Here is a 46,840-nt window from a genome sequence, read left to right on the forward strand (position 1 = left end):
AACCCGCCTCGGCGGCGGGGGGGGCTGTCTGGTTCCGCGCCGCCTCGTCGGGGCGGGGGTTCTTTTTGTCCTCGCCCCCCCCCCCCGCGCGGGGGGGGGGGGGGGCGGCCCGCGCCGCCTACATCGCCGGCTTCGCCGCCACCTCCAATCTGGAGGCCCAGCGCCGATACGGCATACCCGCCGAGGGCACCTCGGCACACGCGTTCACGATGCTGCACACCCAGCCGGACGGCCCGAACGAGCTGGCGGCGTTTCGCGCCCAGGTCGACGCCCTGGGCGTCGACACCACACTGCTGGTGGACACCTACGACGTGACCAACGGCGTGGCCAACGCCGTGGCCGCCGCCGGCGACAAGCTCGGTGCGGTGCGCATCGACTCCGGCGAACTCGGGGTGCTGGCCCGCCAGGTGCGCAAGCAGCTTGACGGGCTGGGCGCCACGCAAACCCGCATCGTGGTGTCCGGCGATCTCGACGAGTTCAGCATCGCCGCCCTGCGCGCCGAGCCGGTCGATAACTACGGCGTCGGCACGTCGCTGGTGACCGGTTCGGGCGCACCGACCGCGAGCATGGTCTACAAGCTGGTCGAGGTGGACGGCATGCCGGTGCAAAAGCGCAGCAGCCACAAGGAATCCACCGGCGGCCGCAAGGAAGCGCTGCGGCTGTCGCGCCCGACCGGGACCATCACCGAAGAGGTGATACACCCCGCCGGCCAGCCGCCCGATACCACCGATCCGTGCCGAGTGCTGACGACGCCGCTGGTCCGTGGCGGAGAGGTGGTATCCCGCCCGGACCTTCAGGCGGCGCGCGAGCTGGTGGCTTCCGGCCTGCGCAGCCTGCCGTGGGAGGGGTTGAACCTCTCGCACGGCGACCCGGCGATCCCGACGACGCAGATTCGGCGCGTACCGAGTTAGCCCGGCCAGACGTGAGCATGTCCGTGCCCGAATTGCTCGCCATCGCCGTGGCCGCGCTGGGCGGCACCGAGCGCCCCGGTCAAGTGGAGATGGCCCTGGCGGTCGAGCGGGCCTTCGAAACCGGCGAGCACCTCGTCGTGCAAGCGGGGACCGGCACCGGCAAGTCGCTGGCCTACTTGGTGCCCGCGATCGCCCGCGCCGTCAGCGACGACGCGCCGGTCGTGGTGTCGACGGCGACGATCGCGCTGCAGCGCCAGCTCGTCGATCGCGACCTGCCCCGGCTGGCCGATTCGCTCGCCGATGCGCTACCCCGCCCCCCGCGGTTCGCGCTACTGAAAGGGCGGCGAAACTATCTGTGCCTGAACAAAATTCACGGTGATATTGCTGGCGGAGCCGACGAGACGGACGCGGAAGGCGAACGCCCGCAGGAAGAGCTGTTCGACGCCATGGCCGCCACCGCGCTGGGCCGCGACGTGCAACGGCTCACCGCCTGGGCATCGACGACGGGCACCGGGGACCGCGACGACCTGAAGCCCGGGGTACCCGACCGGTCCTGGTCTCAGGTGAGCGTTTCGGCGCGGGAATGCCTCGGGCTGGCCCGCTGCCCGTTCGGCTCCGAGTGCTTCTCCGAGCGGGCCAGAGGTGAGGCCGGCCGTGCCGATGTTGTCGTCACCAACCACGCGTTGCTGGCCATCGACGCCGTCGCCGATTCGGCGGTGCTGCCAGAACATGCGCTGCTGGTGGTCGACGAGGCGCACGAGTTGGTCGACCGGGTGACGTCGGTGGCCACCGCGGAGCTGACGCCGTCCGCCCTCGGCGTCGTGTCCCGGCGGATCACCCGGCTGGTGGATCCGGAGCTGACCCAGCGGCTGGAGGCCACGACGGCCAACCTGGCCGCCGCGCTCCACGACGCCAAGCCCGGCCGGATCGATCGCCTGGACGAGGAGATGGCGACATACCTGACCGCGCTGCGCGACGTGGCCACCGCGGCGCGATCGGCGATCGACACCACCAGTGACGCGAAGGCGGCGTCGGCCCGCGCCGAAGCCGTTGCGGCACTGAGCGAAATCTCCGATACCGCGTCGCGGATCCTGACGTCGTTCGGCCCCGCCATCCCGGATCGCACCGACGTGGCCTGGCTCGACCACGAGGACAACCGGGGCTCCCCGCGGGCCGTGCTGCGGGTGGCGCCCCTGTCGGTCGCCGGCTTGCTGCGCAACGAGGTGTTCTCGCGGTCGACCGTGGTGCTGACGTCGGCAACGCTGGCGCTCGGCGGGTCCTTCGACGCGATGGCCGCCGCGTGGGGCCTCAGCGGTGGGGACGCCGACGACCACCCGAAGTGGCGGGGCCTGGACGTCGGATCGCCGTTCGAGCACGCCAAGTCCGCAATCCTGTATGTGGCCGCCCATCTGCCCCCGCCGGGCCGCGACGGCACCGGCTCGGCCGAGCAGCTGAGCGAGATCGCCGAACTCATCACCGCCGCCGGAGGCCGCACCCTGGGGCTGTTCTCGTCGATGCGGGCCGCCCGGGCTGCCGCCGAGGCCATGCGCGAACGGCTGTCGACGCCGGTGCTGTGTCAAGGCGACGACAGCACTTCTGCGCTGGTCGAGCAGTTCAGCGCCGACCCCGAGACCTCGCTGTTCGGCACCCTGTCGCTGTGGCAGGGCGTCGACGTGCCCGGGCCGTCGCTGTCGCTCGTGCTGATCGATCGCATCCCGTTCCCGCGGCCCGACGACCCGCTGCTGGGCGCCAGGCAGCGGGCGGTGGTCGCGCGCGGGGGCAACGGTTTCATGGCCGTCGCCGCCACCCACGCCGCCCTGCTGCTGGCGCAAGGCTCGGGCCGGCTGCTGCGCCGCGTCAGCGACCGCGGCGTGGTCGCGGTGCTGGACTCCCGGATGGTGACCGCGAGGTACGGCGGTTACCTGCGCGCCTCGCTGCCGCCGTTCTGGCAGACCACCAACCCCGCACAGGTCCGCGCGGCGCTGGAGCGGCTGCGCGCCTAACGGGCCTGCTATCGAGCCAACGTGACCAGGCCGAGTTCGTTGCTGGCTGCCAGCATGGGATGGTGTGGCAGCACGCGCACCGTGTAGCCGACCGCGCCGGCCAGCGGCAGCGGCGTCGTGGTGGAGAAGACCTGGTTGCCCGCTTCCGCTGTGCCGGTGTACGCCATATCGACGGTCACCGGATCCAGCAGCGCATCGCTGGCGTCGACCCGGCCCACCACCGCCTGCACCGTGACCTCGTCGGGCCTCAGGCCGGCCAGGTGCACGGTCGCGGTCAAGGTCAGCTTCGAGCCGAGCACCGGGATGTCCGGCAGGCCGGTGCTGTCGACGTCGGTGATGGTGATCTTGGGCCACGCCTCCCCGGCGCGTGCGCGGTAGCCCGCCAGCTCCCGTGCCGCCCCGAACTCTGCGTCATGTTCGTCGCCCGGCGCGACGGTCTTGCGCAGCGACTGCGCCGCCGGCGTGTAGTACTGCTCGACGTAGTCGCGCACCATGCGGGAGGCCAGGACCTTCGGGCCCAGGGTCTGCAGGGTGTGGCGCACCATTTCAATCCACCGGGGCGGCAACCCCTGCTCGTCACGCTCGTAGAACTTCGGTGCCACGGCCTGTTCCAAGAGGTTGTAGAGCCCGCTGGACTCCAGGTCGTCGCGACGGGACTCGTCGGCCACGCCGTCGGCAGACGGTATCTCCCAACCGTTTTCGCCGTCGTACCATTCGTCCCACCAACCATCGCGGATGGACAGGTTCAACCCGCCGTTGAGCGCGCTCTTCATCCCCGAGGTGCCACAGGCTTCCAGGGGCCGCAGCGGGTTGTTCAGCCACACGTCGCAGCCCCAATACAGCAGTCGGGCCATCGACATGTCGTAGTCGGGCAGGAAGGCGATGCGGTGGCGCACCTCCGGGCGGTCGGCGAAACGCACCACCTGCTGGATCAGCGCCTTGCCGCCGTCGTCGGCCGGGTGCGACTTCCCGGCGACGATCAGCTGCATCGGCGTCTCCTCGTTGAGCAGCAGCCGTTCCAACCGCTCGGGGTCACGCAGCATCAGCGTCAGCCGCTTGTAGGTCGGCACCCGTCGAGCGAACCCGATGGTAAGCACGTTCGGGTCGAAAGCCGTTGCTATCCAACCTAATTCGGCGTCCGACGCGCCCCGCTCCAACCATGAGCTGCGCAACCGCCGCCGGACATCCTCCACCAGCAGCGACCGCAGCTGCGAGCGGATCCACCACAGGTGGCCCGCGTCGACCTGCTGCAGTCGCAGCCACACTCCCGGGTCGCTGAACGAATCCGAACCAGCCAGCTCGCGCCCCAGCTCCAACCATTGCGGCGCCGCCCAGGTGCGCGCGTGCACGCCGTTGGTGATCGACCCGATCGGCACCTCGCTCGGGTCGAACCCCGGCCACAGCTCGTTGAACATGGCCCGGCTCACCCGGCCGTGCAGCAGCGAGACGCCGTTGGCCCGCTGCGCCAGCCGCAGCCCCATGTGAGCCATGTTGAACTTGGTCGGATCGTCGTCGGCGCCCAGCGCGATGATCCGCGCGGTCGGCACGCCGGGCAGCAACGCGGGCGCATCCTTGGCGTCTGCCTTGCCCGCGAGATGGTCGTCGAAGTAGAGCCGCACCATGTCGACGGGGAACCGGTCGATGCCGGCGGGCACCGGGGTGTGCGTGGTGAACACCGTGCTGGACCGCACCACGGTCAGCGCCGTGTCGAAGTCCAATCCCGAATCGGTCACCAGCTCGCGTATGCGTTCCGCACCGAGGAAACCGGCGTGCCCCTCGTTCATGTGGAACACCTCCGGCGCCGGCAGCCCCTCGATGGCGGTGAACGCGCGGATCGCCCGCACCCCGCCGATGCCGGCCAGGATTTCTTGTCGCATCCGGTGTTCCTGGTCGCCGCCGTAAAGACGGTCGGTAACGCTGCGCAGCTCGTGCTCGTTCTCCGGGACGTCGGAGTCCAGCAGCAGCAGCGGGACGCGACCGACCTGCGCGACCCAGATCCGCGCCCGGAGCTGCGCGGAATCGGGAAGCGTCAGCTCCACCAGCGCCGGAACGCCCGTTGCGTCGGTCAGCAGCCGCAACGGCAGCCCCTGCGGGTCGAGCGACGGGTAGGTCTCGTTTTGCCAGCCGTCGGCGGTCAGCGACTGCCGGAAGTATCCGGAGCGGTAGTAGAGGCCCACCGCGATCAGCGGGACCCCCAGATCGGACGCCGACTTCAGGTGGTCACCGGCCAGAATTCCCAAGCCGCCCGAGTAGTTGGGCAACACCTCGGCGACGCCGAACTCCATCGAGAAGTAGGCGATGGCGGCCGGCATCGGGACGCCCTCGTGCTGTCGTTGCTGATACCACAGCGGGCGGCTCAGGTAATCGTTCAGGTCGGCCGCCAGCTCGTCGAGCCTGCCCAGAAATCCTTCGTCGAGCGCCAACTCGTCGAGCCGCGCGGGGTTCACCGCGCCGAGCAGGGCCACCGGATCGGAGCCGCACCGCGCCCACAGCGTGGGGTCGATGGTCGCGAACAGGTCGTGCGTCGGCTTGTCCCACGACCACCTCAGGTTGGTCGAGAGCTGATCCAGCGCGGCCAGACGCTCGGGCAAATGAGCACGGACGGTAAAGCGGCGAAGGGCTTTCACACGTCACTACCTTACTGAGGATTCCGAAGCTCGCAGGACGACCGATGGCCGTTCGCCTTCGGGTGTGTGACCGGACACTAGGGTGGGTATCGGGTAGTTGTTGGGGCGGCAACGATGCTTCCCCATCACACGAAGTCCCCCACGACAGGAAGTTTCTAGACGCGAGGCATTCCGCGACGCAGCACACCGCGGTTTGGCCGCACACAATCGGAACATCCCCGGTGACCATCACGGACCGCGCGGCGTTCCGAAGAGGAACCGGAGATATCGAACCGGAGAAATCGAACCCGACGGTGACGATTCGGCGCGCGTAGCGGGCCGAGGAGGAACCGGAGAAATCGAACGGAGTGGTTGTGCCCGGTCGTGTCGAGATCGACAACGTCGCGCCCGTCGTTTCCTGCGGCGCATACCCCGCCAAGGCCGTGGTCGGTGAGATCGTCCCGGTCAGCGCCGCGGTATGGCGTGAGGGCCACGAGGCTGTCGCGGCGACCCTGGTCGTGCGCTACCTCGGGCCGCGCTATCCGCAGGTGGCGGAAACCCGGCGGATCAAGGCGGTTCAAGCGCCCGAGCGTACCGTGGCCGCGCTGGACGGCAAGGTCGCCGAGCAACGGGTCAAGCCGTTGCTGGTTCCCATGACGGAGGGCTTGGAGCCCTACGTTTTCCACGGTCAGTTCACCCCGGATCGCGTCGGGCTCTGGACCTTCCGGGTCGACGGGTGGGGCGACCCCATCCACTCCTGGCGGCACGGGCTGGTCGCCAAGCTGGACGCCGGCCAGGGTGAGAAGGAACTGTCCAACGACCTGCTGATCGGGGCCGCGCTGTTCGAGCGCGCCGCAACCGGGGTGCCGCGCGCCCGGCGCGATCCGCTGCTGGCGGCCGCCAAGACGTTGCGCACCCCCGGGGATCCGGTGACGCGCACCGCGCTGGCCCTGTCACCCGAGATCGAAGAAATCTTGGCGACGTATCCGTTGCGCGATCTGGTCACCCGCGGCGAACAGTACGGGGTGTGGGTGGACCGGCCGCTGGCCCGGTTCGGCTCGTGGTACGAGATGTTCCCGCGCTCCACCGGCGGGTGGGACGCCGACGGCAGGCCCGTGCACGGCACGTTCGCCACCGCGGCCGCGCAGCTTCCGCGGATTGCGGACATGGGGTTCGACGTCGTCTACCTGCCGCCCATCCACCCGATCGGCAAGGTGCACCGCAAGGGCCGCAACAACTCCCCCACCGCCGCGCCCGGAGATGTGGGGTCGCCGTGGGCGATCGGCAGCGACGAGGGCGGCCACGACGCCGTTCACCCGAAGCTCGGCACCATCGACGACTTCGATGACTTCGTCGCCGCCGCCCGCGATCTCGGCATGGAGGTGGCCCTGGACCTGGCACTGCAATGCGCACCGGATCACCCGTGGGCCCGCGAACACCGGCGATGGTTCACCGAATTGCCGGACGGCAGCATCGCCTACGCGGAGAACCCGCCGAAGAAATATCAGGACATCTATCCGCTCAACTTCGACAACGACCCCGCGGGCCTCTACGACGAGGTGCTGCGCGTGGTCCGGCACTGGGTGGACCACGGCGTCAAGTTCTTTCGGGTCGACAACCCGCACACCAAGCCGCCCGACTTCTGGGCCTGGCTGATCGCTCAGGTCAAAGACCAAGACCCCGACGTGCTCTTCCTGTCCGAGGCGTTCACGCCGCCGGCCCGCCAGTACGGCCTGGCCAAGCTCGGCTTCACGCAGTCCTACAGCTACTTCACCTGGCGCACGGCCAAGTGGGAACTCACCGAATTCGGCAACGACATCGCCGCCCTCGCCGATTTCCGCCGGCCCAACCTGTTCGTCAACACCCCCGACATCCTGCACGCGGCGCTGCAGCACCACGGCCCGGGCATGTTCGCCATCCGCGCGGTGCTGGCGGCGACCATGAGCCCCGCCTGGGGTGTGTACTCGGGCTACGAGCTCTTCGAGCACCGCGCGGTGCGGGAGGGCAGCGAGGAGTACCTGGACTCCGAAAAGTACGAATTGCGTCCCCGCGACTTCGAGGGCGCGCTCGCCGAGGGCAGATCACTCGAGCCGTTCATCAAGAAACTCAACGCGATTCGCCGCGTGCATCCCGCGCTGCAGCAGTTGCGCACCATCCATTTCCACGACGTGGACAACGATGCGCTGCTGGCTTACAGCAAGTTCGACCCGGCCACCGGCGACTGCGTGCTGGTGGTAGTGACACTGAACGCGTTCGGGCCGGAGGAGGCCACGCTGTGGTTAGACACGGCGGCATTGGGTATGGAGCCCTATGAGCGGTTCTGGGTGCGTGATGAGATAACCGGCCAGGAGTACCAATGGGGGGCGACGAATTACATTCGCCTGGACCCTGCGCAGGCGGTCGCCCACATCATCAACATGCCACTCATACCGCACGAAACCCGAAACACGTTGTTGCGCAGGAGGTGACAGGGCCCGAAAGGGGAAGAATATGAGCCGAACCGAACAACTCGCCAGCAAGCACCTGGCCCCCGACCCTTCCGACCTGGCGCGCCTGGTGGCCGGTGCGCATTACAACCCGCACGGCATCCTGGGCGCCCATGAGTACGACGACCACACCGTCATCCGGGCGTACCGGCCACACGCCCGCGAAGTCGTCGCCCTGGTCGGTGACGACCGATTCCCGTTGCAGCACATCGAGGCCGGCCTATTCGCGGTGGCGCTGCCGTTCGTGAACCTGATCGACTATCGACTGGAGATCACGTACGAGGGTTCCGACCCGTACGTTGTCGCCGACGCCTACCGCTTCCTGCCCACCCTGGGCGAGGTCGACCTCCACCTGTTCAATGAGGGCCGCCACGAGCGGCTCTGGGAAGTCCTTGGGGCCCATCCCCGCTCGTTCAACACGGCCGACGGCGTCGTCAACGGGGTGTCGTTCGCGGTGTGGGCGCCCAACGCCAAGGGCGTCAGCCTGATCGGCGAATTCAACGGCTGGACCGGAAACGACGCTCCCATGCGGGTGCTGGGTTCGTCGGGCGTGTGGGAGTTGTTCTGGCCCGACTTCCCGCTGGGCGGTCTCTACAAGTTTCGCGTGCACGGCGCCGACGGTGCCGTCACAGAGCGGGCCGACCCGTTCGCCTTCGCCACCGAAGTGCCGCCGCACACCGCCTCGCGGGTATCCCTCAGCGAGTACACGTGGCAGGACGCCGAGTGGCTGGCGCAGCGCGCGCAACGCAACCCCGTGTTCGAGCCGATGAGCACCTACGAGGTCCATCTGGGCTCGTGGCGTCCCGGACTGAGCTACCGCCAGCTCGCCCAGGAGCTGACGGAATACGTTGTGGAACAGGGATTTACCCATGTCGAGCTGCTGCCGGTCGCCGAGCACCCGTTCGCCGGGTCGTGGGGATACCAGGTCACGTCCTACTACGCGCCCACGTCGCGATTCGGCAGCCCGGACGAATTCCGGGCCCTGGTGGACGCGCTGCACCAGGCCGGCATCGGCGTCATCGTCGACTGGGTGCCCGCCCACTTCCCGAAGGACGCGTGGGCGCTGGGGCGGTTCGACGGCACCCCGCTTTACGAGCACTCCGATCCCAAGAGGGGCGAACAACTCGACTGGGGCACTTACGTCTTCGACTTCGGCCGTCCGGAGGTGCGCAACTTCCTGGTGGCCAACGCGTTGTACTGGCTCGAGGAGTACCACGTCGACGGCCTGCGGGTGGACGCCGTCGCGTCGATGCTCTACCTGGACTACTCGCGCCCCGAGGGCGGCTGGACGCCGAACATCTACGGCGGGCGGGAGAACCTGGAGGCGGTGCAATTCCTGCAGGAGATGAACGCCACCGCGCACAAGGCCGCGCCGGGCATCGTCACCGTGGCCGAGGAGTCGACATCGTGGCCCGGAGTGACGCGGCCGACAAACCTTGGCGGCCTGGGCTTTTCGATGAAGTGGAACATGGGCTGGATGCACGACACGCTCGACTACATCGGCCGCGACCCGATCTACCGCAGCTACCACCACCACGAGATGACCTTCTCGATGCTTTACGCGTTCAGCGAGAACTACGTGCTGCCGATCAGCCACGACGAGGTGGTGCACGGCAAGGGCACGCTGTGGGGACGGATGCCGGGCAACAACCACGTCAAGGCCGCCGGGCTGCGCAGCCTGCTCGCCTACCAGTGGGCACACCCCGGTAAGCAGCTGTTGTTCATGGGCCAAGAATTCGGCCAACGCGCCGAGTGGTCCGAGCAAAACGGGCTGGACTGGTGGCAGCTTGACGAGCAAGGTTTTTCCAACGGAATTTTGCGCTTCGTACGCGACATCAACGAGATCTACCGCAGCCATCCGGCGCTGTGGAGCCAAGACACCATTCCCGACGGTTATTCCTGGATTGACGCTAACGACTCCGCCAACAATGTGCTGAGTTTTCTGCGGTATGGAAGTGACGGCTCGGTGATGGCCTGCGTATTCAATTTCGCGGGTGCCGAGCACGGCGGGTACCGGCTGGGCCTGCCGTCGGCCGGCCGCTGGCGCGAGGTGCTCAACACCGACGCGACGGTCTACAACGGCTCGGGAATCGGCAACATGGGCGGCGTCGACGCCACGGAAGACCCGTGGCACGGACGCCCGGCTTCCGCGGTGCTGGTCCTGCCGCCGTCGTCGGCGCTGTGGCTGGAACCCGAATAGGGGCGACTTCACCCCTGGCGAGCGCTAGTAGAGCGCGTTGGCCAGGTTGCGCCGCCCGGCGATGACCTCGGGATCGGCGGGGTCGAAGAGCTCGAACAGCTCGATCAGACGCGTACGCACGCGGGTACGGTCATCGCCGGATGTGTTGCGCACCAAGGCGATCAGGCGGTCGAACGCCGCGCCGACATCCTGGTTGAGAATTTGCACGTCCGCGGCGGCGAGGGCTGCGTCGATGTCGTCGGGCGCGGCATCGGCGGCGGCGACGACGTCGGGGCGTTGCGTGGTTGCGCGCGCGAGGAAGTCGATCTGGCGTATCGCGCCCTTCGCCTCCACGCTGGCCGGATTGGCATCTAGGATCGCCTGATACGACTGCTTGGCGGCGGCGAAGTCGCCGGCCTCGAGCTGTCGGCGGGCTCGGTCCAGCTCCGGGTCCACTTCCCCGGCTTCCCCGGGATCTCCTGGGCCCCTTAGCTTCCCGGCGGTCGCCGAAACCAGCGAGTCCACCCAGCGGCGCAATTGATCGGGCGGCTGCAGGCCCTGGAAGCTCGACAGCGGCTGCCCGGCGGCCAGGGCCACCACGGTCGGGACCGCGTCCACACCGAATATCTGCGCCACCCGGGGCGCCACGTCGACGTTGACCGTCGCCAGCGACCACTTGCCGTTGTCTTCGGCGGCCAGGGCGGACAGCGTGTCCGCCAGCTCGACGCACGCGTCGCTGCGGGGCGACCACAACAAGACCACGACGGGCACTTCGTCGGACCGGATCAGCACTTCCTGCTCGAAATTGGCCTCGGTGACCTCCGTGGCGCCCGGCGGTGCCGGCGCCGAACCCCCGGCGGGGCCAGTCGAAGAAGCGTTCTGCTGGGCTCGCTGCTTGAGACCGGAGAGATCGACCGCGCCAGCCAGCGCGGGCCCGATCGAGGATCGCGGACGCGTCACGCCGTTAAGTTTGTCATGCCCGTCGGTGACCGAGCCACCCGGTCGCGGCGGCGCTGAGCGGCGGATATGACGAAGATCACAACTGGCCGACACAGCTAACCGCCAGCAACTCAGACGGGGGCGGTCGAAGCGCCCCAGCGTGGCTAGCCGGCGCGCAGTATCAAAGCGTCACCCTGGCCGCCCGCCCCACACAGCGCGGCGACGCCGTACCCCGAGCCGCGGCGGGACAACTCCAGCGCAACATGCAGCGCGATTCTGGCCCCGGACATGCCGATTGGGTGCCCGACGGCAATCGCGCCGCCGTTGACGTTGACGATCTCGGGATCGACGCCAAGTTCCCGGGTCGAGGCCAGCGCCACCGCCGCGAACGCCTCGTTGATCTCCACGACGTCCAGCTGGTCGACGGAGATTCCCTCGCGGGCGAGCGCCTTTTTGATCGCGTTGGCCGGCTGCGACTGCAACGTCGAATCCGGTCCGGCCACAACGCCGTGCGCGCCGATCTCGGCCAGCCACGAAAGCCCCAGCTCCTGCGCCTTCGCCTTGTTCATCACCACGACCGCCGCCGCGCCGTCGGAGATTTGCGACGCCGAACCGGCGGTGATGGTGCCGTCGCGGCGAAACGCCGGTTTCAGGCCGGCCAGGGACTCGGCGGTGGTGTTGGCGCGGATGCCCTCATCCTCGGTGAACTGCAGCGGATCGCCCTTGCGCTGCGGGATGTTCACCGGCACGACCTCGTCGGTGAAGACGCCGTCCTTCCACGCCGCGGCCGCCTTCTGGTGCGACCGGGCAGCGAACTCGTCCTGTTCGGCGCGGGTGAACTTGTCGACGTCGTTGCGCTGCTCGGTGAGCGCGCCCATCGGCTGGTCGGTGAACACGTCGTGCAGGCCGTCGTAGGCCATGTGGTCCAGGACCGTGACGTCGCCGTACTTGTAGCCCGCGCGGCTGTCCATCAGCAGGTGCGGCGCCCTTGTCATGGACTCCTGGCCGCCGGCGACCACCACGTCGAACTCTCCGGCCCGAATCAGCTGGTCAGCGAGCGCGATGGCGTCGATTCCGGACAGGCACATCTTGTTGATGGTCAGCGCCGGAACGTCCCAGCCGATGCCGGCCGCCACCGCCGCCTGCCGGGCCGGCATCTGGCCGGCCCCGGCCGTCAGCACCTGGCCCATGATCACGTACTCGACGGCGGAGGCGGGTACGTTCGCCTTTTCCAGCGCGCCCGTGATCGCGATGGCGCCCAGATCGCTCGCCGAAAAGTCCTTCAGCGAACCCATCAACTTGCCGATGGGCGTCCGTGCCCCAGCAACTATCACCGACGTCGTCATGAGCTCCTCCTGGGCGTGCGCAAACGGCCGATTCCGCAACCTGGAGAAGCGGAATCTTTGCTGCCACGTTACCGTGGTGTGATGACGACCGATCAAGTTGACGCCCGTCAGCTGCTGGCCACCTCATTGGTGACGGCGATCGATCACGTCGGCATCGCAGTCGCCGACCTCGACGCTGCTATCGCCTGGTACCACGACCACCTCGGCATGATCCTGGTGCACGAGGAAGTCAACGAGGACCAAGGAATCCGCGAGGCCATGCTGGCGGTGCGCGGCGCCCAGAAGGGCACCGCACAGATCCAGCTGATGGCCCCGATCGACGACTCCTCGACGATCGCGAAGTTCCTCGACAAGCGCGGCCCGGGCATTCAGCAGATGGCCGTTCGGGTCAGCGATCTGGACAGCCTCTCCGAGCAGCTCCGCTCCCAGGATGTCCGCCTGGTATACGAGGCGCCCAGGCGAGGCACAGCTAACTCGCGGATCAACTTCATCCATCCCAAGGATGCGGGTGGCGTGTTGATCGAGCTGGTCGAGCCGGCCTCGGAAACCGCCCGAAACTAAGACCACTTCCTGGTCGGGCCGCGATTGGCGCGGTTCGCCCAGCACGGGCTGTGCCAATGCCGCCGCTCTTGAACCCCTGGCGAGGCGCCCAACAGCGGTGAGTCGGCCGGCCACACCACCACGTGCGCCGTGCCGGAACGGATTTCGTGATCGCAGCCGGGGCACCGGTAGGTCTTGAGCGCGCGGGCCGCGGCGACGGGGTGCACTTCGTAGTCGTGGCCATCGGGTCCCGTCTCCACCCGGCGTAAGGCCGGCGACAGCGACGCCGGCCGCTGCCGACGTGGCGGGGTGCGGCGCCGAGCCATGTCGCAAGTCTAATCGGGCAGGTCAGAACAGCCGGTATTCGTCGCTGTCCATGCCGCGCATCTTGTCGTAATCCAATGTGAGGCAACGAATCCCGCGGTCGGTGGCCAAAGTGCGCGCTTGCGGTTTGATCTGCTGGGCTGCGAAAATCCCTCGGACCGGCGCCAGCACGCTGTCGCGATTGAGCAACTCGAGATAGCGGGTGAGCTGCTCGACCCCGTCGATCTCGCCACGCCGCTTGATTTCCACCGCGACCGAGCCGCCCCGTTCGTCGCGACACAGCAGATCGACGGGCCCGATCGCGGTCATGTACTCGCGGCGGACCAACGTGTATCCCTCACCCAGCAGTTGGACGTGTTCGGCGAGCAGGGCCTGAAGGTGGGCCTCCACGCCGTCCTTGACCAAGCCCGGGTCCACGCCCAGGTCGTGGCTGGAGTCGTGCTCGATCTCCTCGACGGTGATCCGCAGCTGTTCGCCCGCCTTGTTCTCGACCACCCACACCGGCACCTCGCCGCCGGCGTCTTCGGTCACCCAGCACGGCGGGCTCATCCAGTTCAGCGGCTTGTAGGCGCGGTCGTCGGCGTGCACACTGACCGACCCGTCGGCTTTGAACAGCAGCAGCCGGCGCGCCGATGGTAGGTGTGCGGTGAGCCGGCCGACGTAATCGACGGTGCACTGGGCGATCACTAGGCGCACCCGACTCACCTTAGAGCGTGGCCCACAAATTAGGCTGACGCCACGATGTTGGCCAACCAGAGCGTGGCCCAGCGCCTGGGCCGGGTGCTCGAAAAGGTGACCCGTCAAAGCGGCCACCTGCCAGAAACGCCTGCCTACGGCTCCCTGCTGCTGGGGCGGGTGTCGGAAAGCCAACGGCGCCGCCGGATACGCATCCAGGTCATCATGACCGTGCTGGTGCTGGGCGCGAACCTGCTCGGCATCGGCGTCGCGCTGCTGTTGGTCATAGTCGCCATTCCCCAGCCGAGCATCTTCTCCGACGCGCCGGCTTGGATCACGTTCGGCGTCTCACCGGCCTACATCGCGCTGGCCCTGGCGGTGGGCACCTATTGGATCACCCGCCGCACCGTGCTCTCGTTGCGCTGGGCGATCGAGGAGCGCTCGCCGACTGCCGAAGACGAGCGCAACACCTTCCAGGCCCCGTGGCGCCTGGCAATGTATGACCTCATCCTGTGGGGTATCGGGACGGTGGTCTACACGACGCTGTACGGCCTGGCCAACACCTTGTTCATCCCGCGGTTCCTCGTCGTGGTGAGCTTCTGCGGCGTTCTGGTGGCCACCGGTAGCTACCTGCTCGCCGAGTTCGCGCTGCGCCCCGTCGCCGCCCAGGCGCTCGAGGCGGGACCGCCGCCACGACGGTTGTCGGCCGGCATCATGGGCCGAACCATGGTGGTGTGGTTCCTGGGTTCCGGCGTGCCCGTCATCGGCATCGCCCTCCTGGCGATATTCCAGATCGTGATGCGAAACCTGACCGAGACCGAGTTCGCGGTGGGCGTGCTGATCGTGGCGCTCGCCACCCTGGTCTTCGGATGCGTGCTGATGTGGATCCTGGCCTGGCTCACCGCGACACCGGTGCGGGTGGTGCGCGCGGCGCTCAGGCGCGTCGAGCGGGGCGACCTGCGGGGCGACCTGGTGGTATTCGACGGAACCGAGCTGGGCGAGCTGCAGCGCGGGTTCAACGCGATGGTCGATGGCCTGCGGGAACGCGAACGCGTGCGCGACCTGTTCGGCCGGCACGTCGGGCGCGAGGTTGCCCTGGCCGCCGAACGGGAGCGGCCGAAACTCGGCGGCGAAGAACGCCACGTGGCCGTCGTCTTCATCGATATCATCGGCTCCACGCAGCTGGTCACCCGCCGGCCCCCGGCCGAAGTCGTCGCGCTGCTCAACCGATTCTTCGCGATCGTCGTCGAAGAGGTGGACCGTAACTGTGGCCTGGTCAACAAGTTCGAGGGCGACGCGGCGCTGGCCATCTTCGGGGCTCCCAACCGCCTGGAGTCTCCCGAAGGCGCGGCCCTGGCGGCGGCCCGCTGCATGGCCGACCGGCTCTGCGATGAAATCCCCGAATGCCAGGCGGGTATCGGCGTGGCGGCCGGTCAGGTCGTCGCCGGAAACGTCGGCGCCAAAGAACGATTCGAATACACCGTGATCGGCGAACCGGTCAACGAGGCCGCGCGACTGTGCGAGCTGGCGAAGTCACATCCGGGCGGTCTGCTGGCGACGGCCGACGCGCTCGAGCGTGCTAGCGACAGCGAAAGCGCTCATTGGTCCCTGGGCGAGACCGTGACACTCCGTGGCCACGACCGGCCCACCCGGCTGGCGTCGCTCGTGGACACCGCCGGCTCCGATCGGCAATCGTGATGACAACGCCAGTGGTCAACGTCAAGGCGCTCGAACGATAGAAAACCGTTATCGCACAATAGAAAAAGTGTTTTGACCCCGCGGGTGCACCACACCGATAGTGACGGCGGGCCGGAGCTCCGGCCCCTCGACCTTCGGAAGGGTGTACGTGGCAACCGTCGGCTTGCTGGACCGTTCGAGAATCGTCGCAGCACCCGGATGGAGCCGCTGGCTCGTTCCCCCTGCCGCGCTGTCCATTCATCTCGCCATCGGCTCGGCCTACGCCTGGAGCGTCTTCAAGATCCCGCTGGAGAAGTCGCTACATGTCTCGGGCACGGCGAGCGCCATGCCGTTCACCATCGGCATTGTGATGCTGGGCCTTTCGGCCGCGGTGTTCGGCACGCGCGTCGACCACTCCGGGCCCCGCTGGGCGATGTTCGTCGCCACCGTCTGCTTCTGCAGCGGGCTGCTGATCGCGGGGTTCGGGGTTTCCGTCCGCCAGTACTGGCTCGTGGTTTTCGGCTACGGCGTCGTCGGCGGCATTGGCCTTGGCGTCGGCTACATCTCGCCGGTGTCCACGCTGATGAAGTGGTTTCCGGACCGCCCCGGCATGGCGACCGGCCTGGCGATCATGGGCTTCGGCGGCGGCGCGCTGATCGCCTCACCGTGGTCGAACAGCCTGCTCAACGAGTTCGGTCGCACCAGCACCGCGGGCATCGCCAAGACCTTCGTGGTGATGGGCTGCACGTACGCGGTGTTCATGTCGATGGGATGGCTGTTGATCCGGGTGCCCGCGCCGGGGTGGCGGCCGGACGGCTGGGAACCCAAGCCGCACAAGGCCGGATCGGTGGTCGCCACGGCCGGTGTGTCGGCGGCCAACGCGATCAAGACCCCGCAATTCTGGCTGCTGTGGGTGGTGCTCTGCTTCAACGTGACCGCCGGGATCGGCATCCTGGAGAAGGCCTCACCGATCTACCAGGACTTCTTCCCCACCGCCCCCCGCGCCGCCGTGCTGGCCTCCGCGGCCGCCGGTTACGTCGCTCTGCTGTCGCTGGCCAACATGGCCGGCCGGATCGGCTGGTCAACCCTCTCGGATGCGCTGGGGCGCAAGAACATGTACCGGTTCTACCTCGGCGGCGGCGCTCTGTTGTACTTGACGCTGGCGTTGACGACCAACTCCAACAAGCTGACCTTCCTGCTGTGCACCGTGCTGATCCTGTCGTTCTACGGTGCGGGCTTCTCCACGATTCCGGCTTACCTGCGGGACCTGTTCGGCACCTACGAGGTTGGCGCCATCCACGGCAGGCTGCTGACCGCTTGGTCGGTCGCGGGCGTGCTGGGGCCGCTGATCGTCAACGCCATCGCCGACTCACAGAAGGCGGTCGGAAAGCACGGGCCGGATCTGTACATCGTCTCGTTCCAGGTGATGATCGCTCTGCTGGTGGTCGGGATGGTCTGCAACGAGCTGATCAGGCCGGTGCGCCCCACACATCACCAGAGCGCACCGTCCGACGACGCCTCATTGGCGTCCGAGACGGTTTCCTACCAGCCGGAGGCGCAACCATGACCAACCCGAGCCCGGCAACACCGGCCGTCCGGTCCGTGAGCCCAGGCCTCATCGCGCTGGCCTGGCTGTGGGCCGCCCTGCCGTTCGCCTACGGCGTCTGGCAGCTCTTGTCGAAGGTCACCCAATTGTTCAGCGCCTGACCGGATCAGACACCGTCGCGAGCCGCTCAGCGCCGGCCGGCGGGGTCCCAGGTTTGCATCACCGCGTCGAATTGCTCGTCGCCGAGCGCGTCGACGACGCATGCCGTCGAGGAGGATGGCCACATAGCGACGCCACAGCTCGCCGTCGACATGGCCGGCGAACTCGCTCACCGTACCGGCAAGCAATCCAACGATAGGCATATCCGTGGGCGCCAATTCCGGGCGCAGATAACCGTCATTTTGCACGCGCTCAACCAGTTTCGAAAGCGTCGGCACTAATCGGACGCGGGCGGCCTCGATGCGATCCCCGCCATATGCCTTGCTGAAGGCGATCTCTCGCATCCCGCGGTCGGTCGCGGTTATTTCACACATTCGTTCGACGAACCACACGAAACCATCCCACGAGCTGTTGTAGCGCAACGCCGTGCGCCCGGGGTCTGATCAGCAAGCGTCGCCTCGCTTGCCGACTTCGGCCACCGCGATTGCGTACCGGAAGTCTTGTGGCGCCTCGGTTATAGCTTGCCTGTCCTCAAATCTGCACTGCCCTTGAGGATTGCGGATTCGAGGCTCCAATTCTCCGGCTGAACCCGCTCCCACAGACTGCCCTTGCCGAGGTCTCTGCCCGCCTGATCCTCTCGTCTGAACCATTCCTCTGCTGTTTTGATCCTGTTGGGGTGGATCTCGTCGAGCAGGGCATAATCGCGGGTGATGATCCCGTGCTTCCACAAGTTCCAAAAGCCGGTGAAGTTATCGCGAAAGCTCATGGTGCTCTTGTCGTTTGGGTCTGCGTTGTAGCCGGCCGGCAGGTCCGCGACGCCACCGAGTGGCCCGTTCTTCCAATAGTCCTCGAGATCAGTGTCGATGTATTGGGCGCGATGCCCGGTCACCTTCTCAAATGCCGACGCGATTTCGGTGTAGGTCAGGTGGGCGATCGCCACTTCGAGGTTCATGCCGTTCGCGAGGCGGGGATGGTCGAAAAGCCAGCGAACGTAGAAGCCGCAGTCGTCCAACGCAACGTGCGGGACGGCTCCCTGGCCGAGGGGGACTCGCCAGATAACAACCCCATCTTCGACGGTGGGGGTCATGGGCGTCAGTGGCGAGATGGCCATCTCGATGTAGGGGCCCGAGGTGAAGATCGCCGCACCCATTCTGTCCCCGTTTGATTGGTTCTGGGACAGGATCCATTCGGCAATGCGCCCTTTGCCGTCATAGTGGCCGGTGCGGAAGGTGGAGTCATAGCCCGATTTCTTGAGCGCGTAGTCGAGGTTTCCGTAGACGAAGAACTTGATGCCCTCCTCGATGGCAATCTCGTAGCTGCGGATGGCCCAGTACGTTTCGGTCTTCTCGCCGGTGTTGAACCCGTCGATATTGACGAACGCACCGTCGCATCCGCGGAACCCTTCCCGCAGGACGTTGTCATCGGCGAATGAACCCTCAACGATGGAGACGTTGCCGAGCGCGAGCAGGGCTTGGGCCCGCGGTGAGGCTGCGTCACGGGTGAGGACTCGAACGGAGTACTTCCCGTCGGCGACGAGGTCTCGCACGATGGGCGTTCCTTGAGCGCCGGTACCGCCGATAACGAAGACGGTGGGGGCGGTGTGGGTGGACATGGCGGTTGACTCCATAGGGTGGTTGCGCAGGCGATGCAGGCCGTGGCCTGCGTTTGCGAGTGCCAGCCGGCTCGCCAACGGTTATTGAACCGATCGGTCCCAAAAATCAATACTGGATCAATCGGTTCAATAAGTCAAGTCGTCGGTAGCATTACCCGGGTGGGCCGGCAGAAGCAGTTCGACGACACGACGGTGGTGCGTGCCGCTCGCGACCTGTTTTGGCAGCGTGGGTATGCCTCGACCTCGTTGGCCGACCTGGAGGCGGTGACCGGACTGAACCGATCCAGCCTGTACTTGAGCTATGGCAGCAAGAGAGGCCTGTTCGATCGCGCGCTTCGCAACTACCTGGACGAGCTGATCTGGCCGCTCCTTGCGCCTATGGAGGCCACCGGAGCCGGTCGCGAGGAGATCGTTGGCTACTTTTTGGCACAGGCAGCCAATCTGCAGAGTTCACCGCATTCGCTGCTGGCCCGCGGGTGCCTGATCGCCAACACGTCGACGGAGCTGAATATCCTCGACGCCGAGGCCGCCCAAGTCGTGCTGGAGTACCGTAATCGCGTGCGGGCCGCCATCTTCCACGCACTCGGCGGGATGTCCGAAAGCGTCCACGACCGCGAGGCCAAAGCCGATATTCTCGCGGCGACACAAATCGGCGTCATGATCACCGCCCGGGTGGACCCGATCGCCGCAGCGAAGCTGGCCGAGACGATCGCGACCGACGTCAAAACCTGGTGAGATCCCGCAACCCCTGTGGCCCGGTGGCGCGACGGGACGCGTCAGGCAGCGCTGGCCGGGTGGCGAAGGCGGTGATGTGCCATGCGCCCACCACGATGTCGGTTTTCCGCCAGTGTTGTCGGTGGGCGGGTGTAACTGTGGAGGCGTGCACGAAGACTTCGAACGCTGTTACCGCGCGGTCCAGTCCAAGGACGCCCGGTTCGACGGCTGGTTCGTCACCGCGGTGCTGACCACCCGGATCTATTGCCGGCCCAGCTGCCCGGTGCGGCCGCCGTTCGCCCGCAACGTCCGCTTCTATCCGACCGCGGCGGCCGCGCAACGGGCGGGGTTCCGCGCTTGCAAGCGGTGCCGACCCGACGCGTCTCCGGGGTCTCCGGAATGGAACGTGCGCGGTGACGTCGTCGCGCGCACGATGCGCCTGATCGCCGACGGGACGGTGGACCGCGAGGGCGTCGGCGGCCTTGCGGCCCACCTTGGTTACACCACCCGTCAGCTGGAGCGGCTGCTGCAGGCTGAGGTCGGTGCCGGCCCCCTCGCGCTCGCCCGCGCGCAACGCGCGCAGACCGCCCGGGTGCTCATCGAGACCACGGACCTGCCGTTCGGCGACGTCGCGTTCGCCGCGGGGTTCTCCAGCATCCGCCAGTTCAACGACACCGTGCGCCTGGTGTTCGAGACCACCCCGACGGCGCTGCGCAAGCGCGCCGCGGCCCGGTCCGCGCCCCACTCGAATTCCCCTGGCGCGCTGAGCCTTCGGCTTCCGGTGCGCACACCGTTCGCCTACGAGGGCGTCTTCGGGCATCTGGCCGCCGGCACCGTGCCGGGTTGCGAGGAGATCCACAACGGTGCCTACCGACGGAGCCTGCGGCTGCCCCGCGGGAGCGCGGTGGCCAGCCTGACCCCGGCCGTCGATCACGTCCGCTGCCAATTGATGCTCGACGACTTCCGCGACCTCACCACGGCGATCGCGCGCTGCCGGCGCCTGCTGGACCTCGACGCCGATCCAGAGGCGGTCATCGACGCGCTCAGCGGTGACCCGGCCCTTGGCGCGGTAGTCAAAAAGGCGCCCGGGCAACGGATTCCGCGCACCGTCGACGAAGCCGAGCTCGCCGTGCGGGCGGTGCTGGGCCAGCAGGTCTCGACCAAGGCGGCGAGCACCCACGCCAGCAGGCTGGTCGCAGCATATGGGCAGCGGGTCGACGATCCCGAGGGCGGATTGACCCACACCTTCCCCGCGGTCGAGCAGCTCGCGGAGATCGATCCGATCCATTTGGCGGTGCCCAAGGCGCGGCAGCGGACGCTGAGCGCCCTGGTTGCCGGGCTCGCCGACGGCAGCGTCGTCCTGGACGCCGGTTGTGATTGGGCAAGCGCCCGCAGCCAATTGCTGGCACTGCCCGGCGTCGGCCCCTGGACCGCCGAGGTCATCGCGATGCGCGGCCTTGGCGACCCGGACGCCTTTCCCGCCAGCGACCTCGGCCTTCGGCTGGCCGCCGAGCGGCTCGGCTTACCGATGCACCAGCCGACGCTCATCGAGCACAGCGCCCGTTGGCGGCCCTGGCGCTCCTACGCCGTCCAACATCTGTGGACCACGCTCGAACATCCCGTAAACCGTTGGCCGCCACAGGAGGTCGCATGATCCGCTACCGCACCATCGACAGCCCGATCGGGCCGCTGACGCTGGCCGGGCGCGGCTCTGTTCTGACAAACCTGCGGATGGTCGACCAGACCCATGAGCCGAGCCGAGCGGGCTGGTCACCCGATCCGGGCGCATTCACTGACGCCGTCGACCAGCTTGGCGCCTATTTCGCCGGCGAGCTCACCGATTTCGACATCGAGCTCGACCTTCGCGGCACCGAATTCCAGCGCCGGGTGTGGAAGGCGCTGCTGACGATCCCGTACGGCGAAACCAGGTCTTACGGACGGATCGCCGAACAGATCGGCGCCCCCGGTTCGGCCCGAGCGGTGGGCTGGGCGAACGGTCACAATCCCATCGCGATCGTCGTTCCCTGCCATCGCGTGATTGGCGCCGGCGGAAGCCTGACCGGCTACGGCGGCGGGCTCGACCGGAAGCGCACCCTGTTGGAATTGGAGAAAAAGCGCGCCGCGGTGAATTTGACTTTATTCGATTAAATTCGGCCGGCTCAGCGCAAATGCAAAAACACCCCCGTCGCCGGGGGTGTTTTTGTATATGTTCGGCGGTGTCCTACTTTTCCACCCGGATGGGCAGTATCATCGGCGCTGACAGGCTTAGCTTCCGGGTTCGGGATGGGACCGGGCGTTTCCCTGTCGCTGTGGCCGCCGTAACTCTATTTAAATGTATTGATGGGGGGTGTGGTGCGCCACGACATTGCTGTTAGGCGCTGGATTGTGGTTGCGATTTGTGTTGGTAAGTTTTCGGCCGGTTAGTGCCAGTTCCCTGCACTCATTGCTGAGCTTCTAGGTCTGGCCTATCGAACCCATGTTCTGTGGGGGGCCTTATCCCTCTAAAAGGGTGAGAAACCTGATCTTGGAGAAGGTTTCCCGCTTAGATGCTTTCAGCGGTTATCCTGTCCGAACGTGGCTATCCAGCGGTGCCCCTGGTGGGACAACTGGTGGACCAGAGGTTCGTCCGTCCCGGTCCTCTCGTACTAGGGACAGGTTTCCTCAAGTTTCTGACGCGCGCGGCGGATAGAGACCGAACTGTCTCACGACGTTCTAAACCCAGCTCGCGTGCCGCTTTAATGGGCGAACAGCCCAACCCTTGGGACCTGCTCCAGCCCCAGGATGCGACGAGCCGACATCGAGGTGCCAAACCATCCCGTCGATATGGACTCTTGGGGAAGATCAGCCTGTTATCCCCGGGGTACCTTTTATCCGTTGAGCGACACCCCTTCCACTCGGGGGTGCCGGATCACTAATCCCGACTTTCGTCCCTGCTTGACTTGTAAGTCTCGCAGTCAAGCTCCCTTGTGCATTTACACTCAACACCTGATTGCCGTCCAGGTTGAGGGAACCTTTGGGCGCCTCCGTTACATTTTAGGAGGCAACCGCCCCAGTTAAACTACCCGCCAGGCACTGTCCGTGAACCGGATATACGGTTCGACGTTAGGTATCCAATACGATCAGAGTGGTATTTCAACAACGACTCCGCCCCAACTGGCGTTGAGGTTTCACAGTCTCCCACCTATCCTACACAAACCGTACCGAACACCAATACCAAGTTGTAGTGAAGGTCCCGGGGTCTTTTCGTCCTGCCGCGCGTAACGAGCATCTTTACTCGTAGTGCAATTTCGCCGAGTCTATGGTTGAGACAGTCGAGAAGTCGTTACGCCATTCGTGCAGGTCGGAACTTACCCGACAAGGAATTTCGCTACCTTAGGATGGTTATAGTTACCACCGCCGTTTACTGGGGCTTAAATTCTCCGCTTCACCTTGCGGTTAACGGGTCCTCTTAACCTTCCAGCACCGGGCAGGCGTCAGTCCGTATACATCGTCTTGCGACTTCGCACGGACCTGTGTTTTTAGTAAACAGTCGCTTCTCGCTGGTTTCTGCGACCGGATCCCGCTCCCAGCGCAAGGCTGTTCACGGTGTGCCGGTCCCCCTTCTCCCGAAGTTACGGGGGCATTTTGCCGAGTTCCTTAACCATAGTTATCTCGTACGCCTCGGTATGCTCTACCTGACCACCTGTGTCGGTTTGGGGTACGGGCCGTGTGTGTGCTCGCTAGAGGCTTTTCTTGGCAGCAGAGGATCACCGAATTCACCTCAATCGGCTATGCATCACCTCTCAGGAATATGAGCGACGGATTTACCTATCGCTCTCCCTACAGGTTTGCCCCAGTATTACCACTGACTGGTACGGCTACCTTCCTGCGTCACCCCATCGCTTGACTACTACCAACGAAGGTTCCACGCAGCCCCGAACCTCCATGCCCCCGAAGGGGCATGATCGATCCGGTTTTGGGTGGTTAGTACCGCTGATTCATCACGGGCGCCCACACACGGGTACGGGAATATCAACCCGTTGTCCATCGACTACGCCTGTCGGCCTCGCCTTAGGTCCCGACTCACCCTGGGCGGACTGGCCTGGCCCAGGAACCCTTGGTCTTACGGCGGGCAAGGTTCTCACTTGCCTTATCGCTACTCATGCCTGCATTCTCACTCCCCCACCCTCCACCACCGGTCACCCGGTGGCTTCGCTGAATGAGGGACGCTCCCCTACCCAACCTTGCGGTTGTCGCGGCTTCGGCGGTGTGCTTGAGCCCCGCTACATTATCGGCGCACAATCACTTGACCAGTGAGCTATTACGCACTCTTTCAAGGGTGGCTGCTTCTAAGCCAACCTCCTGGTTGTCTTTGCGACTGCACATCCTTTTCCACTTAGCACACGCTTTGGGGCCTTAGCCGGCGATCTGGGCTGTTTCCCTTTCGACGTACGGAGCTTATCCCCCGCCGTCTCACTGCCACGCTATACACCACGGCATTCGGAGTTTGGCTGACGTCAGTAACCTAGTAGGGCCCATCGGCCATCCAGTAGCTCTACCTCCGTGGTGAAACACGCAACGCTGCACCTAAATGCATTTCGGGGAGAACCAGCTATCACGGAGTTTGATTGGCCTTTCACCCCTACCCACAACTCATCCCCTCAGTCTTCAACCTAAGTGGGTTCGGGCCTCCACGCGGTCTTACCCGCGCTTCACCCTGGCCATGGGTAGATCACTCCGCTTCGGGTCCAGAACACGCCACTCAGACGCCCTATTCAGACTCGCTTTCGCTGCGGCTACCCCACACGGGTTAACCTTGCGACGTGTCCCTGACTCGCAGGCTCATTCTTCAAAAGGCACGCCATCACCCCATAAAGAGGCTCTGACGGATTGTAGGCGCACGGTTTCAGGTACTCTTTCACTCCCCTCCCGGGGTACTTTTCACCATTCCCTCACGGTACTAATCCGCTATCGGTCATCGAGAAGTATTTAGGCTTACCGGGTGGTCCCGGCAGATTCACAGCAGATTCCACGGGCCCGCTGCTACTCGGGAGTTGATACAAGGTAGGTGCCGGGTTTTCGCGTACCGGGCTCTCACCGTCTGCGGCGGACCATCCCAGGCCACTTCCGCTAACCACGACACTTTCTGACTACCCCTCAGCCAGGTAGAGCTGAGACATATCAATCCCACAACCCCGCACACACAACCCCTACCCGGTTACACATGCGTGCGGTTTAGCCATGTTCCGCGTTCGCTCGCCACTACTGACGGAATCACAATTGTTTTCTTCTCCTACGGGTACTGAGATGTTTCACTTCCCCGCGTTCCCCCCCGCACCCTATATATTCAGATGCGGGTAACACGACATCACTCGTGCTGGGTTTCCCCATTCGGAAATCCTCGGATCAACGCTCGGTTGACAGCTCCCCGAGGCATATCGCAGCCTCCCACGTCCTTCATCGGCTCTCGATGCCAAGGCATCCACCATGCGCCCTTAAGCACTTACTAACACAAAAACCAAAGAAAAATTACACATTTAATGGATTCGCCACCGCACCGATATTCGGAGGGCAGCGCATCCATTTAGATGCTCGCAACCACTATCCAGTTCTCAAACACCACACCCCACCACCAAGATGGGGGGACACCACTCCGAAAACGATCCGAGTGTTGCCTCAGGGCCCAATAGTGTGTCTGGCTTCGTTTGTTGTTGCGCACCCGGCCTCGCCCACTACAGGCGAAGACCCCTCACGGCTCGCACCCCACCAATTGGGATGCTTTTCGTGGTGCTCCTTAGAAAGGAGGTGATCCAGCCGCACCTTCCGGTACGGCTACCTTGTTACGACTTCGTCCCAATCGCCGATCCCACCTTCGACAGCTCCCTCCCAAAGGGTTAGGCCACTGGCTTCGGGTGTTACCGACTTTCATGACGTGACGGGCGGTGTGTACAAGGCCCGGGAACGTATTCACCGCAGCGTTGCTGATCTGCGATTACTAGCGACTCCGACTTCACGGGGTCGAGTTGCAGACCCCGATCCGAACTGAGACCGGCTTTAAAAGGATTCGCTTAACCTTGCGGCATCGCAGCCCTTTGTACCGGCCATTGTAGCATGTGTGAAGCCCTGGACATAAGGGGCATGATGACTTGACGTCATCCCCACCTTCCTCCGAGTTGACCCCGGCAGTCTCTCACGAGTCCCCGGCATTACCCGCTGGCAACATGAGACAAGGGTTGCGCTCGTTGCGGGACTTAACCCAACATCTCACGACACGAGCTGACGACAGCCATGCACCACCTGCACACAGGCCACAAGGGAACGCCTATCTCTAGACGCGTCCTGTGCATGTCAAACCCAGGTAAGGTTCTTCGCGTTGCATCGAATTAATCCACATGCTCCGCCGCTTGTGCGGGCCCCCGTCAATTCCTTTGAGTTTTAGCCTTGCGGCCGTACTCCCCAGGCGGGGTACTTAATGCGTTAGCTACGGCACGGATCCCAAGGAAGGAAACCCACACCTAGTACCCACCGTTTACGGCGTGGACTACCAGGGTATCTAATCCTGTTCGCTCCCCACGCTTTCGCTCCTCAGCGTCAGTTACTGCCCAGAGACCCGCCTTCGCCACCGGTGTTCCTCCTGATATCTGCGCATTCCACCGCTACACCAGGAATTCCAGTCTCCCCTGCAGTACTCCAGTCTGCCCGTATCGCCCGCACGCCGAGGGTTAAGCCCCCGGTTTTCACGAACAACGCGACAAACCACCTACGAGCTCTTTACGCCCAGTAATTCCGGACAACGCTCGCACCCTACGTATTACCGCGGCTGCTGGCACGTAGTTGGCCGGTGCTTCTTCTGCAGGTACCGTCACTTGCGCTTCGTCCCTGCTGAAAGAGGTTTACAACCCGAAGGCCGTCATCCCCCACGCGGCGTCGCTGCATCAGGCTTGCGCCCATTGTGCAATATTCCCCACTGCTGCCTCCCGTAGGAGTCTGGGCCGTATCTCAGTCCCAGTGTGGCCGGACACCCTCTCAGGCCGGCTACCCGTCGTCGCCTTGGTAGGCCGTCACCCCACCAACAAGCTGATAGGCCGCGGGCCCATCCCACACCGCAAAAGCTTTCCACCAGAAGGCATGCGCCTTGAGGTCCTATCCGGTATTAGACCCAGTTTCCCAGGCTTATCCCGAAGTGCAGGGCAGATTACCCACGTGTTACTCACCCGTTCGCCACTCGAGTATCTCCGAAGAGACCTTTCCGTTCGACTTGCATGTGTTAAGCACGCCGCCAGCGTTCGTCCTGAGCCAGGATCAAACTCTCCAAACAAAATCTCCTCGCTAACGAGGTGAATTCACAATCAGAGAAAATCTGACCTAACAAAAAGACACCAAATTTACTGGCATCAAAAAAACGACCATACCCACACACGGGGAGTGCAGAGTATGGCCAAAAAAACAACAACAAAATAAAGACCAAACACACTATTGAGTTCTCAAACAACACTCTTACTTGTTTTTTCGCCCGCTTCCGGGCAACCCTGCCAGCTTAATACCATTCCGGCGGAGGCGTCAAGCCCCAGTTTTGGTCATCTTGTGCGGTGACCGCTGCGGGGGCAGCCGTGCCAGGTTAGTACCCTCCAGCGAGGGAGTCAAGGCCCCGGGATGGGCCACCTTTGAGTGGTGACCGCCCTTGTGGGGCACTGACTTTGACTACTCTACCCGCTCGATCTCGGCTCCCAAAATCGCCAGGTTTTCCACGAACAACGGGTAGCCCCGATCGATGTGAAAGACGTCGTGGACCTCGGTGTCGCCGTCGGCGACCAGCCCGGCGAGCACCAGGCCGGCGCCGGCCCGGATGTCCGAACACCACACCGGAGCGCTCGAAAGTTGCGGGAGACCACGGACGACGGCGTGGTGCCCGTCGGTGCGGGCATCGGCGCCGAGCCGGATCATCTCCTCGACGAACCGGAACCGCGCCTCGAACACGTTCTCCGTGATCATCGACGTGCCGTCGGCGATCGAGGCCAGCGCGATGGCCATCGGCTGCAGATCGGTCGGAAAACCGGGGAACGGCAAGGTCGCGACGTTGACGGCCTTCGGGCGCTCATACTGGGCCACCCGGAAGCTGTCGTCCGTTTGGGTGACCGTGGCGCCCGCGTCGTGCAGTTTGTGCAGCACCACCTGGAGGTGCGCGGGGTCGGCGCCGGTCACCTTTATGTCTCCGCGGGTCATCGCCGCGGCGATGCCCCAGGTGGCGGCGACGATGCGGTCTCCGATCACCCGGTGCTCAGTCGGGTGCAGCCGCGGTACGCCGGTGATGGTCATGGTCGGGGAACCCGCTCCCTCGATCTGGGCGCCCATCTGGTTGAGCATCGTGCACAGGTCGACGACGTCGGGTTCGCGCGCCGCGTTGTGAATCGTGGTGACCCCCTCGGCCACCACGGCCGCCATCAGGATGTTCTCGGTGGCTCCCACGGATGGGAACTCCAGCTGAATCTCCGCCCCGCGCAAGGCGTCTGCCTGAGCGACCACACATCCATGCTCAATGTTGCACTGCGCACCCAGCTGCCGCAGGCCCGCCTGATGCATGTCCAGGGGACGCGACCCGATCGCGTCACCGCCAGGCAGCGCTACGCGGGCCCGCTTGCACCGGCCGACCAGCGGCCCCAGCACACACACCGAGGCCCGGAACTGCCGCACCGCCGCGAAGTCGGCGTCGTACTTCGGCTCGTCGGGCGAGGTGATCCGGGCGACGTCGCCGTCGAGTTCGACGGTGGCGCCCAAACCGCGCAGTACCTCCGCCATCAGGGGCACATCGAGGATGTCGGGACAGTTGGTGATGGTGCTGGTGCCCTCGGCCAGCAGCGTCGCGGCCATCAGCTTGAGCACGCTGTTCTTGGCTCCCCCGACAGCGACTTCGCCTGACAACCGGTTGCCTCCGGTCACCACGAATCGCTCAGCCACCCGCGTCAGTCTAGTGAAGCGCTTTCGGCTTGTCAGTCAGCCGAGTCGGCCAGCCGGGTACCGTTTTCTCATGGCGATACACCTGACCCGCATATATACGCGAACCGGCGACGACGGGACGACGGGATTGAGCGATTTCTCACGGGTCTCGAAGAACGACCCCCGGTTGGTGGCGTACGCGGATTGCGACGAGGCCAACTCGGCGATCGGCGTCGCGGTCGCCCTGGGTCAGCCTGACGAGGAAATCGGCGCTGTGCTGCGGCAGATCCAGAACGACCTGTTCGACGCAGGCGCCGACCTGTCCACGCCGGTAGTGGAAAGCCCTGAATATCCGCCACTGCGGGTTACGCAGGCCTACGTCGACCGGCTGGAAGGGTGGTGCGACAAGTACAACGAACCCTTGCCGGCGCTGAGTTCCTTTGTGCTGCCGGGTGGTTCGCCGCTATCTGCGCTGTTACACGTGGCGCGCACCGTGGTGCGCCGCGCCGAGCGGTCGGCGTGGGCCGCGGTCGAGTCCCAGCCGGACGGGGTGAACGTGCTACCCGCGAAATATCTGAACCGGCTGTCGGATCTGCTGTTCATCCTCGCGCGGGCGGCCAACCCCGGCGGGGACGTACTTTGGAAACCCGGGGGGCGGCAGGGCGGCGGCGCGCCGAGCGCCGGCTAGGGAAAGCGCAAGCGCCGCAATGAAACACAATCGGTCCATCCCCCCGGCAACGGTAATCCCGGTGCTTGTCTATCCCGACGTGCGAGCGGCGGTGGACTGGCTTACGGCGGCATTCGGCTTCGTCGAGCGAACCCGGATTGGGGAAAGTCATCGAGCGCAAATGAGCATCGGCGCCGACGGCGCAATGATCGTCGCGGATGTGGCGAGTGAGCGGCAACCCCCGCAGACCAACGTCGTCACGCACGAGATCAAGGTGCGGGTGGACGACGTAGACGCCCAGTTCGAACGCGCCCGGGCGGCCGGGGCGAAGGTGCTGGAGCCGCCCGTCGACCGCGAGTACGGCGAACGCGAGTGCACCGTCGAGGATTTGGCCGGCCACCGCTGGCAATTCAGCGAGACGCTGCGCGACGTCGCCCCCGAAGAATACGGCTGCCAGACCGTCGCCCCCTGGCAGAGCCCTTCTGCCACCTGACGTTTGCGTTCACACGCTGCGCCGGCGCGCCCTCGGTGAAGGACGCGACTCCAGCCAGGACAGGAACGCGGTCAATGCGCCCTTGTCGAGCGCGATCTCGTAACCGGACCTGCGATCCTGCGTCGTGTCGCGCAGCTCCAACACGACGATCTCGTCGGTCATGATGTCGAATTCGTCCCCGCGCGGCGCGCGTCGCGCCACGATCTCCACGCCACGGCGGCTGAGCCGGCGATCGGGCCACAAGCGCAGGCTGGACAGCCGGTAGAAGGCGGCCTCGCCGCCGCGGTAGCGGATCACGCCGTGCCTCCAGCCGTGGCCCCCCACCGCCGGAATGTCTCGCATGATCCCCGCCGTTCCGCCCTGGCGCAGCTTCAACAACCGATAACTCAGGGCCACCACTGCCGCCGCTAGCAGGACGACGAGCACGACCATGCCAACCATGGGCGCGCTCATCAGCGGTTAGTCGATCGCGCCGACGGCGCGCAGTCTGGCGCGTCCCCTAGCGGCGATGCGGGGATCGTCGGACTCCGAATCTTCCTTGGCGGAGGCCTCATCGATCTCCGAGTCGAACTCGGCCGATTCGGCGAGAACGGTGACGGTCTCCTCGGTTACCGACAGGAACCCGCCGTCAACGGCGATCCGCAGATCGTCCTCACCGTCCCGCTCGAGGCGGACCATGGCGTCGTCCACCAGCTGGGCCACCAGCGGGATGTGGCGGGGCAGGATGCCGATCTCACCGACGGTGGTGCGGGTGAATAGGAACGTTGCCTCGCCCGACCAGATCTCACGGTCGACCGCGACTATCTCAACATTCAATTCCGCCATGCCACAGTACCTTTCAGCCCCTCTTCACAGCCTTCTAACTGCGTCGTCAGGAATCAAGCTTGGCGCCGAAGCTTTCGGCTTTCTTGGCCAAGTCGTCGAGGCCACCGATCAGGAAGAAGGCCTGTTCGGGTATGTGGTCGAACTCGCCCTTGGTCAGGCGGTCGAACGCCTCGATCGTCTCCTTGAGCGGCACCGTCGAACCCGGCTGGCCGGTGAACTGTTCGGCCGCCATCATGTTCTGCGAAAGGAACCGCTCGATGCGCCGGGCGCGCTGGACGAGCTGCTTGTCCTCCTCCGACAACTCGTCGATGCCGAGGATCGCGATGATGTCCTGAAGGTCCTTGTATCGCTGCAGGATCCGGATGACCTCCTGCGCCACGCGGTAGTGCTCGTCACCGACGACACTCGGGTCGAGGATCGTCGAGCTCGACGCCAACGGGTCCACCGCGGGGAAGATGCCCTTGGAGAACACGTTACGGGAGAGCTCGGTGGTGGCGTCCAGGTGCGCGAACGTGGTTGCCGGCGCAGGGTCGGTGTAGTCGTCGGCGGGCACGTAGACCGCCTGCATCGACGTGATCGAGCGGCCCCGCGTCGAGGTGATGCGCTCCTGCAGCTCACCCATCTCGTCGGCCAGGGTGGGCTGGTAACCCACCGCGGACGGCATACGGCCGAGCAGCGTGGACACCTCGGATCCGGCCTGGGTGAACCGGAAGATGTTGTCGATGAAAAGCAACACGTCCTGGCCGGCCTCGTCGCGGAACCACTCCGCCATCGTCAGGGCGGACAGTGCCACCCGCATACGGGTGCCGGGCGGCTCGTCCATCTGGCCGAACACCAGGGCGGTGTCCTTGAGCACGTCGGCTTCCTTGAGCTCGACCCAGAGGTCGTTGCCCTCGCGGGTGCGCTCCCCCACACCGGCGAAAACGGAAGTACCGCCGAAGTTTCGGGCGATACGGTTGATCATCTCCTGAATCAGCACCGTCTTGCCCACGCCGGCACCGCCGAAGAGCGCGATCTTGCCGCCACGCACATACGGAGTGAGGAGATCCACGACTTTCAGGCCGGTCTCGAGCATCTCGGTGCGGGGCTCGAGCTCTTCGAACGCCGGCGGCTTGCGGTGGATCGACCAGTGGTCGAAGTCTTCCCCGTACCCCGGCTCGTCCAGGCAGTCGCCCAGGGCGTTGAACACGTGGCCCTTGACGTCCTCACCGACGGGCACCTCGATCGAGTGGCCGGTGTTGATGACCTCGACGCCGCGCACCAAGCCGTCGGTGGGCTGCAACGAAATGGTACGAACCAGGCTGTCGCCGAGGTGCTGCGCGACCTCCAGCGTCAGGGTCTTCTTGAGCTCCTCGAAGGTGATTTCGGCGTGGAGGGCGTTGAACAGCTCGGGGACGGAACCGCGTGGGAACTCCACGTCGACGACTGGGCCGGTGACCCGTACCACGCGGCCGCTGGTGTCGGATTCCCCGGACTTGCCGTTCTTTTCGGCCTTTTCGGCCTTTTCGGTCTTTTCGGTCGTTTCAGTAGTAGCAGCCATAATTTCTCTTCTTCCTCGTGCGCTACTTCGCATCGGCGAGCGCGTTTGCGCCGCCGACGATTTCGCTTATCTCCTGGGTAATTTGAGCCTGCCGCTCGCGGTTCGCCATCAGCGTCAGCTCTTTGATCAGGTCGTCCGCGTTGTCGGTTGCCGACTTCATCGCTCGTTGTCGCGATGCCAGCTCCGATGCCGCCGATTCAAGCAACGCCGCGTAGACGCGAGTCGTTACGTAACGCGGCAACAACGATTCGAAAAGCGTTGTCGCGTCCGGCTCGAACGAGTACAGCGTGTGGAGTTCGTCGGAATCCTCGACATACTCCACCACCAGCGGAGCAATACGGTGCGCCGCCGCCGCTTGCGACATCATCGACTTGAACTCCGAGTAGACGATGTGCAGTTCGTCGACACCCTGGCCATCCTCTGACTGCCGGTCCTCCTCGTCCCCCTCGCCCTTCATGAAAGCCTCGACCAGGGTCGAGGCGATCTCCGCGGCGTTTTCGTACTTGGGTTGCTCGGAGAACCCCGTCCACGATTCGGTGACGTCCCAGTTGCGGAACTTGTAGTAGTTCAGCGCCTTTCGCCCCACCGTGTACAGAACCGGCGTCTTTCCTTCCTCCCTCAGCAGGGCGAACAGCTCCTCGGAGCGCCGGAAGATGCTGGAGTTGTACGCGCCGCACAGACCGCGGTCCGACGACACCACCAGGACGCCGGCCCGCTTCGGTTCTTCTCGCTCGACCAGCAAAGGATGGTCGAGAGCCGCTTCGGCGGACAGGGTGGTCAGCATCGAGGTTATCTGGAACGCGTACGGCCTTGCGGCCACTAGGCGGGCCTGTGCCCTACCGATGCGCGAGGTCGCGATCATCTCCTGGGCCTTGGTGATCTTTTTGATCGACCCTGCCGAGCGAATCCGGCCGCGTAGTTCCCGAAGTGTGGCAGCCATTGTGTGCTACTTCTTTTTCTTCTCGGAGCCGCCCTTGTTCTCCGAGCCGCCCTTGCTCTCGGAGCCGCCCTTGCCCTCCGAGCCACCCTTCTGGTCGGAGCCCTCCTTGCCGTCGCCGGACTGCTTCTGCTTCTTGACCTTGACGGATTCCTTTTCTTCGTCTTCCAGTGGCTCCGCATGCTCATCGGGCACGACCGATCCACCGTCGCTGGCCGCGAAGCCCTTCTTGAAGTTATTGATGATCTCGGTGAGCTGGTTCTCGCCCTCTTCGGAGAGCTTCCCGCTGTCGCGGACGCCGGCCAGGAACTTCTCCTCCGAAGCCCGCATGTGGTCCAGCAACTCGGTTTCGAACCGCCTGACGTCCTCGACGGGCACCGAGTCCAGGTGGCCGCCGGTACCCAGGAATATCGAGACCACCTGCTCCTCAACCGGCATGGGTTGGTACTGCGGTTGCTTGAGCAACTCCACCAGCCGTTCACCGCGCGACAGTTGCGCCTTGGAGGTGGCGTCAAGATCGGAAGCGAAGGCCGCGAAGGATTCCAGTTCGCGGTACTGCGACAGGTCCAACCGCAACGAGCCGGCCACCTCTTTCATCGCCTTGATCTGCGCCGCACCACCCACTCGGGATACCGAGACACCGACGTTGATGGCCGGCCGGACGCCCTGGTTGAACAGGTCGGACTCCAGGAAGCACTGGCCGTCGGTGATCGAGATGACGTTGGTGGGGATGTAGGCCGAGATGTCGTTGGCCTTGGTCTCGATGATGGGAAGTCCGGTCAGCGAGCCGCCACCGAGGTCGTCGGAAAGCTTGGCGCAGCGCTCCAACAGCCGCGAGTGCAGGTAGAACACGTCGCCCGGGTAGGCCTCGCGGCCGGGCGGCCGGCGCAGCAGCAGCGAGATCGCGCGGTACGCCTCGGCCTGCTTGCTCAGGTCATCGAAGACGATCAGCACGTGCTTGCCTTCGTACATCCAGTGCTGCGCGATCGCCGAACCCGTGTACGGCGCAAGCCATTTGAAGCCGGCAGAGTCCGAAGCGGGCGCAGCGACGATGGTGGTGTAGTCCATCGCACCGCCCTCTTCGAGCGCCCTGCGGACGGCGGCGATCGTGGTGCCCTTCTGGCCGATGGCGACGTAGACGCAGCGCACCTGCTTGCGCTCGTCGTCCGACTCCCAGTTCTGGCGCTGGTTGATGATGGTGTCCACGCAGACGGCGGTCTTGCCGGTCTTGCGGTCGCCGATGATCAGCTGGCGCTGGCCGCGGCCGATCGGGGTCATCGCATCGATTGCCTTGATCCCAGTCTGCAGCGGCTCCTTCACGCCTTGGCGCTGCACCACCGACGGCGCCTGGATCTCCAGTGCGCGGCGGGTGTCGGTCTCGATGTCGCCCTGGCCGTCTATCGCCTGGGCCAGTGGGTTGACCACCCGGCCCAAGAAGGCGTCGCCTACCGGCACCGACAGGACCTCGCCGGTGCGCTTGACCTGTTGGCCCTCTTCGATTTTCTCGAAATCACCCAAGATCACGGCGCCGACGGTGTGTTCGTCGAGGTTGAGTGCGACGCCGAGGACCCCGCCCGGGAACTCGAGCAGCTCCTGGGTCATGACGGACGGCAACCCTTCGACGTGCGCGATGCCGTCCCCCGCGTCGACGACGGTCCCGACCTCCTCACGGGAGGTGTCGGCGGTGAAGGAGTCTACGTACTCCTCGATGGCACTCTGGATGTCGTCAGCGGAGATTGTCAACTCTGCCATGGCTTTTCGTCTTCCTACTTGATCTTCGTTCGCGTCTGGTTGTGATGGTTGGTTGTCGCTCAGTCGGGCAACTGAGCCTCGGCCGCTGCCAACCGAGAGGAGAGCGTCCCGTCGATCACCTCGTCGGCCACGGCGATCAACAGCCCGCCCAGCAGGTCGGGGTCGATGTCCACCTGCACAGTCACCGGGTGGCCGTAGATCCGGCTGAGAACCTCGGTGACACGGGTGCGCTGGGCGTTGCTGAGTTCGGCTGCGGCGCTGACCTGCGCGACGATTTCGCCGCGCCGCGCCACCGCGACATCCGCCAAGAACTTCATGGCTTCCTCGGCCGGCTCGCCTCGGAGCAGCTCGACAGTCTGGGTGAGAAGTGTCCTCGCGACCGGGTTTACCCTGCCGCTGGCGTTGTCAAGCACCTTGCGCAGCAAGCCCACCCGACCTTCGGCCGGGGTGCCGTAGTCACCCAACAGGATGGCAAGTCGCGGCTGCAGCTCGAGGGCGCGAGAGAACCTGAACAGCTGGTCTTCGACCTCGTCCACGCGGTCCTCACGTTCGGCGACTTCCAGCAGCGCTTGCCGTGACACGTGTTCGATGGCATCGACCAGATCGGAGTTGGCCGACCAACGCTCCGAGACTGCTGCCCGAAGAACGTCGAGCGTGGCGTCGCCGACTTTGCCGGAGACCAGTCGTTCGACCAACCGGACGCGCGGGCCCGCGTCTTCGGCGGGCACGGTGAGATAGCGGGTGACGACGATTTCGCGGTCCAGCATCTGGCCCACCGAGACCAGCTCGCTGGAGACGGTGGAAAGTCCTTTGTTGTCAAGGTTTTTGGCGATCGTGTTGAACCGGTCTGACAAGTTTTCAAGTGCTTGGCGACTGGCCGAGCGCATCCTCTTCATCAGGGGGTACTCGACGTTGGCGGATGCCGGCGCCATCGCGTCAAGTTCGTCCAGGAACCGGTCCACGGTGGCCGACTGTTGCGCCGCGTCGCCGACGTAGTTGCGCACCAAGTCTCTGGCCCGTCGCACGGATTCGTGGCCCAGCTCGAGCCGGAGCTGACGGGTCAGCTGCGACCGAAGCAGCTCGGCCTGGCGCCCACCCTGCACCTTGATGCGTTCCGCCTCGACCTCGGCCTGGGTCCGGAATTGTTCGGCGATCCGTTGCGAGTCTTCCTGGGCCTCTTCGACAACCCGTTCCGCCTCCGACTTGGCGGCTTCCACCGCCTTGCTGTGGGCGGTGGTCGACTCGGTGAGCCGCTCGGCGGCCGCGGCCGAATCGGCCAACTGCTGGCGCACCGCGTCCTGCCGGGCGTTCATCAAGTTCCGCACTGGCGGCACGACATACCGCACCACGATCAACACGATGATCGCGAACCCGAACAGCTGTCCGAAAAAAGTCGACATTGGTGATTACCGCCCGGATGACCCAGTTGCGGAGGTTGCCGCGGCGGTGGGCGCGACCTCGACGCCCAGGATGCGGCTTGCCAGGGTCGCCGACATGTTTCCGACGTTGGCCCGCAGATCCAGTTCCACGGTGTCCCTCTCCCGCTTCAATTGCTCGGCGGCCAGCTGCAACGTCGACATCACCTCTTGCTCGGCACGGGCGCGCGCGTCTTCGACGACCTTACGACCTTCTGCCCGGGCATTGTCCCGGAAGGACGACGCCTGCACGCGGCCTTCCTTCATGGCTTCTTCGTAGTCGGCCTGGGCGGCCTCGAACTGCTCGGCCGACTTCTTGTTGTCGGCGGCGGTCTTGGCGACCATGGCGTCGCGTTCGCGCACCACCCTCATGATCGACGGCACCACGAACGTGCCGATGATGGCGAGCACGATCAGGAAGATGGCCAGCACGAAGAAGAAGGTGCCATTGGGAACGAGGAAGTTGCTGCCGCCCCCCTTGCCCCCTTCGGCCTGGCTGGACGCCAGCACAATCAGGTTCGAGTCACCCATCACGGCGCGGAACTACGTGACGGGGGTGGCGAAGACGAACAACGCCATGAAGGCCAGGTTGATGAAGTAGGCCGCCTCAACCAGACCGACGGTGATGAAGAACGGCGTGAACAACCGGCCCTGTGCCTCCGGCTGCCGGGCGATACCCGCAACCAGCGCGTTACCCGCGACACCGTCGCCGATACCGGCACCGATCGCACCGCCACCCATGATCAGTCCACCACCGATGAGGGCACCGGCAGCGATAGTGGGGTCCATTCTCTTCTCCTTTATCTAGCGTTATCTGGTGGCTATCTGGTAGCGGTCTACCAGGTTTCAGTGATCCTCTTCCAGTTCCATGGCCTGGCTGAAGTACAAGATGGTCAGGATCGAGAAGATGAAGGCCTGGATCGCGCCGACGAACAGGTCGAACGATTTCCAGATGGCGTTGGGCAACCACATGATGTACGGCGGGAACATCGCGATCAGCGCCACCAGGATGCCGCCGGCGAAGATGTTGCCAAAGAGTCGGAGCGACAACGAGATCGGCTTGGCCAATTCCTCGACGAGGTTGATCGGCGCCAGGAAAGCCACGTGCCCCTTGAGGACCTTGACCGGATGCCCGACGATGCCACGGCGCCAGATCCCGGCCGCGTGGTAGCAGACGAACACGAAAAGGGCCAGTGCCAGCACGTAATTGATGTCGGCCGCCGCCGATTTGAGCAGCTCGGTGGCGTGACCGGATTTGTCGGTGTACTGCAGCGGAAGCACCGACAGCCAGTTGGAGATCAGGATGAACACGAAAATCGTGACGGCCAGCGGCAGCACGAACGGCGCGATCCGCATCCCGATGGCGCTCTCGATCTGGTTGCGCATCTGGATGGTGATGGCCTCCCAGAACAATTGGACGCCGCTGGGAACGTCGGTCGACGTCACCTTGGAGCGAAGGAAGAAGGCCAGCGCGACCACGATCACGGCGGCGATGGCCGTCGACAGCACGGTGTCGGTGTTGACGGTCAGCCCGAGCCACTTCGCGGTGTTGTGCTCCCCCACCTCGATCTGAGAACCGGCCAGGATCGTCTCAATCATCGCTGGTGCTCCTCAATTCCGTCCCTGCGTGGCCCTCCAGGCCCGCGGACGGGCCCGGTTCGCCGGTGCGCAGCTTCTTGTAGACCGGCAGCGCGGTCGACGCGACCAACAGCAGCTGGAAGAGCGCCAGACCGAAAACCACGCCCAGTCCCGCCGGCCGGAAAACGTAGGCGAGGACCAGCCCGACCACGGTGATGATCGCCAGCCGTGACGCCGAGTTGACCGCCATCGACCTTTTCAGCGGATGGTCGCGGGAGGTGATGGATTCGACCGACCGACGCACCAGGAGCGCGTTGAGCAAACCCAGCAGCAACCCGACGCCGAAGAACACGCCGACCATGAGATGCCCCAACAGCCCGGAGGCGAGCATCGCCAGCGCGGTGATTCCAGCGCTGATCACAAAGAGCCGAACCGGACGGAAAGCAACAGAGGGGAACACCAACGGCGCGTCCTGCGCTGGTGTCGTCACTGCAGCACCTCAATCCCAGTAGCTAGAGCGGAAACCACCCGACCGACCGACCGGTGGCCCGCCGAGCGTATCGCACGTCACACCGGGGTGACCCAAGGGGTAGTTTCCCCCGTCGCTCTTGAATTAACGCGATCCGGACAAACGTCCGATTGGCCGGTTGGCCGTCAACCCTCGAGGCTTCTTTCGGGGTTCTACCTGCACCGTACCATATGGTAGACGGCCCTACTACCGCGTGTCGTAGACTCGTCAGTCCACGTCTTCGTAGTCGTCGCGGCGGCGCATCAGCGGGATGGCCGTGGCCACGCCGGCGACGACGAGCGCGCCCACCATCACCTCCGCGGTACGGCGGGGATTGAAAAAGATCGTGCTCGCGGCGCCGAACGCCACGATGCCCACCCACAGATAGATCAGCAGCACCACCCGGCGATGCGAATGACCGATTTGCAGCAACCGGTGGTGCAGGTGCATCTTGTCGGGGCTGAAGGCGCTGCGGCCGGCGCGGGTGCGGCGCACGATCGCCAGCAGCAGGTCGAGCATCGGCACGAACATGACCGCCACGACCAGTAGGAACGGCGACAGCAGAGCAAACACATCCCGGGCGCCGTAGGCGTTCTGCGAGACGGGGCCGGCGGCGGTCGTGGAGGCGGCGGCGAGCATCAGGCCGATCAGCATGGAGCCCGAATCTCCCATGAAGATCTTGGCCCGGTGGAAGTTGTGCGGCAAAAAGCCCAGACAGGCGCCCGCGAGCACGACGGAGATCACCGCCGGCGGATAGAACAGCACATCACCGCCGTGGTCGCGCAGCAGTCCCACGGAGAAAATGCAGATGGCCATCGCGGTGATCAGGCCCAGCCCGGCGGCCAGCCCGTCGAGCCCGTCGACGAAGTTCATCGCATTGACGATCGAAACCGTCAGCGCCAGGGTGAGCAGGATCGACGAGGCCTGGTCCAGCACGATGGTGCCGACGCCGCCCAGCGGGATGTACAGGACGCTCCAGGCGACACCCATGGTGACCAGCACACTGGCGGCCGTGATCTGGCCGGCGAACTTGGTCAAAGCGTCCAGGCCCCAACGGTCGTCGATGAGGCCGATGCCGACGATCACCGCGCCCGCCACCAGGACCGCGGGCATGCCGGTGGAGTAGACGAACCCGCGGGTGAGCGCCGGAAGCTGCCACGCAAGAAAGACGGCCGCGACGACGCCGACAAACATCGCCAGCCCACCCATCCGTGGGGTCGGCGTGACGTGCACGTCGCGTTCCCTCGGGTAGGCGACCGCGCCCAGGCGGGTGGCCAGCACCCGCACCGGCCCCGTCGCGAAGTACGTGATGATCGCCGCGGTCAGCCCGACCAGCGCAAGCTCGCGCAGCGGAACACCGGCGCCGCGGTCGGATAGGGCGAACAAGCCACCGGCGAGGCTGGCTGGGTCGCTGGACACCACGAGACCGTACTGCACCAACCTGAGACCGGGACACTCGCGCTGTGTAGCTCTAGGCGGTCAGGGTCCCCGGGTCCACGCCGAGCACCTCCGCGATCCGTTCGGCGCTCACCGGACCCGCCCGCAGGATGCGGGGGGTTGCTCCGGTCAGGTCGAGGATCGTCGAGGCGGCCTGCTGCTGGGCCGGGCCGGCGTCGAGATAGACATCGACGAGATCGCCGAGCTGGCTGCGCGCCTCGCCGGCGTCCACCGCGGGCGGCCGGCCGGAGATGTTGGCGCTGGAGACCGCCATCGGCCCCACCTCGCGCAGCAAGTCGATGGCCACCGGGTGCAAAGGCATCCGCAGCATCACGGTGCCGCGGGCGTCGCCGAGGTCCCACTGCAGCGACGGCGCCTGCGCGACCACCAGGCTCAGCGCGCCCGGCCAGAAGGCGCGGATGAGTTCGCGCGCACCGTCGGGCATGGTGTAGACCAGGCCTTCGATGGTGTGCCAGGAGCCCACCAGCACACCGACCGGCATGTCGCGGCCGCGGCCCTTGGCCGCCAGCAGCGCGGCCACCGCGGTGCTGTCGAAGGCGTCGGCGCCGATGCCGTACACGGTGTCGGTCGGCATGACGACCAGCCGGCCGCTCTTGAGAGCCCCGACCGCCGAGGTGATTCCGAGGGCGCGCTGGTCGGCGTCGGAGCAGTTGAACACCTCAGCCATCAGGGCTCCTACGCGCCGTCACGAACCGCGGCCGCCCGGCGAGATCGCGGTGGGCCTCGACGTCGTCGAAAAGCGTTGTGGCCTCGACCAATTCGACCGTCCGCGACGACGTGGTGTCGTCGTGCTCGACGGCGAACAGCCCCCCGGGGCGCAGCCAGCGCCCCGCGAGGCGGACCACGGCGGCGATCACCGCCATGCCGTCGGCCCCGCCGAACACCGCGTGCGGCGGATCGTGTTGGGCCACTTCGGGTTCCAGGTCGACGTCGTCGGGGACGTAGGGCGGGTTGGCCACCACCAGGTCGACCCTTCGATCGAGTTCGGCGAGCAGGCCGGCCTCCGTGACGTCGGCGCGCACCAGTTCCACGGCGGTGCCGTCGGCGTTGCGCCGCGCGTACTCGAGGGCCGTGTCGGAGTCGTCGATGGCGATGACGCGGGCCGCGGGGCGGTGCTGGGCCAGTGCGACCGCCAATGCGCCAGAGCCGGTGCAGACATCGACGATGGCGGGCCGCGCGGCGAGGCGTTGCGCGGTCGCCCATTCCAGCATGGCCTCGGTCTCGGGACGCGGTATGAATACCCCCGGACCGACGTGCAGCGTCACCGGCCCGAACGCCGCCGTCCCGGTGAGGTGCTGCAACGGCACCCGCCGGGAGCGCGCGGCCACGATCTCGCGGTAACGACCGAGGAATTCGTCGCCGGGCGGCTCGAGCAGGGTGAGCCGACCGCGCTCGGTGCCGACCAGATGAGCGGCCAGCTCCTCGGCGTCGTAACGGGCGGAATCGATTCCGGCTTCGGCGAGTTGCGCCGCCGCCGAGTCGATCGCGCGCCGCAGGATGGTCATGCCTGTTGTAACCGCGATTGCTTGTCCGCGGCGCTCAGCGCGTCGAACAGCGCATCGAGGTCACCGTCGAGCACCTGGTCGAGGTTGTGCGCCTTGAAACCGATGCGGTGGTCGGTGATCCGGTTCTCCGGGAAGTTGTAGGTGCGGATCCGCTCGCTGCGGTCCACCGTGCGGATCTGGCTGGCCCGGTCGGCCGACGCGTCGGCTTGCGCCTGTTCCTCGGCCATCACCTGCAGGCGAGCGGCCAGCACCTGCAACGCGCGGGCTTTGTTCTGCAGCTGGGATCGTTCGTTCTGGCAGGTGACGACGATCCCGGTGGGCAGGTGGGTGATCCGCACCGCGGAGTCGGTGGTGTTGACGCCCTGCCCGCCCTTGCCGGACGAGCGGTACACGTCGATGCGCAGATCCGATTCGTCGATCTGCACCTCGCCGACCTCTTCGGGTTCGGGGTAGACGAGCACACCGGCCGCCGACGTATGAACGCGCCCTTGGGATTCCGTCACCGGGACGCGCTGCACGCGATGCACGCCGCCCTCGAACTTCATTCGCGACCACACCCCGTCGACCGAGTCGCCCTTGCTGCCGATGGACAGCGTCGCGTCCTTGTAGCCGCCCAGATCGGAAGTGGTTTCGTCGAGCACCGTCACGTTCCAGCCGTGCCGCTCGGCGTAGCGGATGTACATCCGGGCCAGGTCGGCGGCGAACAGCGCCGATTCCTCGCCGCCCTCACCGGATTTGACCTCGAGCACGATGTCGTCCGCGTCGTGGGGGTCGCGGGGGGCCAGCATGTCGGTGAGCTGGGTGTCCAGTTCGGCCACCTTGGACTCGAGTTCGATGACCTCCTCGGCGAACGACTCATCGTCGGCGGCCAGCTCGCGCGCGGCCTCCAGGTCGCCGCGTGCGAGCACCAGCTTGCGGTAGGTGCCAACGATCGGGGCCAAGCGGGCGAACCGTCGTCCGGCTTTGCGCGCCTCGTCGGGGTTGCTGTGCAGTTCGGGGTCGGCCAGCCGCTGCTCGAGCTCGGCGTGTTCGGCCAGCAGCACGTCAATGGTCTGTACGGGCTGCGTCATGTGTCACCTCCTACCCCAAACGCGAACCGACGCCCGGCCTGTGCGGGCTCGCACAGTTCGGGCGTCGGTAAGCCAGCTATTTGTCGGTCGACTCGGCCTGGTCGGCCGCGGCCTTGCGCTTGCCGTAGCGCTTCTCGAAGCGGGCCACCCGGCCGCCGCTGTCGAGGATCTTCTGCTTGCCGGTGTAGAAGGGATGGCACTGCGAGCAGACCTCGACCACGATGTTGCCGCCGGGCTTGGTGCTGCGGGTCTGGAAGGTGTTGCCGCACCCGCAGTGGACGGTGGTCTCCGCGTAGGCGGGGTGAATGTCAGCTTTCATGATGTCCTCTTCGCGTTGTCGCCCGGGCCCGCGTGTGCGGCGGTCGGGCGTGAAATCCGAACCTGACGCGGTTCTGGAGTAGTCGACGCTCGATTATGCCAGGTCAACCACACCTGCCCAAACACCGAGCTGCGCCCACGCATTCCCGGCGAGGGTTTGCGCGGCGCCGGCGCGGTGGTTAGTCGTTGTCCATCGACCCAGGCGTCGTCTTGGACACCTGCACCAGGAACTCGTAGTTGTTCTTCGTCTTGCGCAGCTGCGACATCAGCAGGTCGATGGCCTGGTGGGGGTCCAGACCCGACAGCACGCGGCGCAGCTTGTGCACGACGCCGAACTCGTCGGTCGACAGCAGCAGCTCGTCCTTGCGGGTGCCCGAGGGGTTGACGTCGACCGCGGGGAAGACGCGCCGTTCGGCGATCTTGCGGTCCAGCTTGAGCTCGGCGTTACCGGTGCCCTTGAACTCCTCGAAAATCACCGTGTCGCCGGTGGATCCGGTCTCGACCATCGCGGTGGCGATTATGGTCAGCGAGCCGCCTTCCTCGATGTTGCGCGCGGCGCCGAGGAAGCGCTTGGGCGGGTACAGCGCGGTGGAGTCGACACCGCCGGACAGGATCCGGCCCGACGCCGGTGACGCGTTGTTGTACGCGCGCCCGAGGCGGGTGATCGAGTCGAGCAGCACCACAACGTCCTTGCCCTCCTCGACAAGCCGCTTGGCGCGTTCGATCGCCAGCTCGGCGACCGAAGTGTGGTCCGACGGCGGCCGGTCGAACGTCGAGGCGATGACCTCGCCCTTGACCGAACGCGTCATGTCGGTGACCTCCTCAGGGCGCTCGTCGACGAGGACGACCATGAGGTGGCATTCGGGGTTGTTCTTGGTGATCGCGTTGGCGATGTCTTGCAGGATCGTGGTCTTGCCCGCCTTGGGCGGCGAGACGATCAGCGCGCGCTGGCCCTTGCCGATCGGCATGATCAGGTCGATGACCCGCGTGGTCAGCCGATCGGGCGTGGTTTCCAGGCGAAGCCGCTGGTTGGGGTACAACGGCGTCAACTTGCCGAATTCGGGCCGCTTCCTGGCGTCTTCGACGGAACCGCCGTTGACGCTGTCCAACCGGACCAGCGGGTTGAACTTCTGGCGCTGGTTGGGCTGCTCGCCGTCCCGGGGCACGCGAACCGCGCCGGTCACCGCGTCGCCGCGGCGCAGGCCGTTCTTGCGCACCATGTTCATGGACACATAGACGTCGTGCGGGCCGGCCAGGTAGCCGGAGGTGCGCACGAACGCGTAATTGTCGAGAACGTCAAGGATTCCGGCGACGGGCTGGACGACATCGTCTTCCCGCAGCTCGGTATCGGTGCCGTCGCCCGACCGCTCACCGCGGCGCCTGCGGTCACGGAACCGGCGTCCCCGCCGGCCCTGACGGCCTTCGCCGTCCTCATCCTGCTGGTTCGAGCCGCGCTGCTGCTGGCCGCCCGAGCCCTGCTGGTCACCGCTTTGGTCGCTGCCGGCGTCTTGCCCGCGCTCGTCGGTCTTGGTGGCCTGTCGGCCCTGCTGGCGCTTGTTGCCATCCCCGGTCTGCGCGGCGTCCGTACGCTCCCGGGTGTCCCCGCGATCCGCCTCATCGGCTGTGCGGGTGGGTGATCCGGTGTCGCGGGAGGCGCCGCGCCGCTCCCGGCGTGGCGCTTCGGTGGTGGAACCGTTCTGTTCGCCGTGAGCCACGGGCGCGTCGGTCGGTGCTTCGGCCTGCGCCGGCGCTTCGGCGGTGGCAGTGTCGGATTTGCCGCCGTCCTGCGGGACGGCGGGGGCCGCGGTCCCGTTGGCCAGTCCCCGGATTTCCTTGATCGCGGCGATAAGTTCGCTCTTGCGCATGCCCGACGTCCCCTTGACGCCGACTTGGTTAGCCAACGCGCGCAGTTCGGCCAGCACCATGGTGGACAGGGAGCCGCCCGCGGCAGGGGTTTTGACCTCGGGTGTGTCTTGGGTCACGGCGTCCGACTGCTGGGTGCTGTCGGTGCTTTCGCCAGCCGTGAACAGGTCCGTATCAGTCACGGATTTCCTTTCTTCCCCCGCTGATCAGGTCATACGGGGGGTTCGTTGCAATCAGCCAATTTGCCGAGTGCGCCCAATCATCGACTCTGCAACGGTGATCGCCAGGATCGGCGGAGAATTCGGCGAACCTCGTTCACGAGAAGAATTGGTGTTGTCCTAGCGGCAAGGCAGTAGTTTGCAGATGCAGATGCTGCGATTGCTGGACGGATCCGAGGATATCCTGCATCTCTGCCGGAAGCAAGCAAACCCTCCGGCCGCGCCATGGATCAACTCCCGACCGTGACGCCCGGGCTCCAGCGAACTCCTTCGCCGGCGGTCATCGTGGAGAGGGTAAATCCGTTCGCGGCCCCGTATTCCAGCGCTTGCGGGGGCAACTCGGGTTCTGTGCTTAGTGCTATGAGCGAGGGGCCTGCCCCAGAAAGCGTCGCTGCCACTCTGTAACGGCGCAGCAGTCGCAGATATTCCGCCGAGGTGGGCATCGCGGGGGCCCGTTGCGGTTGATGAAGCAGGTCTTCGGTGGCCGCCATCAGCAGGTCCGGTCGTTCGGTGAGGGCCACCACCAGCAATGCGGCGCGGCTGACGTTGAACCGGGCGTCGTCGTGGGTGACCTGAGCCGGCAACAACACCCGCGTCTCGGCGGTCAGCGAGCGCTCCTCGGGAATCGCGCAAAACAGCCGGATGTCGGGGTGCAGCCGCAGCGGTACGGCCAGGTAGTCGGGCCGCTCGCCGGTGCGCTCGATCCAGGACACCACCGCCCCGCCCAACACCGCGGCCGCGGCATTGTCGGGATGGCCCTCGAACTCCGAGCTCAGCTGGATCAGCTGGTCGACGCTCAGCGGAGGCGAATCCGTCTGTGCGACAAGACCGTTCACCGCCGCCAGGCCACTGACGACGGCCGCCGCCGACGATCCCAGACCGCGGGAATGTGGAATGGCGTTGCGGCAGCGCACCACCATCCCGGGCACGCTGATCCCTAACGCCTGCAGCCCGCGTTCGATGGCGCGCACCACCAGATGTCCGGCGTCCAGGGGCACCTGGTCGGCGCCCTCTCCCTCGACCTCCACGACCAAGCCGGAATCCGTTGTCTCGACGACGACTTCGTCGCACAGGCTCAGCGCCAGGCCGATGCTGTCGAAACCCGGGCCCAGGTTGGCGCTGGACGCCGACACGACGGCGCTCGCCGCCAACCCGGCGGGCAGCATCTGGGTCACCAACCCGAGTCCACTTAGGCCAGCCCCAACTTCTCCACTACCAGTACCGGGTCAACCGGCAGGGGCGACACGGTCGGCATGTCCTTCAGCGCGGTGTCCGGATCCTTGAGGCCATTGCCGGTCACCGTGCACACCACCGTGGACCCGCGCGCCACCCAGCCGTCCTCGACCGCCTTGAGCAGGCCCGCGATGCTGGCCGCGGACGCGGGCTCGACGAAGACGCCCTCGGAGGCCGCCACCAGGTGGTAGGCCGCCAGGATCTCCTCGTCGGTCGCGGCCAGGAAGCGCCCGTTGGACTGCTGCTGGGCGTTGACGGCGGCCGCCCACGATGCCGGTGCGCCGATGCGGATCGCGGTCGCGATGGTCTCCGGGTGCGCGACCGGTTCACCGAGCACCAGCGGCGCCGCGCCGGCCGCCTGGGTGCCCAGCATGCGGGGCAGCCTGTCGATGACGCCCTCGTGGTGGTATTCGGTGTAGCCCTTCCAATACGCGGTGATGTTGCCGGCGTTGCCGACCGGCAGCGCGTGCACGTCGGGAGCGGTGCCCAGCGCGTCCACGATCTCGAACGCCGCGGTTTTCTGGCCCTCGATGCGCACCGGGTTGACGGAGTTGACCAGCGAGATGGTCGGGAAGTCGGCGGCCATCTTGCGCGCCAGCTCCAGGCAGTCGTCGAAGTTGCCGTCGATCTGGATGATCTTGGCGCCGTGCATAACCGCCTGGGCCAGCTTGCCCATCGCGATCTTGCCCTGCGGGATCAGCACGGCGCAGGTGATGCCGGCGCGGGCGGCATAGGCCGCCGCCGAGGCCGAGGTGTTTCCGGTCGACGCGCACAGCACGGCCTGCTGGCCGCGGGCCAGGGCGTCGGTGACCGCCATCGTCATGCCCCGG

37 protein-coding genes, 3 rRNA genes and 2 pseudogenes are annotated in these 46,840 nt (G+C 65.8%); 13 read left to right on the plus strand and 29 right to left on the minus strand.

From position 1 onward, the window contains the following. The coding region (locus A5764_RS11005) for a nicotinate phosphoribosyltransferase (RefSeq protein WP_231989676.1) at positions 1–911 on the plus strand (911 nt) is incomplete at its 5' end. 17 nt (positions 912–928) lie between these two features. Beyond that, complete coding sequence (locus tag A5764_RS11010; RefSeq protein ID WP_067113018.1) at positions 929–2,914, plus strand: ATP-dependent DNA helicase; 1,986 nt, start codon at positions 929–931, stop codon at positions 2,912–2,914. 8 nt (positions 2,915–2,922) lie between these two features. Here the strand turns inward: A5764_RS11010 and glgP are convergent, their stop codons facing one another. Then, entirely contained in the window at positions 2,923–5,541 is a 2,619-nt protein-coding gene (gene glgP, locus A5764_RS11015; RefSeq protein ID WP_067113030.1) for an alpha-glucan family phosphorylase, read from the minus strand. Between the two features lie 353 nt (positions 5,542–5,894). On the opposite strand from glgP, the gene A5764_RS11020 reads away from it, so the two are divergent. Continuing rightward, the gene (locus A5764_RS11020; protein ID WP_231989677.1) at positions 5,895–7,988 is read left to right on the plus strand and encodes an alpha-1,4-glucan--maltose-1-phosphate maltosyltransferase; all 2,094 of its coding nucleotides are present in this window, start codon (positions 5,895–5,897) and stop codon (positions 7,986–7,988) included. A 22-nt stretch (positions 7,989–8,010) separates the two neighbouring features. Next, positions 8,011–10,206: a 1,4-alpha-glucan branching protein GlgB gene (glgB, locus tag A5764_RS11025; RefSeq protein WP_067113043.1), complete on the plus strand. Its 2,196-nt coding sequence runs from the start codon at positions 8,011–8,013 to the stop codon at positions 10,204–10,206. Between the two features lie 24 nt (positions 10,207–10,230). Here glgB and A5764_RS11030 read toward each other — a convergent pair whose 3' ends face one another. Next, entirely contained in the window at positions 10,231–11,145 is a 915-nt protein-coding gene (locus tag A5764_RS11030) for a tetratricopeptide repeat protein (RefSeq protein ID WP_067113045.1), read from the minus strand. A 143-nt stretch (positions 11,146–11,288) separates the two neighbouring features. Next, positions 11,289–12,470, minus strand: a complete 1,182-nt coding sequence (locus A5764_RS11035; RefSeq protein ID WP_067113048.1) for an acetyl-CoA C-acetyltransferase — start codon at positions 12,468–12,470, stop codon at positions 11,289–11,291. 78 nt (positions 12,471–12,548) lie between these two features. Here A5764_RS11035 and mce point away from each other — a divergent pair, with 78 nt between their 5' ends. Beyond that, positions 12,549–13,031 carry a methylmalonyl-CoA epimerase gene (mce, locus tag A5764_RS11040; RefSeq protein ID WP_197501317.1) on the plus strand — a complete coding sequence of 161 codons (483 nt, stop codon included), beginning with the start codon at positions 12,549–12,551 and terminating at the stop codon, positions 13,029–13,031. Here the strand turns inward: mce and A5764_RS11045 are convergent. Next, positions 13,028–13,336: a hypothetical protein gene (locus A5764_RS11045; protein WP_067113052.1), complete on the minus strand. Its 309-nt coding sequence runs from the start codon at positions 13,334–13,336 to the stop codon at positions 13,028–13,030. The two genes, mce and A5764_RS11045, sit on opposite strands and share 4 nt — an antisense overlap. Positions 13,337–13,358: 22 nt before the next feature. Next, the gene (gene nucS / locus A5764_RS11050; protein WP_067113054.1) at positions 13,359–14,030 is read right to left on the minus strand and encodes an endonuclease NucS; all 672 of its coding nucleotides are present in this window, start codon (positions 14,028–14,030) and stop codon (positions 13,359–13,361) included. A 45-nt stretch (positions 14,031–14,075) separates the two neighbouring features. Here nucS and A5764_RS11055 point away from each other — a divergent pair, with 45 nt between their 5' ends. From A5764_RS11055 to A5764_RS28850, 3 genes are all read left to right on the plus strand, one after another. Next, positions 14,076–15,707, plus strand: coding sequence for an adenylate/guanylate cyclase domain-containing protein (locus A5764_RS11055; protein WP_067113057.1), 1,632 nt, complete (start codon positions 14,076–14,078; stop codon positions 15,705–15,707). A gap of 148 nt (positions 15,708–15,855) precedes the next feature. Then, entirely contained in the window at positions 15,856–17,253 is a 1,398-nt protein-coding gene (locus A5764_RS11060) for an OFA family MFS transporter (RefSeq protein WP_067113131.1), read from the plus strand. Further along, a complete protein-coding gene (locus tag A5764_RS28850; RefSeq protein WP_197501320.1) occupies positions 17,250–17,393 on the plus strand; it encodes a hypothetical protein in 144 nt (47 codons plus the stop codon). Before A5764_RS11060 ends, A5764_RS28850 begins: the two co-directional genes overlap by 4 nt. A 26-nt stretch (positions 17,394–17,419) precedes the next feature. On the opposite strand, the pseudogene A5764_RS27395 reads toward A5764_RS28850, so the two are convergent. Both A5764_RS27395 and A5764_RS11065 read right to left on the minus strand, forming a co-directional pair. Further along, a pseudogene (locus A5764_RS27395) lies at positions 17,420–17,816 on the minus strand (TetR/AcrR family transcriptional regulator); the annotation flags it as partial. 89 nt (positions 17,817–17,905) lie between these two features. After that, the gene (locus tag A5764_RS11065) at positions 17,906–19,003 is read right to left on the minus strand and encodes an NmrA family NAD(P)-binding protein (RefSeq protein WP_067113132.1); all 1,098 of its coding nucleotides are present in this window, start codon (positions 19,001–19,003) and stop codon (positions 17,906–17,908) included. 18 nt (positions 19,004–19,021) lie between these two features. Between A5764_RS11065 and A5764_RS11070 the strand changes: the two genes are divergently transcribed. The 3 genes from A5764_RS11070 to A5764_RS11080 all read left to right on the plus strand — a co-directional run bounded on the left by A5764_RS11070 (position 19,022) and on the right by A5764_RS11080 (position 21,865). Further along, on the plus strand, positions 19,022–19,738 hold the full coding sequence (locus A5764_RS11070; RefSeq protein WP_231989679.1) for a TetR/AcrR family transcriptional regulator: 717 nt from the start codon (positions 19,022–19,024) through the stop codon (positions 19,736–19,738). A gap of 145 nt (positions 19,739–19,883) precedes the next feature. Then, positions 19,884–21,371 carry a DNA-3-methyladenine glycosylase 2 family protein gene (locus tag A5764_RS11075; RefSeq protein WP_067113061.1) on the plus strand — a complete coding sequence of 496 codons (1,488 nt, stop codon included), beginning with the start codon at positions 19,884–19,886 and terminating at the stop codon, positions 21,369–21,371. After that, positions 21,368–21,865: a methylated-DNA--[protein]-cysteine S-methyltransferase gene (locus A5764_RS11080; RefSeq protein ID WP_067113063.1), complete on the plus strand. Its 498-nt coding sequence runs from the start codon at positions 21,368–21,370 to the stop codon at positions 21,863–21,865. The genes A5764_RS11075 and A5764_RS11080 overlap by 4 nt, the downstream gene beginning before the upstream one ends. Positions 21,866–21,925: 60 nt before the next feature. Here the strand turns inward: A5764_RS11080 and rrf are convergent. The 4 genes from rrf to murA form a co-directional block, all read right to left on the minus strand. Next, a 5S ribosomal RNA gene (gene rrf, locus A5764_RS11085) occupies positions 21,926–22,038 on the minus strand. 79 nt (positions 22,039–22,117) lie between these two features. Next, positions 22,118–25,205, minus strand: a 23S ribosomal RNA gene (locus A5764_RS11090). Between the two features lie 289 nt (positions 25,206–25,494). After that, positions 25,495–27,014 (minus strand): 16S ribosomal RNA (locus tag A5764_RS11095). Together the 16S, 23S and 5S rRNA genes form the textbook arrangement of a ribosomal RNA operon. A 383-nt stretch (positions 27,015–27,397) precedes the next feature. Continuing rightward, positions 27,398–28,651: a UDP-N-acetylglucosamine 1-carboxyvinyltransferase gene (gene murA, locus A5764_RS11100; RefSeq protein WP_067113065.1), complete on the minus strand. Its 1,254-nt coding sequence runs from the start codon at positions 28,649–28,651 to the stop codon at positions 27,398–27,400. Between the two features lie 70 nt (positions 28,652–28,721). Between murA and A5764_RS11105 the strand changes: the two genes are divergently transcribed. Beyond that, complete coding sequence (locus A5764_RS11105; RefSeq protein ID WP_067113068.1) at positions 28,722–29,318, plus strand: cob(I)yrinic acid a,c-diamide adenosyltransferase; 597 nt, start codon at positions 28,722–28,724, stop codon at positions 29,316–29,318. A gap of 19 nt (positions 29,319–29,337) precedes the next feature. Next, positions 29,338–29,790: a VOC family protein gene (locus A5764_RS11110; RefSeq protein WP_067113075.1), complete on the plus strand. Its 453-nt coding sequence runs from the start codon at positions 29,338–29,340 to the stop codon at positions 29,788–29,790. Positions 29,791–29,799: 9 nt separating this feature from the next. On the opposite strand, the gene A5764_RS11115 is transcribed toward A5764_RS11110, so the two are convergent. The 18 genes and pseudogenes from A5764_RS11115 to thrC form a co-directional block, all read right to left on the minus strand. Continuing rightward, positions 29,800–30,243, minus strand: a complete 444-nt coding sequence (locus A5764_RS11115) for a DUF2550 domain-containing protein (RefSeq protein ID WP_067113086.1) — start codon at positions 30,241–30,243, stop codon at positions 29,800–29,802. A gap of 6 nt (positions 30,244–30,249) precedes the next feature. Continuing rightward, a complete protein-coding gene (locus A5764_RS11120) occupies positions 30,250–30,615 on the minus strand; it encodes a F0F1 ATP synthase subunit epsilon (RefSeq protein WP_067113089.1) in 366 nt (121 codons plus the stop codon). 46 nt (positions 30,616–30,661) lie between these two features. Further along, positions 30,662–32,155, minus strand: coding sequence for a F0F1 ATP synthase subunit beta (gene atpD, locus A5764_RS11125; protein WP_082951643.1), 1,494 nt, complete (start codon positions 32,153–32,155; stop codon positions 30,662–30,664). 22 nt (positions 32,156–32,177) lie between these two features. After that, entirely contained in the window at positions 32,178–33,095 is a 918-nt protein-coding gene (locus tag A5764_RS11130; RefSeq protein WP_067113092.1) for a F0F1 ATP synthase subunit gamma, read from the minus strand. A gap of 129 nt (positions 33,096–33,224) precedes the next feature. Then, a pseudogene (gene atpA / locus A5764_RS11135) lies at positions 33,225–34,844 on the minus strand (F0F1 ATP synthase subunit alpha); the annotation flags it as partial. A gap of 59 nt (positions 34,845–34,903) precedes the next feature. Next, positions 34,904–36,244 carry a F0F1 ATP synthase subunit B/delta gene (locus A5764_RS11140; protein WP_067113095.1) on the minus strand — a complete coding sequence of 447 codons (1,341 nt, stop codon included), beginning with the start codon at positions 36,242–36,244 and terminating at the stop codon, positions 34,904–34,906. Between the two features lie 6 nt (positions 36,245–36,250). Continuing rightward, entirely contained in the window at positions 36,251–36,790 is a 540-nt protein-coding gene (locus A5764_RS11145; protein ID WP_067113099.1) for a F0F1 ATP synthase subunit B, read from the minus strand. Positions 36,791–36,802: 12 nt separating this feature from the next. Continuing rightward, positions 36,803–37,048: a F0F1 ATP synthase subunit C gene (locus tag A5764_RS11150; protein ID WP_067113102.1), complete on the minus strand. Its 246-nt coding sequence runs from the start codon at positions 37,046–37,048 to the stop codon at positions 36,803–36,805. A 57-nt stretch (positions 37,049–37,105) separates the two neighbouring features. Next, entirely contained in the window at positions 37,106–37,858 is a 753-nt protein-coding gene (gene atpB / locus A5764_RS11155) for a F0F1 ATP synthase subunit A (RefSeq protein ID WP_067113105.1), read from the minus strand. Beyond that, the gene (locus A5764_RS11160) at positions 37,851–38,327 is read right to left on the minus strand and encodes an ATP synthase subunit I (RefSeq protein ID WP_067113108.1); all 477 of its coding nucleotides are present in this window, start codon (positions 38,325–38,327) and stop codon (positions 37,851–37,853) included. The genes atpB and A5764_RS11160 overlap by 8 nt, the downstream gene beginning before the upstream one ends. Positions 38,328–38,573: 246 nt before the next feature. After that, positions 38,574–39,782 carry a glycosyltransferase family 4 protein gene (locus tag A5764_RS11165; protein WP_067113111.1) on the minus strand — a complete coding sequence of 403 codons (1,209 nt, stop codon included), beginning with the start codon at positions 39,780–39,782 and terminating at the stop codon, positions 38,574–38,576. Positions 39,783–39,816: 34 nt separating this feature from the next. Then, positions 39,817–40,470, minus strand: coding sequence for an L-threonylcarbamoyladenylate synthase (locus tag A5764_RS11170; RefSeq protein ID WP_067113114.1), 654 nt, complete (start codon positions 40,468–40,470; stop codon positions 39,817–39,819). Further along, positions 40,463–41,308 (minus strand): peptide chain release factor N(5)-glutamine methyltransferase, encoded by an 846-nt coding sequence (gene prmC / locus A5764_RS11175; protein ID WP_067113117.1) that lies wholly within the window; start codon positions 41,306–41,308, stop codon positions 40,463–40,465. Before prmC ends, A5764_RS11170 begins: the two co-directional genes overlap by 8 nt. Continuing rightward, on the minus strand, positions 41,305–42,378 hold the full coding sequence (gene prfA / locus A5764_RS11180) for a peptide chain release factor 1 (protein ID WP_067113120.1): 1,074 nt from the start codon (positions 42,376–42,378) through the stop codon (positions 41,305–41,307). The genes prmC and prfA overlap by 4 nt, the downstream gene beginning before the upstream one ends. A gap of 76 nt (positions 42,379–42,454) precedes the next feature. Beyond that, complete coding sequence (gene rpmE, locus A5764_RS11185) at positions 42,455–42,697, minus strand: 50S ribosomal protein L31 (RefSeq protein ID WP_067113123.1); 243 nt, start codon at positions 42,695–42,697, stop codon at positions 42,455–42,457. Positions 42,698–42,875: 178 nt separating this feature from the next. Beyond that, entirely contained in the window at positions 42,876–44,741 is a 1,866-nt protein-coding gene (rho, locus tag A5764_RS11190; protein WP_067113126.1) for a transcription termination factor Rho, read from the minus strand. A gap of 266 nt (positions 44,742–45,007) precedes the next feature. Then, positions 45,008–45,955, minus strand: a complete 948-nt coding sequence (thrB, locus tag A5764_RS11195) for a homoserine kinase (protein WP_156664620.1) — start codon at positions 45,953–45,955, stop codon at positions 45,008–45,010. 11 nt (positions 45,956–45,966) lie between these two features. Further along, positions 45,967–46,840, minus strand: an 874-nt coding sequence (thrC, locus tag A5764_RS11200) for a threonine synthase (protein WP_067113135.1), incomplete at its 5' end; no start/stop codon positions are given.

Origin of the sequence: Mycobacterium sp. 852002-51057_SCH5723018 (assembly GCF_001667035.1) — a bacterium.
GTDB lineage: Bacteria > Actinomycetota > Actinomycetes > Mycobacteriales > Mycobacteriaceae > Mycobacterium.

What these genes read in the sequence shown, in the direction of transcription:
- A5764_RS11130 (WP_067113092.1), bottom strand. Translation starts at nt 33,095, where the DNA reads ATGGCTGCCACACTTCGGGAACTACGCGGCCGGATTCGCTCGGCAGGG.
- A5764_RS11170 (WP_067113114.1), bottom strand. Translation starts at nt 40,470, where the DNA reads ATGGCTGAGGTGTTCAACTGCTCCGACGCCGACCAGCGCGCCCTCGGA.
- A5764_RS11150 (WP_067113102.1), bottom strand. Translation starts at nt 37,048, where the DNA reads ATGGACCCCACTATCGCTGCCGGTGCCCTCATCGGTGGTGGACTGATC.
- A5764_RS11080 (WP_067113063.1), top strand. Translation starts at nt 21,368, where the DNA reads ATGATCCGCTACCGCACCATCGACAGCCCGATCGGGCCGCTGACGCTG.
- prmC (WP_067113117.1), bottom strand. Translation starts at nt 41,308, where the DNA reads ATGACCATCCTGCGGCGCGCGATCGACTCGGCGGCGGCGCAACTCGCC.
- A5764_RS11035 (WP_067113048.1), bottom strand. Translation starts at nt 12,470, where the DNA reads ATGACGACGTCGGTGATAGTTGCTGGGGCACGGACGCCCATCGGCAAG.
- rpmE (WP_067113123.1), bottom strand. Translation starts at nt 42,697, where the DNA reads ATGAAAGCTGACATTCACCCCGCCTACGCGGAGACCACCGTCCACTGC.
- atpD (WP_082951643.1), bottom strand. Translation starts at nt 32,155, where the DNA reads ATGGCTGCTACTACTGAAACGACCGAAAAGACCGAAAAGGCCGAAAAG.
- A5764_RS28850 (WP_197501320.1), top strand. Translation starts at nt 17,250, where the DNA reads ATGACCAACCCGAGCCCGGCAACACCGGCCGTCCGGTCCGTGAGCCCA.
- prfA (WP_067113120.1), bottom strand. Translation starts at nt 42,378, where the DNA reads ATGACGCAGCCCGTACAGACCATTGACGTGCTGCTGGCCGAACACGCC.
- A5764_RS11010 (WP_067113018.1), top strand. Translation starts at nt 929, where the DNA reads ATGTCCGTGCCCGAATTGCTCGCCATCGCCGTGGCCGCGCTGGGCGGC.
- A5764_RS11065 (WP_067113132.1), bottom strand. Translation starts at nt 19,003, where the DNA reads ATGTCCACCCACACCGCCCCCACCGTCTTCGTTATCGGCGGTACCGGC.
- A5764_RS11115 (WP_067113086.1), bottom strand. Translation starts at nt 30,243, where the DNA reads ATGAGCGCGCCCATGGTTGGCATGGTCGTGCTCGTCGTCCTGCTAGCG.
- A5764_RS11110 (WP_067113075.1), top strand. Translation starts at nt 29,338, where the DNA reads ATGAAACACAATCGGTCCATCCCCCCGGCAACGGTAATCCCGGTGCTT.
- A5764_RS11105 (WP_067113068.1), top strand. Translation starts at nt 28,722, where the DNA reads ATGGCGATACACCTGACCCGCATATATACGCGAACCGGCGACGACGGG.
- A5764_RS11145 (WP_067113099.1), bottom strand. Translation starts at nt 36,790, where the DNA reads ATGGGTGACTCGAACCTGATTGTGCTGGCGTCCAGCCAGGCCGAAGGG.
- atpB (WP_067113105.1), bottom strand. Translation starts at nt 37,858, where the DNA reads ATGATTGAGACGATCCTGGCCGGTTCTCAGATCGAGGTGGGGGAGCAC.
- glgB (WP_067113043.1), top strand. Translation starts at nt 8,011, where the DNA reads ATGAGCCGAACCGAACAACTCGCCAGCAAGCACCTGGCCCCCGACCCT.
- A5764_RS11045 (WP_067113052.1), bottom strand. Translation starts at nt 13,336, where the DNA reads ATGGCTCGGCGCCGCACCCCGCCACGTCGGCAGCGGCCGGCGTCGCTG.
- A5764_RS11055 (WP_067113057.1), top strand. Translation starts at nt 14,076, where the DNA reads ATGTTGGCCAACCAGAGCGTGGCCCAGCGCCTGGGCCGGGTGCTCGAA.
- A5764_RS11140 (WP_067113095.1), bottom strand. Translation starts at nt 36,244, where the DNA reads ATGTCGACTTTTTTCGGACAGCTGTTCGGGTTCGCGATCATCGTGTTG.
- A5764_RS11120 (WP_067113089.1), bottom strand. Translation starts at nt 30,615, where the DNA reads ATGGCGGAATTGAATGTTGAGATAGTCGCGGTCGACCGTGAGATCTGG.